A 57,671-nucleotide genomic window follows, 5' to 3' on the forward strand; every position below is an offset into this window, starting at 1 on the left:
GTTGGATCTAGCCCAGGACTTCCTCGTCCAGTCGAAGCTGAAGCTGCTGGAACGCTCGTACGAGGTACTGCGCAACCTCAAGAGCGGCTGCACGAAGCTCTCGGTCTCGCCCTCTTCCAGGGTGAGGCTCCTCGGGGCGCGTGCCTCGGCCTGCGGAGACATGGGGGACGACTGGAGAGCCGGGAACCTGGAGAGCCGGGAACTACGACGACATTCCGCACTCCTCGGGCTGTGAGAAGTGTGCCGTGGAGATCACGGAGCGCCTCGGTGGAGGAGGCCGGGAACCCTGTTCCTGGACGGTCGTACGCGCAGTACGTCGCCTTCTTGACCGGTATGAACGTGGGCACCCGGCGTTCCCGCACCCAGGCGGGGGACGGGATGCTCGACGATTTCTCGCCATGGATGGCGGCCAGACTGCGACGCGGGTACAACCTCCCGTGGCCGACTCTCGTCCTGATGTCCGTCTTTCCCGACAGGGAAGGCACCGACCTCGCGGTTCCGCTGACGGAAACCGAGGACAGGGCGGTGGTCGAGGCGTTGTTCGGACTCCTGACGGAGTTCCTGGAGATTCCGCCGGTGGCGCCCTGAGGATTGATTCCTCACGTCCGGGGGCCAATATCTTGCGGGCCGGCCGAGGCCCGTGGCGGCCGGCCGGACAGCTCTCGGCTCGTTCCCCGGGGTGACCCGCCGATCGAACCGGCGGGTCACCACCTTTTCGCCTTCTCCCCTTGTCCTCGCTCCGTGCGCAGCCCCGTCGTGGGCACCCCGGCACACGGGCCGGAGTGCCGTCTGCAGGTCCGGTTTCCTGGCCGCCGGGGCGGTATCTCGCCAGGGCGGCCGCTGCTCTCCGTCGGGCTCCGGGGGCCACCGTCCCCGCTCGCGCCCGGGCGGGCCGCCCGAGCCGGTTTGACCCCCTGCGCCGCCCCCCGTAATGTTGCTCATCGGCGTGTTTCCATGCGCGCCCACCCCTGAGCACATTCCTCCCGGCCGGTCCGTCCGGCGGGAGAGGCCGCTCGTCCTTCCGGATCGTCGTGGGCCCCGGCCCGCGCGGGCGGCTGGCGTCAGGGGTCCGTTCCGAGCGAGAGAGAGATCCGCGTGTACGCCATCGTGCGCAGCGGTGGCCGCCAGCACAAGGTTGCTGTCGGTGACATCGTCGAGGTTGACAAGATTTCCACCGCCAAGGTCGGCGACACGGTCGAGCTCTCGACCCTGCTCGTGGTCGACGGCGACGCCGTGACCAGCGACCCGTGGGTGCTGGCCGGCATCAAGGTCCAGGCCGAGGTCGTGGACCACCACAAGGGCGCGAAGATCGACATCCTTCGCTACAAGAACAAGACCGGCTACCGCCGTCGCCAGGGTCACCGTCAGCAGTACACGGCGATCAAGGTCACCGGCATCCCCGCCGCCGCGAAGTAAGGGACTGAGGAGACATGGCACACAAGAAGGGCGCGTCGTCCACCCGGAACGGCCGCGATTCCAACGCTCAGCGGCTCGGCGTGAAGCGCTTCGGCGGTCAGGCCGTCAACGCCGGTGAGATCCTGGTCCGCCAGCGCGGCACCCACTTCCACCCGGGCACGGGCGTCGGCCGCGGTGGCGACGACACGCTGTTCGCGCTCGCCGCCGGTGCGGTCGAGTTCGGCACGCACCGTGGTCGCAAGGTCGTGAACATCGTTCCGATCGCCGGCTGAATTCCGGCGCTCGTCGAGCGGTTTCCGCGGAGGCGGACCTCACTTTCCGTACGGGAAGAGAGGTCCGCCTCTCGCGCGTTGCGTCAAGGAGAGGTCCGCCTCTCGCGCTGTTCTCACATGAACGAGTCGGTTTCTCTCGTGAAAAGATTGTTCCTCTCCGGGGAGGAACGGCTGTCGCTTCTCCCCGGAGAGGACGGCCGTCCCCGCACCGGGCGGGCACGAGCGGGGCGACGTCCGTACGTACGTATGTAACTGGAGGTTCCGACCATGACCACCTTCGTGGACCGCGTCGAGCTGCATGTCGCCGCGGGTAACGGGGGTCACGGCTGTGCCTCCGTGCACCGTGAGAAGTTCAAGCCGCTGGGCGGGCCGGACGGCGGCAACGGCGGGCGCGGCGGCGACGTGACCCTGGTCGTCGACCAGTCGGTCACCACCCTCCTCGACTACCACCACAGGCCGCACCGCCGGGCCACCAACGGGCAGCCCGGCGAGGGCGGCAACCGCTCCGGCAAGGACGGGCAGGACCTCGTGCTGCCGGTGCCCGACGGCACGGTGGTGCTCGACCGGCACGGCAACGTGCTGGCCGACCTCGTCGGACAGGGCACCGCGTTCGTGGCCGGACAGGGCGGCCGCGGCGGCCTCGGCAACGCCGCGCTGGCCTCCGCCCGGCGCAAGGCCCCCGGCTTCGCGCTGCTGGGCGAGCCCGGAGAGGCCCGGGACATCGTCCTGGAGCTCAAGACCGTCGCCGACGTCGCGCTGGTCGGATACCCGAGCGCGGGCAAGTCCTCGCTCATCTCCGTCCTCTCGGCCGCCAAGCCGAAGATCGCCGACTACCCGTTCACGACGCTCGTGCCGAACCTCGGCGTGGTCACCGCGGGCAGCACCGTCTACACCATCGCCGACGTCCCGGGCCTGATCCCGGGCGCCAGCCAGGGCCGCGGCCTCGGCCTGGAGTTTCTGCGGCACGTGGAGCGCTGCTCGGTCCTCGTGCACGTGCTGGACACCGCGACGCTGGAGTCCGACCGCGACCCGGTCTCCGACCTCGACGTGATCGAGGAGGAGCTGAAGCAGTACGGCGGCCTGGGCGACCGGCCCCGGATCGTCGTCCTCAACAAGATCGACATCCCGGACGGCAAGGACCTCGCGGACATGATCCGCCCGGACCTGGAGGAGCGCGGCTACCGCGTCTTCGAGGTGTCGGCCGTCGCCCGCACCGGCCTGAAGGAGCTCTCCTACGCGCTCGCGGGCGTCATCGACGAGGCGCGCGCGGCCCGTCCCGTGGAGGCGGCGACCCGTATCGTCATCCGCCCGAAGGCCGTCGACGACGCCGGATTCACGGTCACCAAGGAGGAGGACGGCCTCTACCGGGTGCGGGGCGACAAGCCGGAGCGCTGGGTGCGGCAGACCGACTTCAACAACGACGAGGCCGTGGGCTATCTCGCGGACCGGCTCAACCGCCTCGGTGTCGAGGACGAGTTGATGAAGGCCGGCGCCCGCGAGGGCGACGGCGTGGCCATCGGCGCCGAGGACGACGCGGTCGTCTTCGACTGGGAGCCGACCATGGCGTCGGGCGCCGAGATGCTCGGCCGGCGCGGCGAGGACCACCGCTTCGACGCGCCCCGCCCGGCGGCGCAGCGCCGGCGTGACCGCGAGGCCGAACGCGACGAGTCGCAGCGGGAGTTCGACGACTTCGAGCCGTTCTAGGGGGTCTGACGAATACCTGCGGCGTCGCGGGGTCCGGTGCGCACGCTCGTGGCGTTGCCGAACCGCCCACGTGGCTCCGCCACGCAGACGCTCCGGCGCCTTGCGATCGCACGCACCGGACCCCGCTCCTTCTCCCGCACTCATTTATCAGACACCCCCTGGACCCTGCGCCTCGAAACGCCGGTTGCCGGCTGCTGTCGGGTGGCGTCCGCCGTCCGGCAGCAGCCGAGTGCCGCACGGTGCGTGGGGCCGGGCGCGGTTCGGGGCGGGGCTCTTCGGGCGCGGCGCGCGTACTGGGCGGTTCATTTCGTCCATGGCGGATCAGGTCGGGGCGGGGACGGCCCGGGCCGACCGGTCCGGCCGCCGCGCACCCGGTCGGCGTCCGGAACGGGTCGCCGGGGAACGACCGCCCGCCGCCCCGCGGCCGCCGGAAGAATCGGTTCCGGTACGGTCGTCGGACCGCCCGGCGCGCACTCCGCGTCAGTAAGGCGCCCGGTCGAACCCGCTCAAGGGTGATTCACGCTGCTCAACCGTGTGGCGTCGGTCACCCGCCGGGGATGCGTCGATTCCGGCGTTTGCCCTGATCGCAAGGCAGCGCAAGGTGTCGTCACCGCGTGCGGTGGCTGACGTCCACCTTGCGAGACGGTAACGGAGAGTGCAACCATCGCTGTGTCTCCCAGCCCTCAAGGTAGGTCGTCCGTGTCTGCTCAGCACATAGCCCAAGCCCGAACCACAGCAGTCGTGCTCGCCGGCGGCACCGGCCAGCGTGTGGGCCTGTCGATCCCGAAGCAGCTGCTGAAGATCGCGGGCAAGGCGGTCATCGAGCACACCCTGTCGATCTTCGAGCAGTCCGATTCCATCGACGACATCATCGTGCTGATGGCCCCCGGCTATGTGCCCGACATCGAGAAGATCGTCGCCAAGGCCGGGATCACCAAGGTCACCAAGGTGATCGAGGGCGGCGCCACGCGTAACGAGACCACCGAGCGGGCCATCGCGGCCCTCGGCGAGGGCCTGGCCGAGGGCGAGGACCGCAACGTCCTCTTCCACGACGCCGTGCGCCCGCTGCTCTCGCAGCGCGTCATCAAGGACTGCGTCGACGCCCTCGACCGCTACCAGGCGGTCGACGTCGCCATCCCGTCCGCGGACACGATCATCGTGACCCGCACCCACGGCGACGACGGCGAGTTCATCACCGACGTGCCCGACCGCTCCCGGCTGCGGCGCGGCCAGACGCCGCAGGCGTTCAAGCTGTCCACCATCCGCCGGGCCTACGAGATCGCCTCCGGGGACCCGAACTTCCAGGCCACCGACGACTGTTCGGTCGTCCTGAAGTACCTTCCCGACGTGCCGATCTACGTCGTCGCGGGCGACGAGTACAACATGAAGGTGACCCAGCCGGTCGACGTGTTCATCGCCGACAAGCTCTTCCAGCTGGCCTCCACCGCCGTCCCGCAGCCGACGGACGACGCCGCCTACCGCGAGCTGCTCACCGGCAAGACCCTGGTCGTCTTCGGCGGCTCGTACGGCATCGGCGCGGACATCGCGACGCTCGCCGAGTCCTACGGCGCGACCGTCTACGCCCTGGGCCGCTCCACCACGGGCACGCACGTGGAGAACCCGGAGCACATCGACGAGGCGCTCTCCAAGGCGTACGCCGACACCGGCCGCATCGACTACGTGGTCAACACCGCGGGCGTGCTCCGCATCGGCAGGCTGGCCGAGACGGACAACGCGACGATCCAGGAAGCGCTGAACGTCAACTACCTGGCGCCGGTCCAGATCGCCCGCGCCTCGCACAAGTACCTCGCCGAGACCAAGGGCCAGTTGCTGCTCTACACCTCCAGCAGCTACACCCGCGGCCGCGCGGAGTACAGCCTCTACTCGTCGACCAAGGCCGCCATGGTCAACCTCACCCAGGCGCTCGCGGACGAGTGGGCGGGCGAGGGCGTCCGGGTGAACTGCGTGAACCCCGAGCGCACCGCCACGCCGATGCGCACCAAGGCGTTCGGCGAGGAGCCCGCGGGTACGCTGCTCTCCTCCGAGGCGGTCGCCAGGACCTCCCTGGACGTTCTGCTCTCCGAGATGACCGGCCATGTCATCGACGTACGGCAGCAGGACCCGACCCGCGGCGCCTCCGAGGCGTCCGGCTTCGAGCAGGCCCTGGCCGCCGTCCTGGACCGACAGGCCGATGTGTAATACTGCTTGACAAACGAATTTTCGGACCCCTGAAGTCGCCGCGGGCGAACTCCAGGGGTCCGAATGCGTGAAGCTCGGGCTTCACAATTCCCTTGCAAGGCAAACGTCCGGCACCCTCGGGAGCGGTACTTCGTGATTTCGAAAGCCATGCGCTTGACCAGGGTGGGCAGCGGTTCGGAACTGGCCGCCGCTCTTCTCATGGCTCTGGGCTTTCCATGCATAATGCTGGCGGCCCTTCTTCCCAGTCTCTGGTTCTTCGCGGGCGCGGCCGCGGTGACTTATGTGGCCGATCAGTATCTGCATCATCGCGGCAGTTACCTGATCAACCGGCTGTCCGCGATCCGCGCCGGGCTCTCGATCCGCTTCCTGGTACGCCAGTTGCTGCTGATCCTGCTGCTCTCCCGCATGGGATACGGCGAGGAGACGCTGTTCTACACGACGGTCGCCTGCCTGCTCGCCTTCTACGCCCTCCAGGCGCCGCAGAGCGCCATAGTGACTCTGATCAAGCTCCGCCGCAGGCTGCCCGTCGTCACCCGCAACGTCGACCTGGAGCGAGTCCGGATCCCGGACGCGCCCCGGCCGCTGCTGATGAACCGGGCCGCGGAGAAGGCGCTCCACCTGGACGTCTTCGCGATGGCCGGGGTCCTGGCCGCGATCGCGAGCGATGTACACGTCATCGGCTACGTGGGCCTGGGCGTCACCCTGGTCCTCGCGGTCTGCTACCTGGCGGCGCTCCTCCCGTACCTCCGCCCGAAGCGGCAGGTGGGGTCCGACGCCAAGGTGCTCGCCGCGGTGGGCGACTGGCTGCGCGAGTACCAGCCGACCGTGGTCCTCTACTTCTCCGGCTCCAAGGAATCGGCCTACCAGGTCAACATGTGGCTGGAGACCATGGCGCAGGTCGAGGGGCGCCCGCTGATCCTGCTGCGCGAGCGCCCCATCATCTCCCAGCTGAACAGCACGTCGGTGCCAGTGATCTGCGTGCCCGGCGGCGTGCACCTGATGAACCTGGACCTCTCGTCGGTGCGGGTCGCGCTCTACGCGGCCAACGTCGGCAAGAACATCCACCTGCTCCGGGTGCCGACGATGAAGCACGTCTTCATCGGCCACGGCGACAGCGACAAGATCGCCAGCGTCAACCCGTACAGCAAGGCGTACGACGAGGTGTGGACCGCGGGCCGGGCCGGCCGCGACCGCTACGCCCTGGCGGACGTCGGAGTGCGCGACGAGGACATCGTCGAGGTGGGCCGCCCGCAGCTGGCCCCCATCCGGCCGGGGACCGGCGCGCCGAAGAACCCGATCCCGACGGTGCTGTACGCGCCCACCTGGGAGGGCTGGGACGACAACCCGGGCAACACCTCGCTGCTGCTGGCCGGCGAGAACATCGTCCGGCGGCTGCTGAACGCCGAGCGGCCCGTCCGGCTCCTCTACAAGCCGCACCCCTTCACCGGCACCCGCAGCGCCAAGGCCAAGGCGGCGCACCAGCGGATCACCGCCATGATCGAGAAGGCCGCCGCGGAGCGGGCCGCCGACCCCCGGTGGGCCGAGGAGTCCGCCGCGCTCCGGCCCGTCCGGGCCGAGGCGCGGGCCGAGCTGGCCCGTATCGAGGCGCGCCTCGACGCGCTGGCGAGCGGCGGCCGGACGTCCGGCGACGAGGCCGAGCTGTCCCGCGACTCGCTGGCCGACCCGGCGCGCGAGGCCGAGATCGCGCGGCTCAGGGACGAGTGGAACGCGGCCTCCTGGCGCGCGCTCGGCTGGTGGGAGCACAAGATCGTCACGGGTGCCCGGATGCGGCTGTACGACTGCTTCAACGAGTCGGACGCCATGGTCTCGGACATCTCCAGCGTGGTGTCGGACTTCATCGCGAGCGGCAAGCCGTACGCGGTCACCGACTCGGCCGCCCTGGGCGTCGAGGAGTTCCGGCGGCAGAACACCGCGGTCCGCGCCGCGGTCATCCTGTCCAACGAGGCGAGCGAGCTGGACGAGCTGCTGGCGGCGGTGGCCGACCCCGCCGCGGACACCCTCGCGGCCGACCGTCGCGAGCTGAAGGAGTACCTCCTCGGCCCGGACGAGCCCGCCTCGATCGTGCGGTTCAACGGGGCCGTCGAGGCGCTCGCGGCCAGGTCCAGGGCCCGGAACGAGCGTCTGGCGAAGAACGTCGGCGCCCCCGTGGGTGGCTGAGAAACGCGCGGATGGCTCAAAGTCGACGGCCCCTCTAACACGGCTCACCAGGCCCGGCATAACCCAAAAGGGTTGTGCCGGGTTTTTGTGAGGAGCATCACCCGTTAGGGTGAAGGTGAGGGGCAACCAACGGATGAAGCCGCCTGTCTTCTGTTGATGTGAACGACATGCCAACTCCTGATGTGACGGTAATCGTCGGCGCGTACGAGGCGATGCCCTACCTCGTGCGCTGCCTCGAATCGGTGGAAGCGCAGAGCATCGGCGCGGACCGGATCGAGATCGTGGCGGTCGACGACGGGTCGACCGACGGCACCGGCGAGTACCTGGAGGAGTTCGCGGCCCGGACGAAGGTTCCGACCCGGGTCGTCCGGCAGGCGAATTCCGGCGGGCCCAGCGGTCCGCGCAACGTGGGCCTGGGGATGGCCCGCGGACGTTATGTGTTCTTTCTGGACGCCGACGACTATTTCGGCGAAGAGGCTCTCGAACGCATGGTCGAGATGGCCGACCGGGCGGGGACCGACGTGGTCCTGGGCAAGGTGGTCGGGGTGAACCGAGGGGCGCCCCGTTCGATGTGGTCGAAAACCCGGGAACGGGTCGACGTCTACAACTCCAAGGTCATATACACGCTGAGCGCGCAGAAACTCTTCCGGCGGGAACTCCTGGAGCGGCTCGATCTGAAGTTCGACGAGAGCCTCAAAACGGGTGAGGACGCGCTCTTCACCATGGAGGCTTATCTGCGAGGCGCCGGAGTCTCGGTCGTAGCCGATTACACCTGTTATCACCTGGTCGGCCGGGCGGACGGAAAGCAGGTCACCAAGAGCGGCACCTACGAATGGCGTTTCGACTCCATGCGCGCCATGATGCAGCTCGTCCACCGCCTCGAACCGGCCGGCCCCAAGCGCGACTTCCTGATGGTCCGCCCCTTCACGGTCGGGATGCTGCAGCAGTTCGGTCCGGTCTTCCTCCGGGACTCGGAGGAGGTCCGCCGCCACAAGATGGAGCTGGCGGCGCCGCTCATGGAGGCCTACTGGAGCGACGGGGTGGCGCGCCTGATCAAGGTCGCGGAGCGGCTGCGGCTGGCCGCCGTCGCGCGCGGCCGGGCCGACGTCCTGGTGGACCTGCTGACCTTCGTACGGGAGAAGTCCGTTCCCGAGGTGGTGCGTTCGCGCAAGGGGGACAAGGTCTTCCTGGCTTACCCGCATTTCCGGGACCGTTCGAGCGGGCTCACGGAATCCGACTTCGAGGTCACCGTGCCCGACTGGCACGACGGCAAGCGCATCGAGCGGCCCAAGGCGGTGGCGCGCAAGGCGTCGTTGTCGCGGCGCCTGATCCGGCGCGTGCGGCGGGACGTGCGGCGCTGGAAGTCGCGGATCAGCGCGCGCTGAGCGGTGTGCGCGAGGCAGGCCGGGTTCCGTCGAGGGGCCCGGCCCGCGGCCGGTTGTCCGGCCGCGTGGGGAGCGACGGCGGGGCCGTGCCGTCGCCCCGGCGAGGGTTGCCGTCGTTCGCGGTGAGGGTTCGTCCCGGAGGCTGGGCATTCCCGGTGAGGTATCCGCGATGCGGCGCCCGCGGCGAGGTGTTCACGGCGAGGCCGGCCCGTCATTTTAGAGGCCGGCCCGTCATTTTATCGGGATGCCTCGCGATCTCCGATGGACCGGTATAAGGGTCCGCGCGCGTGTTCGTATTTAGTTCGCCTTTTGTTCGCGAAGTTGACGAGCCGGGGAAGCGCGCGGCGATTCTCAGTAAAGTCGCGCATCAGGAATGTCGCGTCAGGAGCATCGGGCCGCTGCCGCGACAAGGCGGATATCCCAACCGTGAGGACTGGTCACGTGAAGGCTCTCGTACTGTCCGGAGGGGCCGGCACCCGCCTGCGTCCCATCACGCACACCTCGGCCAAGCAACTGGTGCCGGTCGCGAACAAACCCGTGCTGTTCTACGGCCTGGAGGCCATCGCGGAAGCGGGCATCACCGAGGTCGGGATCATCGTGGGGGAGACCGCGGAGGAGATCCGCGAGGCGGTCGGCGACGGATCCCGGTTCGGGACCGAGGTCACCTACATCGCGCAGGACCGACCGCTGGGTCTCGCCCACGCGGTGCTGATCGCCCGCGACTTCCTGGGGGACGACGACTTCGTCATGTACCTCGGCGACAACTTCATCGTCGGCGGGATCGCCGGGCTGGTGGAGGGGTTCCGCGCCGACCGGCCGGACGCGCAGATCCTGCTGACCCAGGTGCCCGACCCGACCTCCTTCGGCGTCGCGGAGCTCGACGGCGGGGGCCGGGTGGTGGGCCTGGAGGAGAAGCCGAAGCGGCCCAAGAGCGATCTGGCGCTCGTCGGCGTCTACCTCTTCACCCCCGCCATCCACGAGGCGGTCCGCTCGATCGAGCCGTCCTGGCGGGGCGAGCTGGAGATCACCCACGCCATCCAGTGGCTGATCGACCAGAGGCGCGACGTCCGTTCCACCACGATCCGCGGCTACTGGAAGGACACCGGCAACGTCACCGACATGCTGGAGGTCAACCGCACCGTCCTGGAGACCGTGGAGCCCCACCGGGAGGGGGCCGAGGTCGACGAGCGCAGCGAGATCATCGGCCGGGTGCGGATCGAGCCGGGCGCCAAGGTCAGCGGCAGCCGCATCGTCGGGCCCGCGATCATCGGCGCCCGGTCGGTGATCAGCGGCGCGTACGTCGGCCCGTTCACCTCGGTCTCGGAGGACTGCCGGATCGAGGACAGCGAGATCGAGTACTCCATCGTCCTGCGGGGCGCCTCCCTCGCCGGCGTCCGCCGCGTGGAGGCGTCGCTCATCGGCCGCGACGTCGAGGTGACTCCCGCGCCCCGCTCCCCGTCCGCCCACCGACTCGTGCTCGGCGACCACAGCAAGGTGCAGATCTCCTCATGACCACCCACATCCTGGTGACCGGCGGCGCGGGATTCATCGGCTCGCACTACGTCCGTACGGTCCTCGGTCCCGAGGGACCGGGCGACGTCGCCGTCACCGTGCTCGACAAGCTCACCTACGCGGGCAACCCGGCCAACCTCGACGAGGTGCGCGACCACCCCGGCTTCCGGTTCGTGCGGGGCGACATCTGCGACGCCGGACTGGTCGCCGGGCTGATGGCCGAGCACGACCAAGTGGTGCACTTCGCCGCCGAGTCGCACGTGGACCGGTCCATCGACGGCGGCGCCGAGTTCGTCCGTACGAACGTGGTGGGCACCCACACCCTGGTCGACGCAGCGCACCTGGCCGGCGTCGAGACCTTCGTGCACATCTCCACGGACGAGGTCTACGGCTCGATCGACGAGGGCTCCTGGCCCGAGACCGACCCGCTCGCGCCCAATTCGCCGTACTCCGCCGCCAAGGCGTCCAGCGACCTGATCGCGCTCTCGTACCACCGCACCCACGGCCTCGACGTCCGGGTGACCCGCTGCTCCAACAACTACGGGCACCACCACTTCCCCGAGAAGGTCATCCCGCTCTTCGTCACCAACCTGCTGGACGGCAAGCCGGTCCCGCTCTACGGCGACGGCGGCAACGTCCGCGACTGGCTGCACATCGACGACCACGTCCAGGGCGTCGAACTCGTCCGCACCGCGGGCCGGCCCGGCGAGATCTACAACATCGGCGGCGGCACCGAGCTCTCCAACAAGGAGCTCACCGCCCTGCTGCTGGAGGCGTGCGGCGCCGACTGGGACAGCGTCGTCCACGTCGAGGACCGCAAGGGTCACGACCGCCGCTACTCGGTCGACTGCGCCAAGATCCGCGAGGAGCTCGGCTACGAGCCCCGCAAGGACTTCCGCACCGGCCTCGCGGAGACCGTCCAGTGGTACCGCGACAACCGCGCCTGGTGGGAGCCGCTGAAGGAGAGGGCCGCCCTGTGAGCGACGTCTGGCTGGTCACCGGGGCCGCCGGGATGCTGGGCCGGGACGTCCTGGCCCGGCTCGCCGGCGAGGACGCCACCGCGGTCGGCGCGGACCGCGCGGTACTCGATGTGGCGGACCCCGGATCGGTGCGCGCGGCCTTCGCGGAGCACCGCCCGGCCGTCGTGGTGAACTGCGCCGCCTGGACCGCGGTCGACGACGCCGAGACCGAGGAGGACGCCGCGCTGCTGGTCAACGGCAGGGGGCCCGAGCTCCTCGCCGAGGCCTGCCGTGAGCACGGCGCCGTTCTCCTCCAGGTCTCCACGGACTACGTCTTCGCGGGCGACGGCGAGAAGCCGTACGCCGAGGACGCCCCCACCGCCCCGCGCAGCGCCTACGGACGCACCAAGCTCGTCGGCGAGCGGGCCGTGCTCCACGCCCTGCCGGACACCGGATACGTGGTGCGCACGGCCTGGCTGTACGGGGCGGGCGGCGGCAACTTCGTCCGCACCATGATCCGGCTGGAGGGCGCGAAGGACACCCTCGACGTGGTGGACGACCAGCGCGGGCAGCCCACCTGGACGGCCGACCTGGCCGACCGGCTGGTCCGGCTCGGGCGGGGCGCGCTCGCGGGCGCCGCGCCCGCAGGTGTCTACCACGGCACCAGCGGCGGCGAGACCACGTGGTGCGGATTCACCCGCGAGATCTTCCGGCTGCTGGGCGCCGACCCGGACCGTGTCCGCCCCACGACCAGCGCGGCCTTCGCGCGGCCGGCCCCCCGGCCCGCGTTCAGCGTGCTGGGGCACGAACGCTGGGCGGCGGCCGGGATCGAACCGATCAGGGACTGGCGGGCGGCGCTCGCCGAATCCTTCCCGGCGCTCGTCGCGACGGAACGGCCGTGAGGAGCGAGGAGCGACAGAAGGGGCGAAGGGTGGCAGCGAGGCGGCAGTAGGAGCGAAGTTCGGCAGTGAGGGTCGAAGTGCGGCCGCGATCGGGGGAATGTTCGACCGTCGATTTCCGGTCGCATTCTCGATAACGCGTGCCGCCGCATTCCAAACGCATGAAAAAGCAGGTTTGGCGCGGGGAGGGTGCATACGTCGCCGTATGTTCATACGGTAACTTCGCCGGGAACGGATCAGTCGGTGCCTCCCGAAGGGCTGCCCCACGTGAACCGCCATGAATTCCTGCGTCATGTGCATCGAGTCCACCGTCCCCGGAACTATTTGGAGATCGGGGTCAATGACGGCAGAAGCCTGGCCCTCTCCCGGGTGCCCTCCGTCGCCGTCGACCCGGCCTTTCGGGTGATCACGGATATCAGCTGCGACGTTCACCTGGTCAAGGCGACCAGCGACGATTTTTTCGCCCGCTCGGATCCGCTGGTGCATCTGCGGAACGGGCGCAATCCGTTTCGCGCCCTCGCCCGCCGCGACCCGCTCGGCCTGTTCGGCGGGGACCCGAGGCTGGAACTCGCCTTCATCGACGGCATGCACCTCTTCGAGTACGCGCTGCGCGACTTCATGAACGTCGAGAGGCACTCCCGCTGGTCGAGTGTGATCGTGCTCGACGACATGCTGCCGAGGAACGCCGACGAGGCGGCCCGCGACCGCCACACCACGTTCTGGACCGGCGATGTCTACAAGGTGGTGCAGGTGCTGCGCCGCTACCGCCCCGACCTGCTCGTCGTCGAGGTGGACACGGCACCGACCGGGATGGCCGTGGTGTTCGGCGCCGACCCGGAGAACAGGGTCCTGAGGGACGCGTACGACCGGATCGTCGAGGAGTACGTCGTACCCGATCCGCAGAACGTGCCCGAGGAGGTGCTGATGCGGAAGAACGTCGTCCAGCCGGAGGCGCTGCTCCGCGCCGACTTCTGGCCGGCCCTGGCGCGGGCCCGCAATCTGCGCCGACCCCGCTCGGCGTTCGCGCCCCTGCGCCGGCGCATCCGGGCCGCCACCGGCTGAGCCGCGGGCGCCCGGGTGCCCGGGCGCGCCGGCGCAGTGTCGGCGCAGGGACGGCGCAGTGACGGGGCTGGGACGGCGCGCCGGGGCCGGCGCCCGGTTCAGCCCCGGGCGCGCAGCCGCGCGTAGTACGCCTCGCACGCCTCGTACGACGGCAGCAGCCCCCGCTTCTCGGCCTCGGCCAGCGAGGGCGCCGCGGCGTCCTTGTCCGACAGCAGCGGAGCGATGCCCTCCGGCCACTCGATGCCCAGCTCCGGGTCGAGCGGGTGGACACCGTGCTCGCGCGCGGGCGCGTAGCCCTCGGAGCACAGGTACACCACCGACGCGTCGTCCGTCAGGGCCATGAAGGCATGGCCCAGCCCCTCGGCGAGGTAGACGGCGTGATGGTCCACGTCGTCGAGCCGGACGGCCTCCCACCGCTTGTACGTGGGCGAGCCGACCCGGATGTCCACGACGACGTCCAGCACCGCGCCGCGCACGCACTTCACGTACTTGGCCTGGCTCGGCGGCACGTCCGCGAAGTGCACACCGCGCAGGGTTCCCCGGCTGGAGACGGAGAAGTTGGCCTGCGCGAGCCCCAGCGAGTGCCCCATGGCCTCGCCCAGGTCCGATGCCCTGAACCATTCGTGGAAGCTGCCGCGGCTGTCCGGGAAGACCTTGGGCTCGTGCACCCAGGCCCCTGCGATGGAGAGCTGCCGCATGCGATCACGTCCTCGTTCCGGTGTGTTCTCGTGCTGGTGTTCTGATGCTGGGACGGCCCCGAGCGGGGCGGACCGGCCGGGCGGGCCGCGCCGGCCGGCGGTCCGGGGCCGGCCGGCGGCCCGATCAGCCGGCGAGCAGCCGTCGGGCGAGACGGCGCGCCCGCTTCCGCCCCCGCGGAGGGAGCCTGCGCACGACAGGGCCGCCGACGGTGCGCAGCGCCCGCCGCAGTCGCGCCTTCCGGCGCTGTGCGGCGACCCCCGCCATGATCGAGGACGGGGCCTCGGACAGGCCGGGATCCAGCCGCATCCGCCCGCCCCCGCCGATGGTGACCGGGCAGAGGGGCAGCGCGGGATCCTTCTCCCCGTCCAGCCGGACGGAGAGGTTCCAGGCGCCCGCCGGGGCGCCGGGCGCGCGCTCCGGGACGATCAGATGGGCCCGGCCCTTCGTCGGGTGCAGCGTGGTGCGCAGGGTGTGCGCGGGCCGGTCGGCTCCGTCGGCCGGGCTCAGGACCAGACGGGCCTCGGACGCGGCGGTGGCCTCGGCGGTGAAGAGGTCCAGCCGGAGCTCGGGCCGGCGGCCCGGGACCAGCAGCACCGGACGCCCCTTCAGGCGGGCGGCGAGCTTCTTGCCGCGACGGCTCACGTCGAACGTCAGATTGCCGTGGGGGTCGGTGAAGTACGGGATGACGGCGCGCGCCGGATCACCGAGCAACGCGGGCAGGCAGGCGGCGTCCACCTCCGGCGCGCGGTCGGCGCCCAGTCGCGCCTTGCGGACCAGGCCCAGCCCGCGCAGCGGCACCCAGACGTCCCAGAAGCCGCGGGACACCCTGCCCCGGCCCTTGACGGCCTCCGTGGGCACCTGGCCGCTGCCGCGCAGCACGACCTCGCAGACCCCGTCGCCGAGGTCGTCGATCTCGGCGGTGAAGGAGGCGGGACAGGGCCACTCGACGGCCGTCTCCCGGTTGCGCAGCGAGAGTTCGGCGGAGAAGCCGCCGATGTCGTCGGTGACGTCCAGCGGTTCGTCCGGGGGCAGAATCCCGCCGCCGGTGTCCGGGTGCAGGAAGTAGCGGCCGTCCCGGCGCAGCAGCCTGACCGGCTCCCGCTCCTCGCCCTGGACCAGCCGGGCGGTCACGGTCACGGCGGCCCGGCCGTCCGGCCGCCAGGCGAACTCCTCCAGCCGGGCCGACGCCCTGACCGTCCCGGCGAACCGGGCGATCCGCAGCAGCCCCTCCCGGTCGTCCGCGCGCAGCAGCGCGGACCGCACCCGCAGCAGCGGACCGAGGCCGTCGTGCACACCGTCGCCCATGAAGTCGAGGGCCAGCGGCCTGATCGCGTCGACCATCTCGCGGAAGAAGTCCGGCTGGTACTTGAGGACCGCGGGCTCGCTCAGCCGGCTCAGCATCTCGACCCGGTGGAAGCGGCGGAGCAGCAGATCCCGGAACGCCCCCGGCTCGGTGTTCGCCATGACCACGTCCAGGACCTCGCGGAGGTTCCCGTAGTACTGGGACGGGACGATCCTGGCGGATCCCGCGTTCTTGCCGTCGTCGCGCCGGGAGTAGTAGTAGCAGGTGTAGTCCCCGAGGATCGAGACGGCCTTCGCGGGGAAGTACGCCCGCATCATGTACAGCTGGTCCTCCAGCCGGCGCCTGCCCTCGGGGTAGGCGATGCCGTTCTCGCGGAGGAACGCCGTGCGGAACATCTTGTGCGGGGTGAGGCTGTCGTACAGCGGCGCGTCACGGAGGGTGCACTTCTCGCGGTTCTTCCTGAACACGCCGTGCGGCACGCCCCGGAAGTCGCTGGCCACCTTGCCGATGACGATGTCCGAGCCGTTGCGGCGCCCCATCTCGTACAGCCGGCGCAGGGCGTCCCGGGCGAGGCGGTCGTCCTGGTCGACGAACTGGACGTACTCGCCCCTCGCCTCGTCCACGCCGACGTTCCGGGGCTTTCCCGGCCAGCCGGAGTTGGGGATGGTGATCAACCGGAAATGCGGGTGCTCCGCCGCCAGTTTTTCGAGCCGTGCCGGGGTGTCGTCGGTCGACCCGTCGTTCACGAAAAGAATTTCGAATTCTTCTGCGGGGAGAGTCTGCCGCAGCAGTGATTCGATGCAGGGGTCGATGTACTTGCCCGGGTTGTAGACCGGAATGACGACGCTTACTTTGACTGGCATCGCTGCTGTCCCAATATCTGTAGGTCTCTGGAGATGGCGGCGGATGCGGGGCCGGCGCTGCCACTGCCGAAGCGATCGGGGGAGGGCCGCCGCCACGCACCTTATCGGCTCCCGGATGAATGAAGCGTTCCGATGGCCGAGCACCACCGGGAAGGCTGGCCTTTCGAATGCGCAAGGGAAATAGCAGCCGAAGTCACGGCCCGCGCGGCCGTCGCGAAGCACGGCCCGCACGGCCGTCGCGGACGGGCCCGGTCCGGTGCGCGCGGGAGCGGGGCGGCGCCGGTCCGGGTCGGGCGGCGCCCGCGTCCACGGGACGGAACGCGCGGGCGCCCGCTCCCCGCCTTCGCGTAGATTGCGAGGGCTGGGCGAGGCCGATTCATTGGGGAAAGCACGTGACAGGGGCAAGGCAGGGCGTCATGGAGGCCCGCAGGATCGTGGTCAAGGTCGGTTCCTCCTCCCTCACCACGGCGGCGGGCGGACTCGACGCGGACCGCGTCGACGCGCTCGTCGACGTGCTCGCCAAGGTGCGCAGCGGCGGGGAACGGGAGATCGTGCTCGTCTCCAGCGGCGCCATCGCGGCCGGGCTCGCCCCGCTGGGCCTGCACCGCCGGCCCAGGGACCTGGCCAGGCAGCAGGCCGCGGCCAGCGTCGGCCAGGGGCTGCTCGTCGCCCGCTACACCGCGTCCTTCGCGCGCTACGGCGTACGCGTCGGCCAGGTGCTGCTGACCAGCAACGACACCAGCCGCCGCGCCCACTACCGCAACGCCTGCCGCACCCTGGACCAGCTCCTGGAGATGGGCGCCCTCCCGGTCGTCAACGAGAACGACACCGTGGCCACGGACGAGATCCGCTTCGGGGACAACGACCGGCTCGCGGCGCTCGTCGCCCATCTGGTCCGCGCCGACCTGCTCGTCCTCCTCTCGGACGTGGACGGCCTCTACGACGGGGACCCCAGCACCCCGGGCGCCTCGCGGATCGCGGAGGTCGCCGGGCCGGAGGACCTGGCCGGGGTCGTCATCGGCAGCGCGGGGAAGGCGGGCGTCGGCACCGGCGGCATGGTCACCAAGGTCGAGGCCGCCCGGATCGCCACCGCCGCCGGGGTGCCGGTGGTGCTCACCTCGGCCAGCCGCGCCGCCGACGCCCTGGCCGGACGCGCCACCGGCACCTATTTCCACCGCACCGGACGCCGGTCGGCCGACCGGTTGCTCTGGCTCGCCCACGCCTCCACCCCGCAGGGCTCGCTGACCCTCGACGACGGGGCCGTGCGGGCGGTCGTCGAGCGGCACGGCTCGCTGCTGCCCGCCGGGATCCTGGCGGTCGAGGGCGAGTTCACCGCGGGCGACCCGGTGGAGCTGCGCGACCTCGGCGGGCGTGCCGTGGCCCGCGGACTCGTCAACTTCGACGCGAAGGAGATCCCGCAGCTGCTGGGCCGCTCCACCCGCGACCTGGCGCGCGAACTCGGCCCGGCGTACGAGCGCGAGATCGTACACAGGGACGATCTGGTCCTTCTGCACCGCTGACAGACCACCCGAAACGGTCGAAAGTCGGACCTCGGAACGGAGACCTTCCCGAAAACCACCCCATCCGGGGCCGATGACTGGTCAACTTTGTTACGGGGACACAGCGGGGGACCGCACAGCAAACGCATTCACAGGAGGCCGCCGGTGAGACGAGCGCGCCCGGGGGCGCCGCCCCGAGGAACGGGTGGCCGGGCCCTGACCAGCGTCGGAGCGGGCGCCGGCTTCGACGGGAGCCGGCCCGCGGACCGCGCGGACGACCGGACCGCCCGCCCGGGTCCCGCGACGGCGGGCGAGGGGAGCGCCGCCGAGCGCACCCCGTCCAGGCTCTGGCACATCACGTTGAGCGTCTCGGGCGTCGAGATCCCGCTCAGGGAGGTCAGACGCGGTCTGGAACAGCTCGCGCACGACCATCCCTTCCTGCTGACCAGCCGGTACGCCAACGACCACGCGGAGATCCGCTACTGGGAGGAAGCCCGGGACCTGCACGACGCGGCGGCCGTCGCGCTGCGGCTCTGGGGAGAGCACCGCTCCACCGCCGGGCTGCCGCCCTGGGAGATCGTCGGCCTGGAGGTCATCGACCGGGAGACCTACCACCAGCGGGTCGCCGAGGGATACGGGCCGCCCCCGGCGGCCCCGGTCGGCGTGCATCCGTTCTGAGCGCCGGCGCGCCGGTTCCGGGGCTCGCCGCGCGGCCGGGCGTTCCGGCCGGGTCGGCTTCCCAGGGCCTCCGGCCGGTGGCCCCGGACGGCCGGGCCCGTGCGCCGAGTGCCGTGCCCGGCCGGTCCCGCCCCGGCCCGCCGTCGGCCCCGGCCCACGAGCCGCCTCGGCTCACGATGGGCTCCGGCCCACGACCGGCCCCGGTCCGGGGTCGGTCCCGGTCCGCCCCGGCCCGCGTCGTGGGAGGCCGCGCGATCCGGGGCGAGGCGGCGACGACCGATCCGGCGCGGGCCCGCGGCGGTCGTCTCGCATCACGGGATACGTGGCGGATGCCCGAGGTGCGCGCATTACGCTGCGGGCATGACCACGCTCTCGCCGTACGACAACATGTCCCCGGTCGCCCAGGCCGCCTACCGGGCCCGTTCCGCCGCCGCCGACATCGCGCCCCTGCCGCGCGCGGCGAAGGACGACGCGCTGCTCGCGATCGCGGACGCGCTGGAAGTACGGACGAGCGAGATCGTCGAGGCCAACGCCGAGGACGTCGCCCGCGCCCGCGAGGCCGGGACCAGCGAGGCGATCGTCGACCGCCTCACCCTCACCCCGGAGCGGATCCGCGCCATCGCCGCCGACGTACGCGACGTGGCGGCCCTGCCCGACCCGGTCGGCGAGGTCGTCCGGGGCTCCACCCTGCCCAACGGCATCGACCTGCGGCAGGTCCGGGTGCCGCTCGGCGTGGTCGGGATCATCTACGAGGCCCGGCCCAATGTGACGGTCGACGCCGCCGCGCTCTGCCTGAAGTCCGGCAACGCCGTGCTGCTGCGCGGCTCGTCCTCGGCGTACGCGTCCAACACCGCACTCGTTCGGGTGATCCGCGACGCTGTCGGCGGCTCGGGCCTTCCCGCCGACGCGGTGCAGCTGGTGCCGGGGGAGAGCCGCGAGTCGGTGCGCGAGCTGATGCGGGCCCGCGGCCTCGTCGACGTCCTCATCCCGCGCGGCGGCGCCTCGCTCATCCGCACGGTGGTGGAGGAGTCCACCGTTCCGGTCATCGAGACCGGCACCGGCAACTGCCATGTCTACGTGGACGCGCGGACCGACATCGACATGGCGGTCGACATCCTGGTCAACTCCAAGGCGCAGCGCCCCAGCGTCTGCAACGCCGCCGAGACGCTCCTGGTGCACCAAGACGTCGCCGCGGAGTTCCTGCCGCGCGCCCTGGACGCGCTGGCCGACGCCGGGGTGACCGTGCACGGCGACGAGCGGGTCCTGGCGCACGCCGCCGGGACCAGGGCCACGGTGGTGCCGGCGACCCCGGAGGACTGGGAGACGGAGTACCTCTCCTACGACATCGCCGCGGCCGTCGTGGACTCGCTGGACGCGGCCGTCGCGCACATCCGGCTCTGGTCCTCCGGTCACACCGAGGCGATCGTGACCACCTCCCAGGCCGCGGCCCGCCGGTTCACCCAACTGGTCGACTCCACGACGGTGGCGGTCAACGCGTCGACGCGCTTCACCGACGGCGGCCAGTTCGGCTTCGGCGCCGAGATCGGCATCTCCACGCAGAAGCTGCACGCCAGGGGCCCGATGGGACTGCCGGAGCTGACGTCGACCAAGTACATCGTCACGGGCGACGGCCACGTGCGGTGACCGGGTGACCGTCCGGGGTCGGTGAATGTCGCCGCCTCTCTGCCCAGAACGACCCTGCGGGGCTAGTCTGGAGCCGTGCCGGACGACGTGGGGGGCAGGCCGTTCCCGGACGGCGGGGAGCCCGACGACGACCGCGGGGGCGCGGACGAGGACTTCGCCTCCGTGGTGTTCGACGAGGACTTCGTCCGGGCCGCCGAGATCCACGAACCCACCGCGGTGGAGCGTTTGCTCGCGGCCGCGCAGGCACGGGCCGAGGCCGAGGCCTCCCGGTCCCGGGCGGGCGGCGGCCCCCTGGACGACGAGTACGCCGACGATAAGTACGGCGGGTACGGCGGCGAGAGCGCACCCCACGACCCGCTGGACCCCGACGACGACGCCTACGACAGCCCCTACGGGCGGCACGGCGGTGCGCTGCGCCCCTACCGGGGCTCGGCGCGCTGGCACCGGCCCGTGGCCTGGATCCTCGCCGTGCTGATGGGCATCGGGATGGTCGCGCTGGCCTTCGGGGCCGTCTACCGCAACGCGTCGGGCAACCGCCAGGCCCCGGCTCCTCCGCCCGCCACCACCGGCGTGGACAGGGGCCCCGGTCCGGCCCCCACCGCCATACCGTCGATGTCCGCCGGTGACCTGCGCCCCCCGGTCCCGGCGGTCTCCCGAGGAAACTGACCGGGAGCCGGGCAGACCGACCGGGAACCGAGGAAGCTGTCCAGGAGCCGAGGAAACCGACCGGGAACACGACCGGCGACCGAGGACCCACGCGACGTGAGCGGCCGAACCCCGCGCGCCGCCCCGCCCCCTCGCGCGCCGCCCCCGCCAGGGCCTCGCGTGCCGCCCCCGCCAGGGCCTCGCGTGCCGCCCCCGCCCCTCGCGCGCCACGACCGGATGGGGCCCCACGCACCGCCATCGGCCGGAGCTCATGCGCCGCCGACCGGCCGGAGCCCCGCGCGCCACGACCGGCCGCCTCACCCTCCCGCCCTCGCCCGGCCCCGTCACGGGCCACCGACGACCTGCCGTCGCCCCGCTGCCGCCCTCGCGCCCGGGAAGGCCCTTCCTCGCGCTCGGCGGAGCCGTTCCCGCTTCCGTCGCCCGGCGGGGCCGTTCCCGACGCTCTCGCCCGGCTGAGCCGTTCCCGCCTCCCGCGTTTACCGTCGCCGCAATCGACCTACCCTGAAGGTGTGACCCCTCTTCCCCGAGGGGGCTTCTCACTCGTCCGCACACGGGTGGTCATGGGGCGCCGGGCGCGCCATGACGAGCGGGCCCTGTCCGAAGCCATCGGCCGAAGCAGAGCGAAGCGTCGCGGCCCCGGTCGGTGACGTGGAGTCGGGAGAAGTCATGGCACACCGCGGAGAACCACCAGAAGGTCCGTCCGAGAACACTCCGGGTGGCGGCGAGGACGAGTACCGGTGGCTCGTCTTCGACGAGTCGTTCGTGCGGGCTGCCAGGCTGAAGGAGTTCTCCGCCCAGGAACGCATCGCGGATCACACCCCGGCCGTGCGGAGCCTCCCGCGCCGGAGGCTCAGGTCCGGCTCCCGGGCCCTCATCGCCCTGATCCTCCTGATCGTCCTGGCCTTCGGGACCGCCGTGTACATGGGCTTCCGCCACCCCTACCAGGCGCCCGCCGGCCGCGCGGCCGAACCGCTCAGTTCGACCGTCGTCCCCCTGACCCCGCGCGGCGCCGTGCCCGGCGGAAAGGCCGCCGACCTCCTCTCCAGGAGCCCCGCCGCCCAGTTCGCGAAAGGCGTCGCGGGCATCAACCTGCCGCCGGTCAGGGCCACGGCCAACTTCTCGGAGAACCAGGTCGGGACGGCCCTGAACACGGTCAAGGAGTACCTGGTCGCCTCCTCGCTCGAACCCGATGTCCTGACTGGGCGCGCGCTGCGGCCGGTGGAGATGCTGCTGGACCCCGACCAGATGGCCCAGTTCGACCGCAGCATGAAGCGGCCGGCCGACGACGGGCAGCACGCGCCCGCCGGCTGGCTGGTCCACTTCGACCCGGCGAAGGTGGCCCTGGCCGATCCCGACGTACGCGTCCGGGGCACGCTGAGCTACAGCGAGACCGGCTCCGACACCCTGGAAGTCGTGTCGGACCATACCTTCACCTACGCGCTCCGGCCCGCCGCCTCCGGGGCGCACGGGGCCGATGACGCCTCGCTCTTCACCGTCCGGCGCGAACTGGTCTTCCACTTCGACCGGGAGGACCTGCGGCTGCACCGGCTGGAACTGCGGACCAGCTATGTGCAGGCCGGACCGCAGGCGTGCACCCCGGACACCACCGGCGCCCTGCGGCCCCTGCTCGCCGGGCAGCGCGCCGCCGTCCGCGGCCCCGCGGGCACCGACCCGTACGACACGGGCCGGCCCACGGCGGCACTCTGCGGAACGCTGGCGGTCAGCTCCCCGACGGCTCCGGCCCCTCCTCAGGGCCCCGGGACCCGTCCGGCCGCTCCGGGCCCGTCGGGCCCGTAGCGCCGTCCTTGGAGCCGTCCGCCGCACCGCCCCTGCCGGCCCCGCCGCTCTGGCCGGTGAACTTGTCGCGGAGTCTGCCGCCCAGGTCCCCGGCGCCGCCCGCTATGTCGCCGACGAGCTTCAGCAACGGGTCCTTGCTGGTCCGCACCGCGTCCGCGTAGTGCGCCGCGGACTGCCGGAAGGAGTCCGTCACCGAGGTGTCCTTGTCCTCCTCGCGCCTGGCGTAGTGGCCGTCCATGATCCGCTGGTAGTCGCGGGACTCGGACCACTTCTTCAGCTCGGCCGCGCGCACCGTGGTGAACGGGTGGGAGCGGGGCAGCAGGTTGAGGATCTTGAGCACGGAGTCGCGCAGGTCGCCGGCCTTCTCGTACTCGTCGGCCTGGGCGAGGAAGGCGTCCACGTTCATCTCGTGCAGATGATTGCCGCCCGCTATCTTCATCAGGCCGCGCATCGACGCCTGCAGGTCCTGGCCCACCAGCAGCCCCGCCCGGTCGGCCGACAGCTCCGACTTGCGGAACCACTCGCGCAGCGCCGTCACGATCGCCATGATCGCCACGTTTCCGAGCGGGATCCAGGCGACCTTCACCGCTATGCCGGTCAGGAACAGCAGGATCGTGCGGTACACCGCGTGGCCGGACAGGGCGTGCCCCACCTCGTGGCCGACGACGGCCCGCATCTCCTCCTCGTCGAGCAGCTCCACCAGCCCCGTCGTCACCACGATGACCGGCTCGTCGAGACCGATGCACATGGCGTTGGGCTGCGGGTCCTGGGTGACGTACATCGGCGGGACCTTCTCCAGGTCCAGGATGTAGCACGCGTCCCGCAGCATGTCGTGGAGATGGGTGAACTGGGCGTCGCTCACCCGGACGGAGTCGGAGAGGAAGAGCAGCCGCAGGCTGCGCTCGGGCAGCAGACCGCTCAGTGTCTTGAAGACAGTGTCGAAACCGCTCAGCTTGCGCAGGGCCACCAGAGCCGAGCGGTCCGCCGGATGCTCATAGGCCCGGGACGAGATGCCCGCGAAACGCCGGCGCCGCCTGCCCGGCACGTTTCCGCCGCCCTCGTGGCTGTGTTCGGTCATGAATGGGCCCCCTGTTCGTACGAGACGTCGCCCGCCCCCTGACGCGTCCCAGCCTAGGTGCTGGGGCTACCGTGTGCGGGGGGCTGTGGATAACTGAGGAGACGCCCGACATGCCGCACACCGTTGCTCTGCTCGCCGCCGCGTCCGGGGACAAGGCTCCCGGCGACACGCTTCGCATCGTGTTGCTGGCCTCGCTCGTCGGGGCCGCGCTGCTGGCCTGGTTCCTGCTCCGCGGCTACCGCCGTGACAAGGACCAGGACGCCAACGACTGAGTCGGCGTGAGCTCGCCCGGGGCGCCCGCATACGATGTGCGCGATGTCCTCCGTCCGACTCCCGATCGATAGGTCCTGCCGAAGATGAGCCTCACGAGCACCACCCACCAGCTGGTCACTCTCGCCGCCGAGGGCGGCGAGCACGGCGGCAACCACCCGAGCCTCAGCCCGTTGGTCACCGGTGGCGGTGCGTTCATCGCGCTGATGCTGCTGCTGTGGATCACCACCCGCTTCAACCGCGACCGCTGAAGCGAAGGCGAACAACTGTGCCAGTAGGCTCTGCACGCATGGGAGAGCAGGAAGTGCCTACCGGCAGCCGAAAACGCCGTATCGGCGTGATGGGCGGGACGTTCGACCCGATCCATCATGGACACCTGGTGGCGGCCAGCGAAGTGGCCGCCCAGTTCCACCTCGACGAGGTGATCTTCGTCCCGACCGGGCAGCCCTGGCAGAAGAGCCACAAGCATGTCTCCCCGGCCGAGGACCGCTATCTGATGACGGTCATCGCGACGGCCTCCAACCCGCAGTTCTCGGTCAGCCGGAGCGACATCGACCGCAGCGGACCGACGTACACCATCGACACGCTGCGGGACCTGCGCGCCGCCCACGGCGACGCCGACCTCTTCTTCATCACCGGGGCCGACGCCCTCGCCCAGATCCTCACCTGGCGGGACGCCGCCGAACTCTTCTCCCTCGCCCACTTCATCGGTGTGACCCGGCCGGGCCATACGCTCACGGACCCCGGACTGCCGGAGGGCGGCGTCTCCCTCGTGGAGGTGCCCGCGCTCGCGATCTCGTCCACGGACTGCCGGCAGCGGGTCGCGCAGGGGGAGCCGGTCTGGTATCTGGTGCCGGACGGTGTGGTTCGCTACATCGACAAACGCCAGCTGTACCGCGGCGAATGAGTCAGAGGGGCACCGGTGAACGACCGACAGAACCCGTACGACCCGTACTACCAGCAGCAACCGCAGCTCGTCGGCTATGACGAGTACGGGCAGCCGGTGTACCAGCAGGCCGGCCCGGCCGGACCGCAGTCGTACGACGCGTACGACCCGTACGCGCCCCCGCAGACCCAGCAGCCGCAGCAATCGCACGATCCCCACCAGCCGCAGCAGACCGGCCAGGGCTATGGAACCGGCCAGGACTACGGAGCCGATCAGGACTTCGGGACCGGCCAGGGCTACGGATACGACACCTACGGCCAGTCCCCGCAGTCACATCAGGCGCAGACGCATCAGGGGCAGCCGCAGGTCTACGACCCGTACGCCGGTCAGGGCGCCGGGCAGACGTACCAGCCCCAGAACCCGCCCCAGTCCGGGCAGCAGGCGTACGACGGCTACGGCGTCCAGGACGGGCAGGACGCCTACGGACACGGCTACGAGACCGGCCGTCAGTCCGCCGCCGTGGACACCGCGGAGCAGTGGAACATCCCACAGCAGGCGGCGGCGCCCCCGCAGCAGGCCGACGGGTACCCGGGGCGACAGGCCGCAGAGCAGCCGGAAGCGCCCGCACCGGCGTCCGAGCGGGCCGCCCGGGAACCGGCGACGGATTCGGCGACCGAGCCGGAGCCGACCGTTCCGGGGCAGCGCCGTCCGGAGTACCGCACCGAGCAGTTCTCGTTCATCGAGGAACCCGACGAGGACTCCGAAGACGTCATCGACTGGCTCAAGTTCACCGAGAGCCGCAGCGAACGACGCGAGGAGGCACGGCGTCGCGGCCGCAACCGCCTGGTCGCGCTGATCGTCGTGGCGGCCCTGGTGGTCGTCGGCGGCGTCGGTTACCTCTGGTCCGCCGGGAAGCTTCCCGGCACGTCCGATGCGGAACAGGACAGCACCGCGTCGGCGGGCCCGCAGCGGCGGGACGTCATCGTCGTCCATCTGCACGACACCAAGAAGGGCGGCACCTCCACGGCGCTGCTCGTCGACAATGTGACGGCCAAACAGGGCGCCACGGTCCTGCTCCCCAACTCCCTCGCGATCTCCGACGACGAGGGCGCCACGACGACCCTGGGCAAGTCCGTCGAGGCCGACGGCGCGACCGGAACCCGCGAGTCCATCGACACGCTGCTCGGCACCAGGATCGGCGGCACCTGGCGGCTCGACACCCCGTATCTGGAGAGCCTCGTCGATCTCGTCGGCAACATCGACGTCGACACCGACACCGACGTGCCCGACGGGAAGAAGGGCGCGTCGCCGCTGGTGCACAAGGGCGAGGCGCAGACCCTGAGCGGCCGGATGGCCGTCGGGTACGCCACCTACCGGGCGCCCGGCGAGGACGAGGCCAAGCAACTCGAGCGGTTCGGGACGGTGCTGCGAGGGGTGCTGCGGAAGATCTCGGACGATCCGAAGGCCGCCACCGTCACCGTGCAGACCCTGGCGCAGATCCTCGACCCCTCGCTCTCCGAGAAGGACCTCGGCGCCGCCCTGGCGAAGCTCGCCCACCACGCCAAGGTCGGCGACTACAAGACGGAGCTGCTGCCGGTGAGCGCCGACGGCACCCTCGACGACGCGACCGCCAAGGGCGTCGTCAAGGACGTGCTCGGCGGCGTGGTGAAGGCGCCGGAGGCCGGCACGGCGGTCCGCATCGGGATCAAGAACGGCACCGGAGACGAGGGCGCCGCGGAATCCGCCCGGGTCAAGCTGGTCAACGGCGGCTACGCCTTCGTCGGCGGCGGCACGGCCGGGACCGCCGCGCAGTCCGAGGTGGTGTACAAGGACGCGGCGGCCAAGGAGACGGCGACGCAGGTCGCCAAGACCCTGGGGCTGCCGGAGAGCGCGGTGAAGCAGGGCTCCCCGACCACGACCACGGACGTGTCCGTCCTGCTCGGTCAGGACTACCGGGCCAAGTGACCGGGGCGGGCGGGTCCGGCCCGGTCCACATCCGCCCGCCCCGGATCCGCTTGACCTGGATCCGTTCGTTCCGGTCCTGGCAGCCCGGTCCCGGCAGCCCGGTCCCGGTGACTCGGCCGGGGCGACCGGAGCGGTGCCGGCGGTGTCCGGGGCCGCGCCCGGCGGCGGACCGGCCGGTCCCGGTGGGGTCTCCGAACGTTTGTTGTGTGGGCTGTCGGCGGTCCGTGAGACCCTAGGGGGGTGCTGAAGATCTCGGCCGGGCCTCCGACGCCCGGCGCGTACGTCTGCGGCGTCACCGAAACGGCCTGACCGCTCCGGCGGGAGGCCGCTCCGGCGCACCGCAGCCGCGCGCTCCGGACGACACCGCGGGGCGTCCGTCCGGCCGGGACGAGCAGCAGCCTCCGTGCGGTCCTCAGTGCCCCGGAGGTTGGATCCGACCGCCGACGAAAGCCTGCTTGTGACCGCCACGGACCGCTCCATCGAGCTCATCACCACCGCCGCCCAGGCTGCCGCCGACCGGCTCGCGCACGACGTCGTCGCGTACGACGTCAGCGACGTGCTGTCGATCACGGACGCCTTCCTGCTGGCCTCGGCGCCCAACGACCGCCAGGTCAAGTCCATCGTCGACGAGATCGAGGAGCGGCTCCTGAAGGAGCTCGGCGCCAAGCCGGTGCGCCGCGAGGGCGACCGTGACGCCCGCTGGATCCTCCTCGACTACGTCGACATCGTCGTTCACGTCCAGCACAGCGAGGAGCGGGTCTTCTACGCGCTGGAACGCCTCTGGAAGGACTGCCCCGAGATCGCGCTCCCCGAGGACGCCGTCAAGACCCGGGGCAAGGCCGAGGAGCACGCCCGGCTCACCGGCGGCACGGAAGGGGACCACAGCTGAACGGCAGCGGAAGCGGCAGGGGCCGCAAGATCGTTCTCTGGCGGCACGGCCAGACGTCGTGGAATCTGGAGCACCGGTTCCAGGGCTCCACGGACATCCCGCTCACCGAGACGGGCATCGGCCAGGCCCGTCGTGCCGCCCGGCTGCTCGCCTCGTTGAAGCCGGACGTGATCGTCGCGTCCGACCTGCGACGGGCGGTCGACACGGCCGCCGAGCTCGCCGCGATCACCGGTATAGCGGTCGCGCACGACGCGGGTCTGCGCGAGACCTACGCCGGCGCCTGGCAGGGGCTCACCCATGAGGAGATCGTCGGCCGGCACGGCGAGGAGTACGCCGCGTGGAAGCGCGGCGAGCCGGTGCGCCGCGGCGGCGGGGAGCTGGAGACCGAGGTTGCGGACCGGGCCGCTCCGGTCGTCCTCGAACACGCCGACAAGCTGCCCGACAGCGGCACGCTCGTGGTGGTCAGCCACGGTGGCACCATCCGCACCACCATCGGTCGGCTGCTGGGCCTGGAGTCGCACCACTGGGAGGGGCTCGGCGGGCTCTCCAACTGCTGTTGGTCGGTCCTCGGCGAGGGCGCGCGCGGCTGGCGTCTGCTGGAGCACAACGCGGGCACCCTGCCCGCGCCGGTCCTCGGCGACGACACCTGAGACGACACCAGGGCAGGCCGCGGGCCGGGCGGCCGGACGGAGGCCCCACCGGGGCGATGGCCGCCGGATTTCACTTTCCGGCTGGTCACAGGCTAAAGTTCTTCTTGTTCGCGGGGCGGAAACGCCGGGAAGCAGAGCGAACGGCGGGGCTATAGCTCAGTTGGTAGAGCACCTGCATGGCATGCAGGGGGTCAGGAGTTCAAATCTCCTTAGCTCCACAATCAAGGATCCTGTTCCCTTCAAGGGGGCGGGATCCTTGCGTTTTCGCCGCGGTCGGGGCCGGTGGGCTGCGGTCGGGGCCGGCGGCCTCGTCCTCGTCCTCGCCGTCGGCGGTGGCCGGTGGCCGGTGGCCGTGTCGACGGCGACGGTCCGACGGCCCGGTTGCCCCGTGTTTTCTCCCTGTTGATGCCCCATCAATTCCGAGGGCGTTCGTACCCCTGTTTCACCGTAGGGGAGTTGCCGTCCGACTGGACGCGGGGCGGTTCCCTGCCGCGCGGGCGGACCCTTCGTATCGCAACCGTGACCGTCCGGATACGCGCCGGGCTGACCGCTTCGCGGGCTCATGGCAGAATCGGAGCGCCGGAGGGGGCTACGGACCGAACGGGAGGGAGCGCGCGATGCCTGCGAGCCGCCACGAGGTCCCGGGCCGGCCCCTCGTCCCCGGGCGCCGCGACCGCAGGGACCGGGCCGTCGGCGTTTCGCTCCGCGCGGCCCACGTGTTCGGCGGCGGTGACCGGGGCTCCCGCGTGCGTGCCGTCGGCGACCGGGGGCGGAGCTGACTCATGGGAGCGCACAGGCGGAAGTGCGACTGGTGCGGCGGAGGCACGCCCATCGTCAGGGACATGGATCCGGTCAACCCCGAGTACCAGTACTGGTGCGAGGAGTGCGCGCGGGCGCTGATCATAAAAGGCGACCCCATCGAGACCTACCGGGAGCTGGAGGGGGAGCCGATCTACGGGCGGCTGCTCGACGAGCACTGCACGCTCAAGCGCTTCTACTCCTTCGCCACCGCGTGAACCCCCGTACGAGCCCCGTATGAGCCCCGGGCGAGCCCCCGCAGCGGTCGGACGGGAATCGATTTGGAGAAGTGGCGGGGGCACCGGTAATGTTCTCGATGTCGCCAGGGGGAACCAGGCGGCAGACAGCAAGGGGCTATAGCTCAGTTGGTAGAGCACCTGCATGGCATGCAGGGGGTCAGGAGTTCAAATCTCCTTAGCTCCACAGTGAAGAACGAGAAGCGGGTCATCCTCCGAGGGTGACCCGCTTTTCGTATGTGCGCCTCGCTGTGCCTCTCGTATGCGCGCCTTCCGTGTGTGCCGTGCGGCGACGACGGCGCCGGACCCGGCGAGGTGCGCGCGCCGAACGGCACGGAGGGCGTGCGGAGGGCGTGCGGAGGACACCCTTCGGCCGTCCGAGGACCGGTCACGCCCGGACCGGTTCCGGGCCCGTGCGGTACCCTGGCGCCATGCGTGCCGTACGCCTTCTGCTTAGCGAGCCGCGCTGATCAGTCCCGACCGGTGAGAATGCCTGGTCGGAATCGGCGCGGCGTCCCCTCCTGTGCGAGGGGATTTTTCGTTTCCGTAGACGTGTGTCCGTAGACGTGGGCGCCGGCAGATGACGATCGATGGAGCTTTGAGGATCATGAGCGAGACGAATTCCGCAGCCGAGGCGGCTGCGCCGCACCGCTACACGGCGGCGATGGCCGCCGACATCGAGGCACGCTGGCAGGACTTCTGGGACGCCGAGGGCACCTACGAGGCGCCGAACCCGACCGGCGACCTGGCGGGCGACCCGGAGCTGGCCGCCAAGCCGAAGAAGTTCATCATGGACATGTTCCCGTACCCCTCGGGTGCGGGGCTGCACGTCGGTCACCCCCTGGGTTACATCGCCACCGACGTCTTCGCGCGTCACCAGCGGATGACCGGGCACAACGTGCTGCACACCCTGGGCTTCGACGCCTTCGGCCTGCCCGCCGAGCAGTACGCGGTGCAGACCGGCACGCACCCGCGGGTCTCCACCGAGGCCAACATGGCGAACATGACCGCCCAGCTGCGCCGGCTGGGCCTGGGCCACGACAAGCGCCGCTCGTTCGCCACGATCGAGCCGGAGTACTACAAGTGGACCCAGTGGATCTTCCTGCAGATCTTCAACTCCTGGTACGACACCGAGGCCGACCGGGCCCGCCCGATCGACGAGCTGGTCGCCCAGTTCGAGAGCGGCGACCGGCCCACCCCGGACGGCCGTGACTGGAGCGCGCTGAGCGCCGCCGAGCGCGCGGACGTCCTGAGCGAGTACCGCCTGGCGTACGCCTCCGACGCGCCGGTCAACTGGTCGCCCGGCCTGGGCACCGTGCTGGCCAACGAGGAGGTGACCGCCGACGGACGCTCCGAGCGCGGGAACTTCCCGGTCTTCAAGGCCAAGCTGCGCCAGTGGAACATGCGCATCACGGCCTACGCCGACCGCCTGCTGAAGGACCTGGACGGGCTGGACTGGCCCGAGGCCATCAAGCTGCAGCAGCGCAACTGGATCGGGCGCTCCGAGGGCGCGCGGGTCGACTTCCCGGTCGACGGCGCGGGGGCGATCACCGTCTTCACCACCCGGCAGGACACCCTGTTCGGCGCCACCTACATGGTGCTGGCGCCCGAGCACGACCTGGTGGAGAAGATCGTTCCGGCCGTCTGGCCGGAGGGCACCCATCCGGTGTGGACCGGCGGACACGCCACCCCGGCCGAGGCCGTCGCCGCGTACCGCAAGCTGGCCGCCGCCAAGTCCGACGTGGAGCGGCAGGCCGAGGCCAAGGACAAGACCGGCGTCTTCACCGGCGCGTACGCGACCAACCCGGTCAGCGGCGAGCAGGTTCCCGTCTTCATCGCCGACTACGTCCTGATGGGGTACGGCACCGGCGCGATCATGGCCGTCCCGGCACACGACGCGCGAGACTTCGCGTTCGCGCGCGCCTTCGAGCTGCCGATGCGCTGTGTCGTCGAGCCGTCGGACGACCGCGGCACGGACCCCTCGACCTGGGACGACGCCTTCGCCTCGTACGACGCGAAGCTGGTCAACTCCGCCAACGACGAGATCTCCCTGGACGGACTGGGCGTCGTCGAAGCCAAGGCGAGGATCACCGAGTGGCTGAAGGCGCACGGTGTCGGCGAGGGCACCGTCAACTTCCGGCTGCGCGACTGGCTGTTCAGCCGCCAGCGCTACTGGGGCGAGCCGTTCCCCATCGTCTACGACGAGGACGGCGTCGCCCACCCGCTGCCCGAGTCGATGCTGCCCCTGGAGCTGCCGGAGGTCGACGACTACTCGCCGCGCACCTTCGACCCCGAGGACGCCGACACCCAGCCCGAGACCCCGCTGTCCCGGAACACCGACTGGGTCGACGTCACCCTGGACCTGGGCGACGGCAACGGCCCGAAGAAGTACCGTCGCGAGACCAACACCATGCCCAACTGGGCGGGCTCCTGCTGGTACGAGCTGCGCTACCTGGACCCGAAGAACGACCGGAAGCTGGTCGACCCCGCGATCGAGCAGTACTGGATGGGCCCGCGCGAGGGGCAGCCGACCGGGGGCGTCGACCTGTACGTCGGCGGCCAGGAGCACGCCGTGCTGCACCTGCTGTACGCCCGCTTCTGGTCCAAGGTGCTGCACGACCTGGGGCACATCTCGTCCTCCGAGCCGTTCCACAAGCTGTACAACCAGGGCATGATCCAGGCGTACGTCTACCGGGACAGCCGCGGCATCGCGGTCCCGGCGGCCGAGGTCGAGGAGCGCGACGGGAAGTTCTACCACCAGGGCGAGAAGGTCAGCCGCGTCCTGGGCAAGATGGGCAAGTCCCTGAAGAACGCCGTCACGCCGGACGAGATCTGCGCCGAGTACGGGGCGGACACGCTGCGCCTGTACGAGATGGCGATGGGTCCCCTGGACGTGTCGCGGCCGTGGGACACGCGTGCCGTCGTCGGCCAGTTCCGGCTGCTGCAGCGGCTGTGGCGCAACATCGTGGACGAGGAGACAGGCGAGGTCACCGTCGTCGACGCGGAGCCGGACGAGGAGACGCTGCGCGCGCTGCACAAGGCGATCGACGGGGTCGGCCGGGACATGGCCGGCATGCGTTTCAACACGGCCATCGCCAAGGTCACCGAGCTGAACAACCACCTGACGAAGACGGGCGGCCCGGTGTCCCGGAGCGTCGCCGAGTCGCTGGTGCTGCTGGTGGCGCCGCTGGCCCCGCACATCGCCGAGGAGCTGTGGCGGCGCCTGGGCCGCACCGGGTCCGTGGTGCACCAGGACTTCCCGGTCGCCGACCCCGCGTACGTCGTGGACGAGACCGTGACCTGTGTGGTGCAGGTCAAGGGCAAGGTCAAGGCACGCCTGGAGATCCCCCCGACGATCTCGGACGAGGACCTGGAGGCGCGGGCCCTGGCGGACCCGGCGGTGGTCGCCACCCTGGGCGGGGCGGGCATCCGCAAGGTGATCGTCCGCGCGCCGAAGCTGGTCAACATCGTCCCCGCGTGACGGTGACGCCGGTCCCGGCCCTGGCCCCGGTCCCGGCCCCGTCGGCCGGGGTCGTGCGCTACGCGGCCGGTATGTGACCGGAGGTTCTCACCGGTGAGGTGGGGGCGTTCCCCTACGGGCAGGTTGGGGGTTCCGATGGAACCCCTGGCCTGCCCGCAGCGTTTACGGTGGAGGGGCCGGCATCCGGCAGCCGATACGACATCCGAGGGGCGCTCATGGAAGCCGTGATCCTGATCCTGGGGCTGCTGTTTCTCGCATTCATCGCCCTGGGCGTGTACGCGGGCGTCAAGGCCGTCGGCGCTGCCAAGCGGGGCGTGGACCGCACGATCCTCCAGGCGCGCCGCACGGTCGAGGACACCGCGCTGCGGGCCAAGAGCTACGGCCAGCCCGGCGTGGCCGGCGAGCTCGCGCAGTTGCGGCTCACCCTGCGCACCTCGATGCGGGCCACCCAGGAGGCACTGCGGACCGGGGTATCCGAGGACGCCTCGCTCAAGGAGTCGCTGGACCTCTTCCAGCGGCTCAGCGCGCACGGACACGAGCTCGACACGGATCTGAAGAGACTGGAGCGCGAGCCCGACCGGTCGACGGTCGCCTCGCTGCTGCCGGAGCTGAAGGAGCGCACGGAACGGATCACGCACTCGGCGGATTCGCTGCGCTGGGCCGCCCGGGACCGGGCGCGGCGGTTCATAGACGATGATCTGGACGCGCTGCACGCGCAGATCGACGTCGAGGCGGGGGCGCTGCGGCACTGGACGGCGGAGCCGGAGGAGCCCGCCCGGGGGCGGACCGGCGCGCGTGACGACGGCGACGCCCGGGCCGGCGGCGCGGAGTACGGTCGAGCCCACGCGCCGGCGCAGGAGCGCGGGCGTCGGCCGGAGACGGGGAGCCGGTCGGGGGCGGAGAGCCGGTGGGAGCATGCGGATTCCGACGGTCCGGCCCGGGCGATCCCGGCTTCGGACGCCCGGCCGCGGCCCGAATACCCGTGGCAGAAGACGGCCCGGCCGGAGGCGACGAGCTGAGACGTCCGGCCCGGGGTGTGCCGAGCCCTGGGCGTCGTACGAGGTGCTGGGGCGTCGAGGTGCTGGGGGAGCTGTCTTGCTCGCTACCGGGCGAGGCTGAGAGGTTGGGGCCGTTCGGGGGTCGGGGCCGCCCGGGGCCGCCCGGGGTACCGAGGGCGGGTTGCGGGGCCCGGAACGACGGGTGGAACGGGCGGTGGCCGGGGGCAGGTCGGGGAGCGGCCGGGGAGAGCCCGGGGCCGGACTGCCGAGTGGCGGCCTTGCCAGGTAACCTCCCGCTCATGTCCCGCCATGTCGCGATCGTCACCGATTCCACGGCCTATCTGCCCCCCGAGGCGATGGAACGGCACGGCATCACCGCTGTACCGCTGACCGTCGTCCTCGGCGACCAGGCTCTGGAGGACGGCACCGAGATCTCGGCCCGCTCGCTCGCGGTGGCGCTCCAGAAGCGTCGGCCGGTGACCACGTCCCGGCCCAGTCCGGAGGTCTTCGCGGACGCGTACCGGGCGGCGGCCGACGCGGGAACCGACGGCATCGTCTCGTTGCACCTCTCCGCCGAGATGTCGGGTACATACGACGCCGCACTGCTGGCTTCGAAGAACGCCCCGGTTCCGGTGCGGGTGGTGGACACCGGGATGGTCGCCATGGCCCTCGGCTTCTGCGCACTGGCGGCGGCGGAGATGGTGGAGGCGGGCGGAAGCCTGGACGAGGCTGTCGCGGCCGCGGAGAAGCGGGCCGCGGGCACGTCCGCCTACTTCTACGTCGACACGCTGGACTACCTGCGCCGCGGCGGCCGTATCGGCGCCGCGCAGGCGCTGCTGGGATCGGCGCTGGCGGTGAAGCCGCTGCTCCAGCTGGACAGCGGCCGCATCGAACTTCTGGAGAAGGTGCGGACGGCGTCCAAGGCCATCGCGCGCCTGGAGGAGATCGTCGCGGAAGGCGCGGGCGAGGCCCGGGTGGACATCGCCGTGCACCACCTGGCCGCGCCGGAGCGGGCCGACCGGCTCGCCGAACGCCTTCGCGAACGAGTGCCGGGCCTGGCCGACCTGCATGTCAGCGAGGTGGGCGCGGTGATCGGCGCACACACCGGACCCGGCCTGCTCGGAGCGGTGGTCTCGCCGCGCTGAGGTCCCCCGGCCGTGCGCTGACCTTCGAGGGCGGAGGCTCGTGCGGCGACGGAGGCTCGTGCGGGCGGCGGAGGCTCTTTCGGCTTCGGACCGGTGCTCCGGCCGTTGTTCCGGTTGCTCGCGAATTCACTCTTCGGGGTGGCCGAGTTGTTCACAACTCGCCGGTTGTCCACCGGAATCCGCTCGGCTCAGCGGGTCCGGTCGGATGCGCCTACCGTCGTGAGGCATGAACCTTCGAACACTCCATGCGTCTACAACACTCCGTTCTGTCACCGCGCTTCGCGTGTCCGGCGGGAGCGGCAGCGGGCCCGGGCGCGGCCGCGGCGGTTCCGGCCTCGGCCCCGGGCGGCGGCGGCCGGCGCGAGGGCGCCATGACAGCGCGGACAGTGCGGCGGTGGCCGCGCGCCGCCGCGCGGACGCGCTCATGGGAGGAGGTCCGGACGGCGGTCACCGTACGCGGCACGGGCCGGGCACGCCCACCGATCCGGCTGCCGCCCCATCCAGGGGGTCGACCCCGTTACCGGCTGCCGCCCCTGCCCCGGACTCTGACCTTGCATCGGCTTCCGCCCCGGCTGCCGCCCCTGCCCTCGCATCGGCTTCCGCCCCGGCTCCGGTCTCTGCGCCCGTGTCCGCTTCGGCCCCTGCCCCGGCTTCGGCGTTGCCAACACCCTCGCCGCCCTCGACGTTGACCTCGATTTCGACGCCGCCCCCGCCCCCGCCTCCGCCGGCCCCATCCCCATCCCCATCCCCATCCCCGGCCCCATCCCCGGCCCCGGCCCCATCCCCGGCCCCGGCCCCGGCCCCATCCCCGGCCCCGGCCCCGGCCCCGGGCCGGGTGCGTGATCTCGGGGCGCCGGGGTGGAAAGCGCGATTGGGTCCCGCGCTGCGGGACCGGCTTCCGGTGTGGTTCCAGCTCAGATGCGGGGTCGAGCCAAAGACCTTGGCCGCGCTGGCCGTTGTGCTGGCCGTGGCGGCGGGCTTCGCCGGGATGCACTTCTGGTCGGCGCGCCCCCAGGCCGTGCAGGCGCCCGACCTGGTCGACGAGGCCGCGCGTGCCGGGACCTCGCATCCGGCGTCCGGGGAAGCCGACGCGCCCGAGCCGTCGCCCGGGCCGATGCCCACGACGGACCGGCCGGCTCACGTCGTCGTGGATGTGAGCGGGAAGGTACGGAGTCCCGGGGTCCAGCGTCTGCCGTCCGGCGCGAGGGTCGCCGACGCGCTGCGGGCAGCCGGTGGCGCCCGGCCGGGCGTCGACCTCACCGGGCTCAACCGCGCGCGGGTCCTCGTGGACGGGGAACAGATCGTGGTGGGCGTCGACCCCGCGCCCGGCGTCTCAGCTGCCAACGGCGGACCCCCGGGCACGAGTCCGGGCGGCACAGCAGCCGCCTCCGGGACGGCACCGGTCAGCCTCAACAACGCGAGCGTCGACCAACTCGACGCCCTGCCCGGCGTCGGGCCCGTGCTCGCCCAGCGCATCGTCGATTACCGCACACAGCACGGGGGTTTCCGGTCCGTCGACGAACTGCGCGAGGTCAACGGCATCGGCGACCGACGGTTCGCGGACCTCCGGCCACTGGTGGGGCCATGAGCGCGGCGGAGACCCGGACGGCGTCGGACCGACGGCTCGGGTGCTCCGATCCCCGACGGGAGGGTCCGGTCGACCTGCGGCTGGTCCCACCGGCGCTCGCGGCCTGGGCCGGGGCGGCGCTCGCACTGAGCGTGCCGGGACGGTGGACGGCGATGGGCTCGCTGCTCTGTGTCGGGGCGGCCCTGGTGCTCCTGGCACTCCTGGTGATGCCGGGGATGTCGAGGACCGGCGCGCTCCGCCGAGGCGGGCGCCGGACCGGCACTGACGGGGCGTCGGCGGGCGACGGGGATGCGGTGGGGGAGAGGCATGCGGCGGGCGACGGGGGCTCGGCGGGGGAGAGGCGCGCGACGGGGAACGGGAGCGCGGTGGACGGCCGGTGGCGGTCGCGTACCGTCGCGACCGCCACCGCCACCGCGGCCGCGTTGCTCTGCGCCGCCGCCGGTGCCGTTTCGGCCGGGCTGCACAGCGCGGACGTACGACACGGGCCGGTGCACGACCTGGCGCAGCGATTCGCCCGAGTCGAGGCGGAGGTGACCCTGACCTCCGACGCGCGGAAGACCGTCCCACGGGTGCGCGGCGACCACAGCACACCCGTCTCGCTTCTCCTGGACGCCGAGATCACCCGCCTGACCGGGCCGGACAGCGAGGCCACCCGGCTGCGCACGCCCGTACTGCTGATCGTCCCGCCCGGAGCGTCGGCGGACCGGTGGCAGCAGCTGCTTCCCTCCACCCGGCTGCGCGTCGGCGGACGGCTGGCGCCGCCCCTGCACGACGGCGAACGCAACGCCGCGGTGCTCCGGCCGGACGGCAAGGGCCCGCCCCGGGTCATCGGGCCGCCCTCCTTCGTCCAGCGCGTGGCGGGCTCGCTGCGCGGCGGACTGCGGCGTGCGACCGAAGGGCTCGATCCCGATGCGCGGGCACTCCTGCCGGGACTGGTGGTCGGTGACACATCACGGGTTCCGCCGGAGCTGCACGAGGCGTTCCGGGCCACCGACCTCACTCACCTGATGACGGTCTCCGGGGCCAACCTGGCGATTCTGCTGGCCCTCCTGATCGGACCGCCGGGCACCGCGCTGCGCGCCGAACGTCGCGGCCTCGCACCCAGGCTGGGCATCCCGCTGCGGCTGACCGCGGTGCTCGGCGGCGGGCTCACACTCGCCTTCGTCATCGTCTGCCGACCGGAGCCGAGCGTGCTGCGGGCGGCGGCCTGCGGACTCATCACCCTGCTCGCCATCGGCACGGGTCGTCGCAGATCACTGATCCCGGCGCTGGCCGCAGCGGTTCTGCTGCTGGTCCTGTACGACCCGTGGATGTCGCGCAGTTACGGCTTCGTTCTCTCCGTGCTCGCCACCGGAGCCCTGCTCACCCTCGCCCCGGGCTGGGCCGAGGCGTTGCGACGGCGCGGGGCGCCGCCGCGGATCTCCGAGGCGCTGGCGGCGGCCGCGGCGGCGCAGGCGGTCTGCGCGCCCGTCGTGGTGCTGCTCGCCTCACGGGTCAGCCTGGTGGCGATTCCGTGCAATCTGCTGGCCGAGTTCGCGGTCGCGCCGGCCACGGTCCTGGGGTTCGCCGCGCTCGCCGTGGCGCCGGCGGCCATGCCGGTGGCGGAGCTGCTCGCCCGGGTCGCCGGATGGCCCGCAGGGTGGATCGCCTCGGTGGCCCGCACCGGGGCGGCGCTGCCCGGGGCGGCGATCGACTGGCCCGACGGGGGAATGGGGGCGTTGCTGCTGGCCGCGCTGACGGTCCTGGTGGTGGTGTTCGCGCGCCGTGCGATGCGTCACCCATGGATCTGTTCGGCGGCCGTCCTGCTGCTGGTGCTCGCGGTGCTGCGCCCACCGCCGCTCACCCGGGTGCTGACCGGATGGCCGCCTCCCGACTGGGCGTTCGCGATGTGCGACGTGGGACAGGGGGACGCGCTGGTGCTGGCCGCCGGGGGCGGCAGAGGGGTGGTCGTCGACACCGGCCCCGACCCGGCGCTCGTCGACCGGTGCCTGGGCGATCTCGGCATCGCGGAGGTGCCGTTCCTGGTGCTCACGCACTTCCACGCCGACCACGTCCGGGGTCTGCCGGGAGTGCTGCGCGGCAGAGCGGTGGGGGCGATCCAGACGACGAGCTTCGAGGAACCGCCCGACCAGGCCGCGTTCGTACGGAGAACGGCCGCCGCGTCGGGCGTGCCCCTGGTCCGGGCCGTCGCCGGTGAGCGTCGCCGGATCGGCCCGCTCGAATGGCAGGTTCTCTGGCCGGTGGGCACCTCGGCGACGAGCGGCGTGGCGGCGACGGGCGCCGCCGCGTCTCCGGAGACCGGGTTCCCGCCCGCAGGGCCGAACGACGCCAGCGTCACCCTGTACGTACGGACCGGCGGGCCGACCCTGCTGCTCCTCGGCGATCTCGAACCCCCGGCCCAGCAGGGGCTGTTGCGGAGGTACCCGGTGCTGCCCCGGGTGGACGTGCTCAAGGTCGCCCACCATGGTTCCGCGCATCAGGATCCGGCCCTGCTGCGCGGGGCCCACCCGAGACTCGCCCTGGTGAGCGTGGGCAGGGACAACCCGTACGGGCACCCGGCCCCACACACCGTGGACGCGCTCAGAGCGGGCGGCGCGGTGGTGCTGCGCACGGACACGGACGGCGCGATCGCCGTGTCGGGAGCCGGGCGGAACCTCCGGGCGGTCGGTCGTTCATGACCATCGGACGCCGTCGCGCGGAGAGGAAGCAGCCACGGTCCGTCGCCCGCGGAAGGGCCGGTCGCTCCGTCATGTTCCGTCGCCCGCGGAAGGGCCGCGGCGGTCCGTGGCTTCGGTCCGCGTCTCCGGTTGGGGGGCGAACCACTGGAACGGCTATTTCGGACCTTCAGTAACACCTCTACGCAAGCACCTGCGAGCTGCTCTGTTTGCCTCGAACGCCACAATGGTGGTCGAATGCATGTTTGTCGGCGGGCCGGTGCTCCGACGCATATGTCCAGTCGTCAGGCCCCGAGGTGACTCACCCGAGGGGGTAGGCAAAGAGATGTTCGGTCGATGGCTGCGCAACAGGGGTACGACCGGTGCACCGCGTGGCAACGCCCTCGCCGGGCTGGAGATGCCCCGCAACGCCGGAGTGCTCAGCTGCCGCGTGCTCGACCCGGTCGACGAGGCCGTTCAGCAGGCCGAGTTCGTCGTCACGGACAGCGCGGGCCGCAAGGTCCTCGGCGGTGAGACGGATCCGTACGGCAACATCCTGGCCACCGTTCCGGCGGGGGAGTACCGACTGGCCGTCACGGCCGAGGGGTTCACGCCCTTCCACGGCGCGGCCGTGGTCGTCGAGGGCGGTCACGCGGGCCTGGGCGACGTGACCCTGCAGATATCGGCGCCTCCGCAGCTCCCGAGGCCCGGCGAGTGGGAGGTCGAGCCGATGCACTCGCAGATCGGCTTCACGGCCCGGCACATCGGCCTGGCGCGCATCCACGGCCGGTTCAACAACTTCGCCGGGGCCGTCCGGATCGGGGAACGCATGGAGGACTCGGCCATGCACGTCGTCATCGACGCCGCCTCGATCGACACGAACGTCCAGATGCGCGACGACCACCTGAGATCCAGCGACTTCCTGGACGTCGGCCGCTACCCAACGATGGAGTTCTACAGCGATCGCTTCGTTCACCGCGGCGGTACCCGCTGGAACGTGACCGGTGCGCTCACCCTGCACGGCGTCAGCCGCACGGTCACGCTGGACACCCAGTACCTCGGCCTGGGCAGTGGGCTCGAGGGCGAGACCCGCGCCGCCTGCCGGGCCACCACGGAACTGCACCGCGAGGACTTCACCCTCACCTGGCAGACCATGCTGGCCCGGGGCATCGCGGCCGTCGGCTCCAGCATCTCCATCGACCTGGACATCCAGATCGTCCCCAAGGCCGGAACCTTCCCCCCGTCCGGACAGGGGCGCTGACCCCGGGGAGCCGCCGGCACCGCCGTCGCTACCGGGTTTCGAGCGGCGCTACCGGGTTTCGAGCAGCGCTACGGGGTTTCGAGCCAGCCCTCGTACTCCGCGGCCAGCGCGTCCAGCGCCGAGGCGTCCAGCCGGGCCGAGGGATCCTCCACGACCACCAGCCACTGGGCGTCCTCGGCGTCGTCCTCGCCGGCCAGCGCGTCGCGGACGAGCTGGGGTTCCTCGTCCACCTCGAAACGGTCGCCGAGTTCCTCGGCCACCTCCTCCGCGGCGTCGCGATCGGGGAGGACCAGCACATGTCTCACATCACTCACCCGGTCATTCTTCCGCACGAATCCCGCATGGATCACCTCGCGCGGTCCGGCGGGGAGGAGGGCGGCCGGGCGGAGGCCGGGGCCGACTCGCCCGCCGCCTTCCGTCCGTGCGTCGCGAGCGGGGGTCCGCCGCGGTGAGGACGCCCGCACGCCGATGCGAGGACCTCCGGGGGGAGTGAGCCGGAGGGCTGTCGGTGGTGCGTGGGATGCTGGACGACGATGGCCACCAGAAGGAATTCGAACGACGACCCGCTCGCTCCGCTCACACTCGCCGTGGGGCAGGAGGAGCTGCTTCTCGACCGCGCCGTGCGACAGGTCGTGGCCGCGGCGCGCGCCGCGGACCCCGACACCGATGTCCGCGACCTCGCCCCGGACCAGCTCCAGCCCGGCACCCTCGCCGAGTTGACGAGTCCGTCGCTCTTCGCGGAGCGCAAGGTCGTGGTCGTGCGCAACGCGCAGGACCTCTCCGCAGACACGGTCAAGGACGTCAAGGCGTATCTGGGCGATCCGGTCGAGGAGATCACCCTCGTCCTGCTGCACGCTGGCGGGGCCAAGGGCAAGGGGCTGCTGGACGCGGCGCGCAAGGCCGGAGCGCGGGAGGTCGCGTGCCCGAAGACGACCAAGCCCGCCGAGCGGCTCTCCTTCGTACGGTCGGAGTTCCGGACGCTGGGCCGGTCCGCGACCCCCGAGGCGTGTCAGGCGCTGGTCGATTCGATCGGCAGCGATCTGCGGGAGCTGGCCAGTGCGGTCTCGCAGCTCGTCGCGGACGTCGAGGGCACGATCGACGAGTCGGTCGTCGCGCGCTACTACACGGGCCGGGCGGAGGCGTCGAGCTTCACCGTCGCCGACCGCGCCGTCGAGGGACGCGCGGCGGAGGCGTTGGAGGCGCTGCGCTGGTCGCTGTCGACCGGAGTCGCGCCGGTGCTGATCACCAGCGCGCTGGCGCAGGGCGTGCGGGCGATCGGCAAGCTCTCCTCGGCGCGGGGCGGCCGGCCTGCGGACCTGGCCCGTGAGCTGGGCATGCCCCCCTGGAAGATCGACCGGGTGCGTCAGCAGATGCGGGGCTGGACGCCGGACGGCGTGGCGATCGCGCTGCGGGCGGTCGCGGACGCGGACGCTGGGGTCAAGGGCGGCGGCGACGACCCGGAGTACGCCTTGGAGAAGGCCGTCGTCGCGGTCGCCCGGGCGGCGCGGTCGAGACGCTGACCGGGACGGACGTCGCGCGGGGCGGGACGGGCGGCACGGGCGGGCCGGAGGCCGGCCCATCGTCCGGGACGGGACGGGACGGAGCGAGGCGGGCAGCGACGGGCCGCGGTGTCGGCCCCGCCCCCCGGCCACCGTCTCGGACGCGGCTGCAAGCACCGCCCGCCCCTCCCCCCGATACACACCGGCACCGCCCGCACCATCCCCCCTACGCACGCCCGGCACCGCCCGCACCATCCCTCCGGCGCATGCACCGGCACCGCCCGCACCCGGACGGCCCCGGCACGGCCACTGCCACGATCGGGCCGCAGACATGTCGAAGGCCCCGACCCGTTCCCAGTCATGCCGAAGGGCCCCGAGCCGCCCCAGGCACGCCGAAGGCCCCGGCCCGCTCCGGGGAAGAGCGGGGCCGGGGCCATCGGTTCACTTCTGGTGCGCCGCACCCGCGTGGCGAACGCAGGTTCGGTGTGCGGCGCGGGGGCCGGGCAGGGGCGGGAGAGAGGGCCCGCTGATCCGTTCCGGCGGGTGGATCTCAGACAGCTCAGCCCTGGAGGGAGGCAACCTTGGAAGCCAGCGCCGACTTCTTGTTGGCGGCGGCGTTCTTGTGGATGACACCCTTCGAGACGGCCTTGTCGAGCGCACGGGAGGCGTCGCGAGTGGCCACGGTGGCCTTCTCGACGTCACCGGCGGCGACGGCCTCACGGGCCTTGCGGATAGCGGTCTTGAGCGAGGACTTGACGGCCTTGTTGCGCAGGCGCGCCTTCTCGTTCGTCTTGTTCCGCTTGATCTGGGACTTGATGTTCGCCACGAAAGAGCCTTTTCAGGTTCGTTGGATCTTCGATGTGCGCCGCGCGGCCGGGAGGGTCGCGAGACACAGCTGTCAACGGTACCAGCCACGCTCCGACCGGCCCAAACCGGTCGCCGGCCCGCGACCATGGGACGATGGAGGCTACGTATCGATCCGACCGACCCGACATCGACCCGAGACACGGCGTTCGGCGTCTCAAGAATCAGGACCCTGCGTGCCCGCGACTCCTACCAACGTGCCCGAGCCGAGCCGTACCGACCCGGCGCTGATCCGCAACTTCTGCATCATCGCGCACATCGACCACGGCAAGTCGACCCTTGCCGACCGGATGCTCCAGCTGACGGGCGTGGTCGACCAGCGGCAGATGCGCGCCCAGTACCTCGACCGCATGGACATCGAGCGCGAGCGCGGCATCACCATCAAGTCCCAGGCGGTCCGCCTGCCCTGGGCCCCGACCACGGGCGAGGACCAGGGCCGGACCCATGTCCTCAACATGATCGACACCCCCGGCCACGTGGACTTCACCTACGAGGTCTCCCGCTCGCTCGCCGCCTGCGAGGGCACGATCCTGCTGGTCGACGCCGCGCAGGGGATCGAGGCCCAGACGCTGGCCAACCTCTACCTGGCGATGGAGAACGACCTCACCATCGTCCCGGTGCTCAACAAGATCGACCTGCCGGCCGCCCAGCCGGAGAAGTTCTCCGAGGAGCTCGCCAACCTCATCGGCTGCCAGCCGGAGGACGTGCTGAAGGTCTCCGCGAAGACCGGCGTCGGCGTGGACGCGCTGCTCGACCGGGTGGTCCGGGACATCCCGGCCCCGGTCGGCCGGGCCGACGCCCCCGCCCGCGCGATGATCTTCGACTCGGTCTACGACTCGTACCGGGGCGTCGTCACGTACGTCAGGGTCGTCGACGGCCAGCTCAACAAGCGCGAGCGGATCCGGATGATGTCCACCGGCGCCACCCACGAGCTGCTGGAGATCGGGGTCTCCTCCCCGGAGATGACCGCCGCCGACGGTCTCGGCGTCGGCGAGGTGGGCTACCTCATCACCGGTGTGAAGGACGTCCGGCAGTCCAAGGTCGGTGACACGATCACCTCCCAGAGCAAGGGCGCGGAGGAGCCGCTGGGCGGCTACAAGGACCCCAAGCCCATGGTGTTCTCGGGCCTGTACCCGCTGGACGGCTCGGACTACCCGGACCTGCGCGAGGCGCTCGACAAGCTCCAGCTCAACGACGCCGCCCTGGTGTACGAGCCGGAGACCTCCGCCGCGCTCGGCTTCGGCTTCCGCGTCGGCTTCCTCGGGCTGCTCCACCTCGACGTGATCCGCGAGCGGCTGGAGCGCGAGTTCGGTCTCGACCTCATCGCCACCGCGCCCAACGTGGTCTACCGGGTCGAGATGGAGGACGGCACCGAGCACACCGTCACCAACCCGAGCGAGTTCCCCGAGGGCAAGATCGACCAGGTGCACGAGCCCGTCGTGCGCGCCACGATCCTCGCGCCCAGCGAGTTCATCGGCGCGATCATGGAGCTCTGCCAGAGCCGGCGCGGCACCCTGCTCGGCATGGACTACCTCTCCGAGGACCGGGTCGAGATCCGCTACACCCTGCCGCTGGCCGAGATCGTCTTCGACTTCTTCGACCAGCTGAAGTCCAAGACGCGCGGCTACGCCTCCCTCGACTACGAGCCCACCGGCGAGCAGACCGCCCAGCTCGTCAAGGTCGACATCCTGCTGCACGGCGACAAGGTCGACGCGTTCTCCGCCGTCACGCACAAGGACAAGGCGTACGCGTACGGCGTGCGGCTGGTCGCCAAGCTCCGCGAGCTGATCCCGCGGCAGAACTTCGAGGTGCCGATCCAGGCGGCCATCGGCTCCCGGGTCATCGCCCGGGAGACCGTCCGCGCCATCCGCAAGGACGTCCTCGCCAAGTGCTACGGCGGTGACATCTCCCGTAAGCGGAAGCTGCTGGAGAAGCAGAAGGAAGGCAAGAAGCGGATGAAGATGGTCGGCAGCGTGGAGGTGCCGCAGGAGGCGTTCATCGCCGTGCTGTCGACGGACGAGTCGGGCGGGGACGGCAAGGGCAAGAAGTAGGGCCCGCCCCGGCCCTCCCCTCCGCGCCACCTCGCCGGTGACGGTCCGACGGGCCCTCGTGTCGCACGCACCGCGACGCGGGGGCCCGCTTCGTTACCAAGCGGCGGCCCTCTGCCTCTTACGCGGCGGACGCGAGCGCTCTACCCTGATCACGGCCTCGTGGTTACTCGCCAGTTAAACAACTGCGGCCGAGTGGTGCGGGACGAGCACCACCACCGGACCAGGAGGCGAGCGGAAACCCACGGCAGCACCCCAGCAGCAACCCCCAGCACTCCAGCAGCAAGCCCCAGCACCCCAGCGACAACGCCGGAGAGGTCCGGCGGCAACACCGGCGAAGTCCAGCAGCGATGCCGGAGACATCCGGCGGCGGCACGGGCCGAGCCCGGCAGGAACAGCGCGCGAACACAGCAGGAAACCAGCAGCCACACATAGCCACCAGCAGCGACCAGCAGCCGGTCGTGAAGCACCGCCGCAGGCCCGGAGGATGTCGTGAGCGACACAAAGACCCAGATCGAGAACCGACCGCCCTCCGTGGCGAACCTCTTCATCGACCGCGTGGCGGCCACCCCGGACGGGGAGGCGTACCGCTACCCGGTCCCCTCGGCCACCGGCGAGGGACCCGATGACTGGAAGTCGCTGAGCTGGGCGCAGGCCGCCGAGCGCGTGTACGCGGTCGCGGCGGGACTCATCGAGCTGGGAGTGCGGCCCGAGGAGCGCGTCGCGCTGGCCTCCGGCACCCGGGTGGAGTGGATCCTCACCGACCTCGGCGTGATGTGCGCGGGCGCCGCGACGACCACGGTCTACCCGTCGACCAACGCCGAGGAGTCGGCGTTCATCCTCGCCGACTCCGGGAGTCGGGTGCTGATCGCGGAGGACGCGGAGCAGCTGGCCAAGGCCCGCGAGCAGCGCGCGGAGCTGCCCGACCTCGCCCATGTCGTGGTCATCGACCCCGAGGGCGCCGGACCCGCCGACGGCGACCCCGAGGGCTGGGTGCTCACCCTGGCCGACCTGGAGGCCCGCGGCGCCGCGTATCTGGAGAAGCACCCCGAGGCGGTGCGGGAGCGGGTCGCCGCCATCACGCCGGACCAGCTGGCCACCCTGATCTACACCTCGGGCACCACCGGCCGTCCCAAGGGCGTGCGCCTGCCGCACGACAACTGGTCGTACATGGCCAAGGCCACCGTGGCGACCGGCCTGATCACCAAGGACGACGTCCAGTACCTCTGGCTGCCGCTCGCGCACGTCTTCGGGAAGGTCCTCACCTCCGGCCAGATCGAGGTCGGCCACGTCACCGCCGTGGACGGCCGGGTCGACAAGATCATCGAGAATCTGCCGGTGGTCCAGCCGACGTACATGGCCGCCGTGCCCCGCATCTTCGAGAAGGTCTACAACGGCGTCGCCGCCAAGGCGCGGGCCGGCGGAGGGGCCAAGTACAAGATCTTCCAGTGGGCGGCCGGGGTCGCCCGCGAGTACGCGACGGCCGCGCAGGACAACTTCCGGCGCACCGGCACGGCCTCCGTCCCGTTCGCGCTCGGCGCCAGGCACAAGGTCGCGGACGTCCTCGTCTTCGCCAAGATCCGCGAGGCGTTCGGCGGCCGGCTGCGCGCCTGCGTCTCCGGCTCCGCGGCGCTGGCCCCCGACATCGGCTACTTCTTCGCCGGCGCCGGGATCCACATCCTGGAGGGCTACGGCCTCACGGAGACCAGCGCCGCCTCCTTCGTCAACCCGGGCGAGGCGTACCGCACCGGCACCGTCGGCAAGCCGCTCCCCGGCACCGAGGTGCGGATCGCGGACGACGGCGAGATCCTGCTGCGCGGCCCCGGCGTGATGGACGGCTACCACAACCAGCCGGAGAAGACCGCCGAGGTGCTGGAGGCGGACGGCTGGTTCCACACCGGGGACATCGGCGAGCTGTCCGTGGACGGCTACCTCCGGATCACCGACCGCAAGAAGGACCTGATCAAGACGTCCGGCGGCAAGTACATCGCCCCGGCGGAGGTCGAGGGGCGGTTCAAGGCGATCTGCCCGTTCGTCTCCAACATCCTGGTGCACGGCGCGGACCGCAACTACTGCACCGCCCTGATCGCGCTCGACGAGCCGGCCATCCTCGGCTGGGCCGCCGAGCACGGCCTGGGCGGGAAGCCGTACGCCGACGTGGTGGCCTCCCCGCGGACGGTCGAGCTCATCGAGGGCTATGTGCAGCGGCTCAACGAGGGGTTGCAACGCTGGCAGACCATCAAGAAGTTCCGGCTGCTGCCCCGTGACCTGGACATCGAGCACGGCGAACTGACGCCCAGCCTGAAACTGAAGCGGCCCGTCGTCGAGCGCGAGTACAAGGACCTCATCGAGGACATGTACCTGGGGACCCGGGAGGCGTAGCGCGGCGCCCGCCGCGGCGTCACGACCCCCGCACCGGCAGCCCGTCGAGGCCCCGCACGACGGCCCGACGGACGCCGTGCGGGGTCTTCCGGACCGGTCGCGCCGTGCGGCCGGTCCGGATTCTTCTTCCCCTCACTTCGGCAACTCGCTGCTTATGGGCATGGTCCATCTGTCAGTCTGTCGGTGTCGTCAGCGGCACCGAGCGAATACAGACCGAGAACAGACAGCCAACAGACAGCAACGAGAACAGCCAGAGCGAGAACAGGTCAGGAGCTGCACCGTGGGGTCCGTTCCCTTGCAGCGGGACATCGTCCAGCGTCCCGGTATCACCGTCGGCCGTGCGGATCAGCGCCCGGTCGCCCGTACGTCTCTGCCCGGAAACCTCCTCGCCCCCTCCGCAGGACGACGGTTCGTGCGGGCCGCGCTCGCCGAGTGGACCGGGCTGGGACTGCCCGCCGCCGTGGGCTTCAGCGAGCGCCTGGCCGACGACGCCTCCGTCGTCGCCAGCGAACTGGTCACCAACGCGGTCGTGCACGCCGGAACCGACGTCGAGCTGCTGTGCCGGCTGGAGACGGCCACCGAGGACGAGGCCGCGGCCGTGGTGCTGGAGGTCTCCGACCGCCACCCCGCCCGTGCCGTGCGCGGCGAGCGGCCGGCGGACGGCGACGGGACCGCCGCCCCCGCCGATCCCGCCGAGTACGGGCGCGGACTCCAGCTCGTCGGCGCCCTCGCCGAGCGCTGGGGCATCACCTACCGCACCGGCCACAAGACCGTCTGGGCCCGGCTCCCCGTCGACGACTGGAACCCGTTCCCCGACCCGTCCGCCGAGCCCGGATTCCAGCAGGGGCTGCGCGCCGCCGAACTGCTCGCCCCCACCGCCCGGCGCGCCCTGCGCGACGACGCGGACTGGGCCGGCCGCGGCGCGCTGTCGTTCCTCGCCGAGGCGTCCGACCTGCTGGCCGGACAGCTCGACGAGGACATCGTCGCGGCGCTCGCCGGGCAGTTACTGGTCCCCAGGCTCGCGGACTGGTGCGCGATCTGGCTGGAACCGGAGAACGGCGGCCCCTCGGCCGTCCCCCGGCTCGCCAGCGTCTGGCACCGGGACGAGACCGAGACCGCGACGCTGCGCGCGGTGCTCGAACAGGACCCGATCCGGCTGCCCGAACGGGTGGGCACCGGACCCGTCTGCCTGCCCTGGCCCCGGGCCGAGGAGGAGGAGACGGAGCCACGGGTGCCCGACGGATCCGCCCTCGCCTACCGGGTCACCTCGGGCGGGCGCGCCCTCGGCGCCGTACTCCTCGGCCGGGAGGGCACGGGCCGTGTCCCCGGCGAGGTGACCACCCTGATCGAGGACTTCGTCCGCCGGGTCGGCCTCGCCGTCGGCGCCGCCCGCGCCTACACCCGGCAGGCCACCATCAGCCGCATCCTGCAACGGGCGCTGCTGCCCGGCAAGGTCGCGGACATACCCGGGGTGACCAGCTCACTGGTGTACGAGCCCAGCGACGACGGGGTCGTCGGCGGCGACTTCTACGACATCTTCCCGTGCCCCGGCGACCGCTGGTGCTTCGTCCTCGGCGACGTCCAGGGCAGCGGCCCCGAGGCCGCCGTCGTCACCGGCCTCGCCCGGCCCTGGCTGCGCCTGCTGGCCCGGGAGGGCTTCGGCGTCGGCGAGGTCCTGGACCGGCTCAACCGGCTGCTCCTCGACGACGCGATGGAGGCCGCCGAGGCCGCCGCGCTCATGGTGGCGGCGGCGGGCGGCCAGCAGACCGCGGACACCGGGCAGTCCCGCTTCCTCTCCTTGCTGTACGGGGAACTCGTGCCGCTGCCGGACGGCGGGGTGCGCTGCACCCTGGCCAGCGCCGGCCACCCGCTGCCGCTGCTGCTGCGGCCCGACGGCGAGGTGCGCCCGGCCGCCGAGCCGCAGATGCTGCTCGGGATCTTCGACGACGTCGCCTACGAGAGCCAGAGCTTCGAGCTGGCGCCCGGCGACAGCCTGCTGTGCGTCACGGACGGCGTGACCGAGCGGCGCTCCGGGGCGCTGATGTTCGACGACGGGGACGGCCTGGCCCGCGCCCTGGCCGACTGCGCCGGTCTGTCGGCGGACGGCATCGCGGAACGGATCAAGCGGGCCGTGCACGAGTTCGCCGAGCGCCCGCCCGACGACGACCTGGCCCTGCTGGTGCTCCAGGCGGGCTGAGCGGGGGCCCGGCCGGCCCGTCAGGCCCGGCGCCCCCACCGCCTGCCGTGCCCGTTCGTGCCGGTCGTCGGGCCCTTCGTCGTGGGTCTCCGCCAGGGCGTCCGTCAGGCGCGTGCGTCATGGGCATGGCCGGACGGTTCCGGCGGGCGGGTGACAATGGCGGTATGCCTTCCGTACTGCCCGATGGTGAACCCGTGCCCGACGACGGGGCGCTGCCCCGCCACGCCCTGGAAGGCGCCGTCGGCCGGCCGCTCGGCTTCTACCTGCACGTGCCCTACTGCGCGAGCCGCTGCGGCTACTGCGACTTCAACACCTACACCGCGACCGAGCTGCGCGGCTCCGGCGGCGCGCTGGCCTCCCGGGACAACTACGCCGCCCATCTGATCGCCGAGGTCCGCCGGGCCCGCGAGGTCCTGGGGGACGACCCGCGCCCGGTCCGCACGGTCTTCGTCGGCGGGGGCACGCCGACCCTGCTGGCCGCCGCCGACCTGGTCCGGATGCTGGCGGCGGTCCGCGACGAGTTCGGTCTGGCGGACGACGCCGAGATCACCACCGAGGCCAACCCGGAATCCGTCGGTCCGGCGTATCTCGCGGAACTGCGGGAGGGCGGCTTCAACCGGATCTCCTTCGGCATGCAGAGCGCCCGGCGGCACGTGCTGAAGGTCCTGGACCGCACGCACACCCCCGGACGGCCGGAGGAGTGCGTCGCGGAGGCGCGCGCGGCGGGCTTCGAGCACGTCAACCTCGATCTGATCTACGGCACCCCCGGCGAGTCCGACGACGACTGGCGGGCCTCGCTGGAAGCCGCGATCGGGGCCGGCCCGGACCATGTGTCCGCGTACGCGCTGATCGTCGAGGAGGGCACCGGGCTGGCCCGCCGCATCCGGCGCGGCGAGGTCCCGATGACCGACGACGACGTCCACGCGGACCGCTATCTGATCGCGGACGAGGCGATGACCGCGGCGGGCTTCTCCTGGTACGAGGTGTCGAACTGGGCCCGCACCCCCGAGGGTCGCTGCCTGCACAACGAGCTGTACTGGCGCGGGGCCGACTGGTGGGGCGCCGGCCCCGGGGCGCACAGCCATGTCGGCGGCGTGCGCTGGTGGAACGTGAAGCACCCGGGGGCGTACGCGCAGGCGCTGGCCGAGGGGCGCTCGCCCGGCGCCGGCCGCGAGATCCTCTCCGCCGAGGACCGGCGGGTCGAACGGATCCTGCTGGAACTGCGCCTGGTGGACGGCTGCCCGCTCGACCTGCTGAAGCCGGCGGGGCTGGCCGCGGCGGGCCGCGCGGTCGAGGACGGGCTGCTGGAGCCCGGGCCGTACGGGGAGGGGCGGGCGGTGCTCACCCTGCGCGGGCGGCTGCTGGCCGACGCGGTGGTGCGGGACCTGGTGGACTGAGAACCCGGCGGACCGGGGCCCGCTGAACCGAGGGCCGTGGAGCGGGCGACCGGCGGCCGGCCGGGGCGAGGGCGCGACCGGCGGCGGGCGAGGGTGCGACCGGCGGCGGGCCCCGCCGCCCGCCCGCTCCCGCCGATCAGCCGCCGGAGGGGCCGGATTCCGGCGCCGTCACGAAGTCGATCAGGTGTTCCACCGAGCCCAGCAGGGACGGTTCCAGGTCCCGGTACGAGCGCACCGAGGAGAGGATGCGCTGCCAGGCCGCGCCGGTGTTCTCCTCCCAGCCCAGCGCCCGGCACACACCGGTCTTCCAGTCCTGGCCGCGCGGCACCGCCGGCCAGGCGGCGATGCCGACGGACGACGGCTTCACCGCCTCCCACACGTCGATGTAGGGGTGGCCGACCACCAGCACGTCCGCGTCCGAGACCTGTTCCGCGATCCGGGACTCCTTGGAACCGGGGACCAGATGGTCCACCAGCACCCCGAGCCGGGCGTCCGGGCCGGGGGAGAACTCGCGCACGACGGCCGGGAGGTCGTCGACGCCCTCCAGGTACTCCACGACCACGCCCTCGATCCGCAGGTCGTCGCCCCAGACCCGCTCGACCAGTTCCGCGTCGTGCCGGCCCTCCACATAGATCCGGCCCGCCCGTGCCACCCGGGCCCGCGCGCCGGGGAGCGCGACGGACCCCGAGGCCGTGCGCGCCGGGCGCGCGGGAGCGGCGGACCGCGCCGGGCGCACCAGCGTGACCACCTTGCCCTCCAGCAGGAAACCGCGTGGCTCCATCGGGAACACCCGGTGCTTGCCGAAACGGTCCTCCAGGGTCACCGTCGGCCCCTGGGCCGTCTTCTCGCAGCGGATCACCGCACCGCAGAACCCGGTGGAGACCTCCTCCACGACCAGATCGGCTTCGGCGGGGACCTCGGGAACGGGGGCGGACCGCTTCCATGGCGGGGTCAGGTCCGGCTGGTAGCTGCGCATCGGACGACGATAGGACGCGAACGGCCCGCGACACGCCGAGGGGGCCGCCCACCGCCCCCTCAGACGGCGTGGACCCCGCCGCTCCCCGGACCGCCGGACGTCCCGTGCGCCGCCGCCAGCCGGTCGCGCTGGGCCCGGACGAACGCCGCGTCCACCACCGCCCCGTGTCCCGGCACGTAGACCGCGTCCCCGCCGCCCAGCGCCAGCAGCCGGTCCAGCGAGGCCGGCCAGCGGGACGGGACCGCGTCCGGGCCCGCCTGCGGCTCGCCGGACTCCTCGACCAGATCGCCGCAGAGCACCACGGCGGGGGAGCCGGGCACGACCGCCACCAGGTCGTGGCCGCTGTGCGCCGGACCCAGGTCCGCCAGCAGCACCCGGCGGCCGCCGCCCAGATCGAGCGTCTGTTCGTCGTGCACCTCGTGGCGCGGCGTCACCAGCGCGTCGGCGGCCGCCGACGCGTCGGCCTCCGGCACCCCGTGGCGCACCGCGTCGGCGCGGAGCTCCGCCGCCCCGGACCGCAGCAGCTCCGCCAGGCCGGCCGCCCCGTACACCTCGGCGTCCGGGAACGCCGCGGCGCCCAGCACATGGTCGAAATGCGGATGGCCGAGTGCGACATGCGTCACGTCCCGGCCCAGCAGCGCCCGCGCCTGGTCCCGGATCTCCGCGCCCTCGCGGAGCGTCGACCCGGTGTCGTAGAGCAGCACCCCGTCCGCCCCGGCCACCAGCGCGACGGTCGCGTCCCACCCGGGAAGGCGGCGCCGGCCCAGACCGTGACCGAGTCGCTCCCAGCCGAACTCTTCCCAACAGGCGTCCATGCCGCAACGCTATCGGCAGCGGCCGTGCGGTCCCGCGACCGCGGCCGGTCGCCCTTGCTAGGTCCCCGGTCGGCCGCCGTACACTGACCGGGGGATTGCTGGCACTCGCGCCGACAGAGTGCCAGGCGGTTCCCGGGGAAGGAACCGGGCACGGCCGGGAACGCCGTCGAAACCACCTACTGGAGGTGCGCGCGATGCTCAGCGAACGCAGACTCGAAGTGCTGCGCGCCATCGTCCAGGACTACGTGGGCACCGAGGAGCCCGTCGGGTCCAAGGCGCTCACCGAGCGGCACAAGCTGGGGGTCTCCCCGGCCACCGTGCGCAACGACATGGCGGTGCTGGAGGACGAGGGCTTCATCGCCCAGCCCCATACCAGCGCCGGACGCATCCCGACGGACAAGGGCTACCGGCTCTTCGTGGACCGGCTCGCGGGCGTCAAGCCGCTCTCGTCGCCGGAGCGCCGCGCCATCCATCACTTCCTGGACGGCGCGGTCGACCTCGACGACGTGGTCAGCCGCACCGTGCGGCTGCTCGCGCAGCTGACCCGGCAGGTCGCCATCGTGCAGTACCCCTCGCTGACCCGTTCGACGGTGCGGCACGTGGAACTGCTGTCGCTGGCGCCCGCCCGGCTGATGCTCGTGCTGATCACGGACACCGGCCGGGTCGAACAGCGCATGATCGACTGCCCCGCCCCGCTGGGCGAGACGGTCCTCGCCGACCTGCGGGCCCGTCTCAACAGCCGGGTCGTCGGACGGCGCTTCTCGGACGTCCCGCACCTGGTGCAGGACCTGCCGGAATCCTTCGAGAGCGAGGACCGGGGGACCGTGTCCACCGTGCTCTCCACCCTGCTCGAAACCCTGGTCGAGGACACGGAGGAGCGCCTGATGATCGGCGGCACCTCCAACCTCACCCGCTTCGGGCACGACTTCCCCGTGATGATCCGGCCGGTGCTGGAGGCGCTGGAGGAACAGGTCGTGCTGCTGAAGCTGCTCGGCGAGGCCACGGACTCGGGCATGACCGTACGCATCGGGCACGAGAACGCCCACGAAGGGCTCAACTCCACGTCCGTCGTCACAGTCGGCTACGGTTCTGGCGGCGAGGCGGTCGCCAAACTCGGCGTGGTCGGACCGACCCGCATGGACTACCCCGGAACGATGGGAGCGGTACGCGCAGTGGCACGTTACGTCGGACAGATCCTGGCGGAGTCGTAAGTGGCCACCGACTACTACGCCGTACTCGGCGTACGCCGCGACGCGTCCCAGGACGAGATCAAGAAGGCATTCCGGAGGCTCGCCCGCGAGCTGCACCCGGATGTGAATCCCGATCCGAAGACCCAGGAGCGGTTCAAGGAGATCAACGCCGCCTACGAGGTGCTGTCGGACCCGCAGAAGAAGCAGGTCTACGACCTCGGCGGCGACCCGCTCTCCGCCTCCGGCGGCGGTGGCGGCGCGGGCGGCTTCGGACAGGGCGGCTTCGGCAACTTCTCCGACATCATGGACGCGTTCTTCGGAACCTCGTCGCAGCGCGGGCCCCGCTCGCGCACCCGGCGCGGCCAGGACGCCATGATCCGGCTGGAGGTCGACCTCGCGGAGGCCGCGTTCGGCACCACCAAGGACATCCAGGTCGACACGGCCGTCGTCTGCACCACGTGCAGCGGGGAGGGCGCCGCCCCCGGCACCTCCGCCCAGACCTGTGACATGTGCCGCGGCCGCGGCGAGGTCTCCCAGGTCACCCGGTCCTTCCTGGGCCAGGTCATGACCTCGCGGCCCTGCCCGCAGTGCCAGGGCTTCGGCACGGTCGTGCCGACCCCCTGCCCGGAGTGCGCCGGGGACGGCCGCATCCGGTCGCGCCGCACGCTCACCGTGAAGATCCCCGCCGGCGTCGACAACGGCACCCGCATCCAGCTCGCGGGCGAGGGCGAGGTCGGCCCCGGCGGCGGCCCGGCCGGCGACCTGTACGTGGAGATCCACGAGCTGGCGCACCCGGTGTTCCAGCGCCGCGGCGACGACCTGCACTGCACCGTCACCATCCCCATGACGGCGGGCGCGCTCGGCACCAAGGTGCCGCTGGAGACGCTCGACGGCCTGGAGGAGGTCGACATCCGGCCCGGCACCCAGTCCGGCCAGTCGGTCCCGCTGCACGGACGCGGCATCACCCATCTGAGAGGCGGCGGACGCGGCGACCTGGTCGTGCACGTCGAGGTGATGACCCCGACGAAGCTCGACGCGGAGCAGGAGCGGCTCCTGCGCGAGCTGGCGAAGATGCGCGGCGAGGAACGGCCCACCGGCCAGTTCCAGCCCGGCCAGCAGGGCCTGTTCTCCCGGCTGAAGGACGCCTTCAACGGCCGCTGACCGGCCGCGACGCACCACTGCCCGGCCGCGGGGCCGGCCCGCTCGACGGGCCCGCGCCGCGGCCGGCGGCCGACCGGACCGCAGGCCGCGCACGCGGGGGCGTGCCGGACGTGACACGATGCGGTCATGTCATCCGTGTTGACCGATCTCTGCCGGTATCCGATCGTGCAGGCCCCGATGGCGGGCGGCGCCTCCGGGCCGCAACTCGCCGCCGCCGTCTCGGAGGCCGGGGGACTGGGCTTCCTCGCCGCCGGATACAAGACGGCCGACGGCATGTACCACGAGATCAAGCAGCTGCGCGCGCTGACCGGGCGGCCCTTCGGCGTCAATCTCTTCATGCCGCAGCCCGCCCTCGCCGACCCGGGCGCCGTCGACGTGTACCGGCACCAGCTCGCCGGCGAGGCCGCCTGGTACGAGACGCCGCTGGGCGACCCGGACGCCGTCGGCGGCGACGACGGCTACGAGGCCAAGCTCGCCGTCCTGCTGGACGACCCGGTGCCGGCCGTCTCGTTCACCTTCGGCTGCCCGACCCGCGACACCCTCGACGCGCTCGCCGGCGTCGGCACGTACACCGTCGTCACCGTGACCACGCCCGAGGAGGCCCAGGCCGCCCGCTGGGCGGGCGCCGACGCGGTCTGCGTCCAGGGCGTGGAGGCGGGCGGCCACCAGTCCACCCACCGCGACGACCCGCTGGCCGACGGCACCGGCATCGGCCTGCTCTCCCTGGTGGCGCAGGTCCGCGAGACCGTGGACCTGCCGATCGTCGCCGCGGGCGGGCTGATGCGCGGCTCCCAGATCGCCGCCGTGCTCGCCGTGGGCGCGCAGGCGGCGCAGCTGGGCACGGCGTTCCTGGTCTGCCCCGAGTCCGGGGCGAACCCGCTGCACAAGCAGGCGCTGACCAACCCGCTGTTCGCGGGGACCGCCCTGACCCGGGCGTTCTCCGGCCGCCCCGCCCGCGGCCTGGTCAACCGCTTCATCCGCGAGCACGGGCCGTACGCCCCCGCCGCCTACCCCCAGATCCACTACCTGACCGCCGGACTGCGCAAGGCGGCGGCCGCGTCCGGGGACGCCCAGGGCATGGCCCTGTGGGCCGGGCAGGGCCACCGGATGGCCCGCGAGCTGGCCGCCGGACGCCTGGTCGACCTGCTCGTCGAGGAACTGGACGCCGCCCGGACGGCACTGGACGCGGGGAGGGCGCGGTGACCGCACCGGTCTTCGTCGTCGAACGGGTCCCCGAGGGGCCCGAGTTCGTCCTGGACGGGCCCGAGGGACGGCACGCCGTCTCGGTGAAGCGGCTGCGGCCCGGCGAGGACGTCGTGCTGACGGACGGCCAGGGACACTGGGCCGAAGGCGTCGTCGGCGCCGCCGAGGGCAAGGACCGGCTCCTCGTCACCGACCTGTCCGGCGTCCACGAGGAACCCCGGCCGGAGCCCCGGATCACCGTCGTCCAGGCCCTGCCCAAGGGCGACCGGGGCGAGGTCGCCGTGGAGACGATGACGGAGACCGGCGTCGACGTGATCGTGCCCTGGCAGGCCTCCCGCTGCATCACCCAGTGGAAGGGCGAGCGCGGCCTCAAGTCCCTCGCGAAATGGCGCAACACCGCCCGGGAGGCGGGCAAGCAGTCGCGCCGGGTGCGCTTCCCCGAGGTGGCCGACACGCTGACGACCAAACAGGTCGCCGCGCTCCTGGGCACGGCCGGCTTCGCCGCCGTCCTGCACGAGGACCGCGACTACGCCGGCGAACCGCTGGCCGCCGTGCAACTCCCCGCCCAGGGCGAGATCGTGCTCGTCGTCGGCCCCGAGGGCGGTGTCTCGCCGGACGAGCTCGCCGTCTTCACCGAGGCCGGCGCCCGCGTCTGCCGCCTCGGCGCGAGCGTGCTGCGCACCTCCACCGCCGGCACCGCGGCGACGGCCCTGCTGATGGGGCGCACCGGCCGCTGGGCGTGAGCGCCCTCCCGCGCGCCGGTACCACCCCCGAAGTCGCCCGCAAGCCGTCTACCGTCCCACGGGAGAACGGTGAGAAGCTGCCCGTATGGGGACAACAAGGGCATGGCGCCGCCATGGAATCCGTCGTTTTCTGGCCGCGTCCGCGCTCACGGGCGCGGCGGTCGCCGGGATCGTCGCCTGTGACCCGGCAGGTGGCCTGAACTCCGCGTCCATCGCCGTCACCACCGACCGCACCGGCACCAGCGCCCTGCGGAGCAACGGCGTCGACGTCCGCTGGCTGAGCTGCTCGGCCGGCGTCGACGGCGTCCCGGGGGGCGGGGCGGCGAACGCCTCGCCCGCCTTCTCCGCGCCCCGCTCCGGGCACGTCGACTGCACCGGGAGGACCGCCGACGGCCAGGACGTCACGATCAGCGGCAGCGTGACCCAGGCGCTCGACGGGCGGTGCGTGCGCGGCGACCTGACCGCGCGGGCCGGCGGCAGGGACGTGTTCCGGACGGATGTGCTCGGCGACTGCCACGCCCGGCCGACGTTCGGCGTGGCCCGCCCGCCCCGGGACATCGGC

At 72.1% G+C, this 57,671-nt stretch carries 47 protein-coding genes and 2 tRNA genes (1 of these 49 running past the window's edge); 42 read left to right on the forward strand and 7 right to left on the reverse strand.

The features are described from left to right. The 12 genes from WA762_RS18290 to WA762_RS18345 all read left to right on the forward strand — a co-directional run. On the forward strand, positions 1 to 235 hold a 235-nt coding region (locus WA762_RS18290; protein WP_335936888.1), incomplete at its 5' end, for a hypothetical protein. A gap of 89 nt (positions 236 to 324) precedes the next feature. Continuing rightward, entirely contained in the window at positions 325 to 588 is a 264-nt protein-coding gene (locus WA762_RS18295) for a hypothetical protein (RefSeq protein WP_335936889.1), read from the forward strand. A gap of 507 nt (positions 589 to 1,095) precedes the next feature. Then, complete coding sequence (gene rplU / locus WA762_RS18300) at positions 1,096 to 1,416, forward strand: 50S ribosomal protein L21 (RefSeq protein WP_042812502.1); 321 nt, start codon at positions 1,096 to 1,098, stop codon at positions 1,414 to 1,416. A gap of 14 nt (positions 1,417 to 1,430) precedes the next feature. Next, positions 1,431 to 1,688: a 50S ribosomal protein L27 gene (rpmA, locus tag WA762_RS18305; RefSeq protein WP_018103204.1), complete on the forward strand. Its 258-nt coding sequence runs from the start codon at positions 1,431 to 1,433 to the stop codon at positions 1,686 to 1,688. 267 nt (positions 1,689 to 1,955) lie between these two features. Then, positions 1,956 to 3,392, forward strand: a complete 1,437-nt coding sequence (gene obgE, locus WA762_RS18310; protein ID WP_335936899.1) for a GTPase ObgE — start codon at positions 1,956 to 1,958, stop codon at positions 3,390 to 3,392. 699 nt (positions 3,393 to 4,091) lie between these two features. After that, entirely contained in the window at positions 4,092 to 5,591 is a 1,500-nt protein-coding gene (locus tag WA762_RS18315) for a bifunctional cytidylyltransferase/SDR family oxidoreductase (protein WP_335936900.1), read from the forward strand. 147 nt (positions 5,592 to 5,738) lie between these two features. Further along, complete coding sequence (locus WA762_RS18320; RefSeq protein ID WP_335936901.1) at positions 5,739 to 7,769, forward strand: hypothetical protein; 2,031 nt, start codon at positions 5,739 to 5,741, stop codon at positions 7,767 to 7,769. 158 nt (positions 7,770 to 7,927) lie between these two features. Then, positions 7,928 to 9,154, forward strand: coding sequence for a glycosyltransferase family 2 protein (locus WA762_RS18325; protein WP_443080624.1), 1,227 nt, complete (start codon positions 7,928 to 7,930; stop codon positions 9,152 to 9,154). 441 nt (positions 9,155 to 9,595) lie between these two features. After that, on the forward strand, positions 9,596 to 10,666 hold the full coding sequence (locus WA762_RS18330) for a glucose-1-phosphate thymidylyltransferase (RefSeq protein ID WP_335936903.1): 1,071 nt from the start codon (positions 9,596 to 9,598) through the stop codon (positions 10,664 to 10,666). Then, positions 10,663 to 11,646: a dTDP-glucose 4,6-dehydratase gene (gene rfbB, locus WA762_RS18335; protein ID WP_335936904.1), complete on the forward strand. Its 984-nt coding sequence runs from the start codon at positions 10,663 to 10,665 to the stop codon at positions 11,644 to 11,646. Before WA762_RS18330 ends, rfbB begins: the two co-directional genes overlap by 4 nt. After that, positions 11,643 to 12,527, forward strand: a complete 885-nt coding sequence (gene rfbD / locus WA762_RS18340) for a dTDP-4-dehydrorhamnose reductase (protein WP_335936905.1) — start codon at positions 11,643 to 11,645, stop codon at positions 12,525 to 12,527. The genes rfbB and rfbD overlap by 4 nt, the downstream gene beginning before the upstream one ends. Positions 12,528 to 12,791: 264 nt before the next feature. After that, positions 12,792 to 13,586: an O-methyltransferase gene (locus WA762_RS18345; protein ID WP_335936906.1), complete on the forward strand. Its 795-nt coding sequence runs from the start codon at positions 12,792 to 12,794 to the stop codon at positions 13,584 to 13,586. A 98-nt stretch (positions 13,587 to 13,684) separates the two neighbouring features. Here the strand turns inward: WA762_RS18345 and WA762_RS18350 are convergent, their stop codons facing one another. Together WA762_RS18350 and WA762_RS18355 are read right to left on the reverse strand one after the other, a co-directional pair. Beyond that, the gene (locus tag WA762_RS18350) at positions 13,685 to 14,284 is read right to left on the reverse strand and encodes a dTDP-4-dehydrorhamnose 3,5-epimerase family protein (protein WP_335936907.1); all 600 of its coding nucleotides are present in this window, start codon (positions 14,282 to 14,284) and stop codon (positions 13,685 to 13,687) included. Positions 14,285 to 14,408: 124 nt separating this feature from the next. Further along, a complete protein-coding gene (locus WA762_RS18355; protein WP_335936909.1) occupies positions 14,409 to 16,451 on the reverse strand; it encodes a glycosyltransferase family 2 protein in 2,043 nt (680 codons plus the stop codon). Positions 16,452 to 16,867: 416 nt separating this feature from the next. Here WA762_RS18355 and proB point away from each other — a divergent pair, with 416 nt between their 5' ends. From proB to WA762_RS18380, 5 genes are all read left to right on the forward strand, one after another. Next, positions 16,868 to 17,971, forward strand: coding sequence for a glutamate 5-kinase (gene proB / locus WA762_RS18360; protein WP_335937027.1), 1,104 nt, complete (start codon positions 16,868 to 16,870; stop codon positions 17,969 to 17,971). A 144-nt stretch (positions 17,972 to 18,115) separates the two neighbouring features. Beyond that, positions 18,116 to 18,628 carry a hypothetical protein gene (locus WA762_RS18365; RefSeq protein WP_335936910.1) on the forward strand — a complete coding sequence of 171 codons (513 nt, stop codon included), beginning with the start codon at positions 18,116 to 18,118 and terminating at the stop codon, positions 18,626 to 18,628. A gap of 360 nt (positions 18,629 to 18,988) precedes the next feature. Next, the gene (locus tag WA762_RS18370) at positions 18,989 to 20,272 is read left to right on the forward strand and encodes a glutamate-5-semialdehyde dehydrogenase (RefSeq protein ID WP_335936911.1); all 1,284 of its coding nucleotides are present in this window, start codon (positions 18,989 to 18,991) and stop codon (positions 20,270 to 20,272) included. Positions 20,273 to 20,347: 75 nt separating this feature from the next. Then, complete coding sequence (locus WA762_RS18375; RefSeq protein ID WP_335936912.1) at positions 20,348 to 20,938, forward strand: SCO2584 family spore wall biosynthesis protein; 591 nt, start codon at positions 20,348 to 20,350, stop codon at positions 20,936 to 20,938. 666 nt (positions 20,939 to 21,604) lie between these two features. Beyond that, complete coding sequence (locus tag WA762_RS18380; protein WP_335936913.1) at positions 21,605 to 22,735, forward strand: SCO2583 family membrane protein; 1,131 nt, start codon at positions 21,605 to 21,607, stop codon at positions 22,733 to 22,735. Here the strand turns inward: WA762_RS18380 and WA762_RS18385 are convergent. Then, a complete protein-coding gene (locus tag WA762_RS18385; RefSeq protein ID WP_335936914.1) occupies positions 22,659 to 23,813 on the reverse strand; it encodes a M48 family metallopeptidase in 1,155 nt (384 codons plus the stop codon). The two genes, WA762_RS18380 and WA762_RS18385, sit on opposite strands and share 77 nt — an antisense overlap. A gap of 110 nt (positions 23,814 to 23,923) precedes the next feature. On the opposite strand from WA762_RS18385, the gene WA762_RS18390 reads away from it, so the two are divergent. The 15 genes from WA762_RS18390 to WA762_RS18460 all read left to right on the forward strand — a co-directional run bounded on the left by WA762_RS18390 (position 23,924) and on the right by WA762_RS18460 (position 40,634). Then, the gene (locus tag WA762_RS18390; protein WP_335936915.1) at positions 23,924 to 24,085 is read left to right on the forward strand and encodes a hypothetical protein; all 162 of its coding nucleotides are present in this window, start codon (positions 23,924 to 23,926) and stop codon (positions 24,083 to 24,085) included. An 84-nt stretch (positions 24,086 to 24,169) separates the two neighbouring features. Next, entirely contained in the window at positions 24,170 to 24,334 is a 165-nt protein-coding gene (locus WA762_RS18395; protein WP_335936916.1) for a hypothetical protein, read from the forward strand. 38 nt (positions 24,335 to 24,372) lie between these two features. Continuing rightward, complete coding sequence (gene nadD / locus WA762_RS18400) at positions 24,373 to 24,990, forward strand: nicotinate-nucleotide adenylyltransferase (protein ID WP_335936917.1); 618 nt, start codon at positions 24,373 to 24,375, stop codon at positions 24,988 to 24,990. Positions 24,991 to 25,005: 15 nt separating this feature from the next. Next, entirely contained in the window at positions 25,006 to 26,934 is a 1,929-nt protein-coding gene (locus WA762_RS18405) for a LytR C-terminal domain-containing protein (RefSeq protein WP_335936918.1), read from the forward strand. A 457-nt stretch (positions 26,935 to 27,391) separates the two neighbouring features. Continuing rightward, the gene (rsfS, locus tag WA762_RS18410) at positions 27,392 to 27,823 is read left to right on the forward strand and encodes a ribosome silencing factor (RefSeq protein WP_335936919.1); all 432 of its coding nucleotides are present in this window, start codon (positions 27,392 to 27,394) and stop codon (positions 27,821 to 27,823) included. Further along, entirely contained in the window at positions 27,820 to 28,473 is a 654-nt protein-coding gene (locus tag WA762_RS18415) for a histidine phosphatase family protein (RefSeq protein ID WP_335937028.1), read from the forward strand. The genes rsfS and WA762_RS18415 overlap by 4 nt, the downstream gene beginning before the upstream one ends. A gap of 145 nt (positions 28,474 to 28,618) precedes the next feature. Then, positions 28,619 to 28,691 (forward strand) — tRNA-Ala (locus WA762_RS18420). 564 nt (positions 28,692 to 29,255) lie between these two features. Then, the gene (locus tag WA762_RS18425) at positions 29,256 to 29,489 is read left to right on the forward strand and encodes a hypothetical protein (protein ID WP_147986417.1); all 234 of its coding nucleotides are present in this window, start codon (positions 29,256 to 29,258) and stop codon (positions 29,487 to 29,489) included. 132 nt (positions 29,490 to 29,621) lie between these two features. Continuing rightward, positions 29,622 to 29,694 (forward strand) — tRNA-Ala (locus WA762_RS18430). A 420-nt stretch (positions 29,695 to 30,114) separates the two neighbouring features. Next, entirely contained in the window at positions 30,115 to 32,988 is a 2,874-nt protein-coding gene (leuS, locus tag WA762_RS18435; protein WP_335936920.1) for a leucine--tRNA ligase, read from the forward strand. Positions 32,989 to 33,203: 215 nt separating this feature from the next. Continuing rightward, complete coding sequence (locus WA762_RS18440) at positions 33,204 to 34,007, forward strand: hypothetical protein (RefSeq protein ID WP_335936921.1); 804 nt, start codon at positions 33,204 to 33,206, stop codon at positions 34,005 to 34,007. Between the two features lie 278 nt (positions 34,008 to 34,285). Further along, positions 34,286 to 35,131 carry a DegV family protein gene (locus WA762_RS18445; protein WP_335936922.1) on the forward strand — a complete coding sequence of 282 codons (846 nt, stop codon included), beginning with the start codon at positions 34,286 to 34,288 and terminating at the stop codon, positions 35,129 to 35,131. Positions 35,132 to 36,002: 871 nt separating this feature from the next. Further along, entirely contained in the window at positions 36,003 to 36,719 is a 717-nt protein-coding gene (locus tag WA762_RS18450) for a ComEA family DNA-binding protein (RefSeq protein WP_335936923.1), read from the forward strand. Beyond that, on the forward strand, positions 36,716 to 39,397 hold the full coding sequence (locus WA762_RS18455; RefSeq protein WP_335936924.1) for a ComEC/Rec2 family competence protein: 2,682 nt from the start codon (positions 36,716 to 36,718) through the stop codon (positions 39,395 to 39,397). Before WA762_RS18450 ends, WA762_RS18455 begins: the two co-directional genes overlap by 4 nt. A 322-nt stretch (positions 39,398 to 39,719) precedes the next feature. Further along, on the forward strand, positions 39,720 to 40,634 hold the full coding sequence (locus WA762_RS18460) for a YceI family protein (protein ID WP_335936925.1): 915 nt from the start codon (positions 39,720 to 39,722) through the stop codon (positions 40,632 to 40,634). A gap of 68 nt (positions 40,635 to 40,702) precedes the next feature. Here the strand turns inward: WA762_RS18460 and WA762_RS18465 are convergent, their stop codons facing one another. Then, positions 40,703 to 40,948, reverse strand: a complete 246-nt coding sequence (locus WA762_RS18465) for a hypothetical protein (protein ID WP_335936927.1) — start codon at positions 40,946 to 40,948, stop codon at positions 40,703 to 40,705. A 219-nt stretch (positions 40,949 to 41,167) separates the two neighbouring features. Here WA762_RS18465 and holA point away from each other — a divergent pair, with 219 nt between their 5' ends. Then, a complete protein-coding gene (gene holA / locus WA762_RS18470; protein WP_335936929.1) occupies positions 41,168 to 42,154 on the forward strand; it encodes a DNA polymerase III subunit delta in 987 nt (328 codons plus the stop codon). A 538-nt stretch (positions 42,155 to 42,692) separates the two neighbouring features. Here the strand turns inward: holA and rpsT are convergent. Next, the gene (gene rpsT, locus WA762_RS18475) at positions 42,693 to 42,959 is read right to left on the reverse strand and encodes a 30S ribosomal protein S20 (protein WP_335936930.1); all 267 of its coding nucleotides are present in this window, start codon (positions 42,957 to 42,959) and stop codon (positions 42,693 to 42,695) included. A gap of 214 nt (positions 42,960 to 43,173) precedes the next feature. Between rpsT and lepA the strand changes: the two genes are divergently transcribed. The 4 genes from lepA to hemW all read left to right on the forward strand — a co-directional run bounded on the left by lepA (position 43,174) and on the right by hemW (position 51,021). Continuing rightward, entirely contained in the window at positions 43,174 to 45,048 is a 1,875-nt protein-coding gene (lepA, locus tag WA762_RS18480) for a translation elongation factor 4 (RefSeq protein WP_335936931.1), read from the forward strand. A gap of 489 nt (positions 45,049 to 45,537) precedes the next feature. Beyond that, positions 45,538 to 47,427, forward strand: a complete 1,890-nt coding sequence (locus WA762_RS18485; protein WP_335936932.1) for an AMP-dependent synthetase/ligase — start codon at positions 45,538 to 45,540, stop codon at positions 47,425 to 47,427. A gap of 295 nt (positions 47,428 to 47,722) precedes the next feature. Next, a complete protein-coding gene (locus tag WA762_RS18490) occupies positions 47,723 to 49,624 on the forward strand; it encodes a SpoIIE family protein phosphatase (protein WP_443080626.1) in 1,902 nt (633 codons plus the stop codon). A 164-nt stretch (positions 49,625 to 49,788) separates the two neighbouring features. Then, the gene (gene hemW / locus WA762_RS18495; RefSeq protein WP_335936934.1) at positions 49,789 to 51,021 is read left to right on the forward strand and encodes a radical SAM family heme chaperone HemW; all 1,233 of its coding nucleotides are present in this window, start codon (positions 49,789 to 49,791) and stop codon (positions 51,019 to 51,021) included. Between the two features lie 136 nt (positions 51,022 to 51,157). Here the strand turns inward: hemW and WA762_RS18500 are convergent, their stop codons facing one another. Both WA762_RS18500 and WA762_RS18505 read right to left on the reverse strand, forming a co-directional pair. Beyond that, on the reverse strand, positions 51,158 to 51,997 hold the full coding sequence (locus WA762_RS18500; RefSeq protein WP_335936935.1) for a DUF3097 domain-containing protein: 840 nt from the start codon (positions 51,995 to 51,997) through the stop codon (positions 51,158 to 51,160). Between the two features lie 59 nt (positions 51,998 to 52,056). Beyond that, a complete protein-coding gene (locus WA762_RS18505) occupies positions 52,057 to 52,812 on the reverse strand; it encodes an MBL fold metallo-hydrolase (protein WP_335936936.1) in 756 nt (251 codons plus the stop codon). 194 nt (positions 52,813 to 53,006) lie between these two features. Between WA762_RS18505 and hrcA the strand changes: the two genes are divergently transcribed. The 5 genes from hrcA to WA762_RS18530 all read left to right on the forward strand — a co-directional run. After that, entirely contained in the window at positions 53,007 to 54,023 is a 1,017-nt protein-coding gene (gene hrcA / locus WA762_RS18510; protein WP_335936938.1) for a heat-inducible transcriptional repressor HrcA, read from the forward strand. After that, on the forward strand, positions 54,024 to 55,163 hold the full coding sequence (dnaJ, locus tag WA762_RS18515; RefSeq protein WP_335936940.1) for a molecular chaperone DnaJ: 1,140 nt from the start codon (positions 54,024 to 54,026) through the stop codon (positions 55,161 to 55,163). Positions 55,164 to 55,289: 126 nt separating this feature from the next. Next, positions 55,290 to 56,366 carry a nitronate monooxygenase gene (locus WA762_RS18520; protein WP_335936941.1) on the forward strand — a complete coding sequence of 359 codons (1,077 nt, stop codon included), beginning with the start codon at positions 55,290 to 55,292 and terminating at the stop codon, positions 56,364 to 56,366. Then, positions 56,363 to 57,109, forward strand: coding sequence for a 16S rRNA (uracil(1498)-N(3))-methyltransferase (locus tag WA762_RS18525; protein WP_335936942.1), 747 nt, complete (start codon positions 56,363 to 56,365; stop codon positions 57,107 to 57,109). The genes WA762_RS18520 and WA762_RS18525 overlap by 4 nt, the downstream gene beginning before the upstream one ends. 85 nt (positions 57,110 to 57,194) lie before the next feature. Continuing rightward, positions 57,195 to 57,671, forward strand: the 5' portion of a protein-coding gene (locus tag WA762_RS18530) for a hypothetical protein (protein WP_335936943.1). Its footprint extends 66 nt past the window's final position; only the first 477 of its 543 coding nucleotides appear in the window; the start codon lies at positions 57,195 to 57,197; its stop codon lies off the right edge, out of view.

Origin of the sequence: Streptomyces tyrfis (assembly GCF_037034285.1) — a bacterium.
Taxonomy (GTDB): Bacteria; Actinomycetota; Actinomycetes; order Streptomycetales; family Streptomycetaceae; genus Streptomyces.

Bases quoted from the DNA above. Each gene is read 5' to 3' on its own strand.
- rpmA (WP_018103204.1), top strand. From the start codon at position 1,431: ATGGCACACAAGAAGGGCGCGTCGTCCACCCGGAACGGCCGCGATTCC.
- obgE (WP_335936899.1), top strand. From the start codon at position 1,956: ATGACCACCTTCGTGGACCGCGTCGAGCTGCATGTCGCCGCGGGTAAC.
- WA762_RS18320 (WP_335936901.1), top strand. From the start codon at position 5,739: ATGCGCTTGACCAGGGTGGGCAGCGGTTCGGAACTGGCCGCCGCTCTT.
- rfbB (WP_335936904.1), top strand. From the start codon at position 10,663: ATGACCACCCACATCCTGGTGACCGGCGGCGCGGGATTCATCGGCTCG.
- WA762_RS18350 (WP_335936907.1), bottom strand. From the start codon at position 14,284: ATGCGGCAGCTCTCCATCGCAGGGGCCTGGGTGCACGAGCCCAAGGTC.
- WA762_RS18355 (WP_335936909.1), bottom strand. From the start codon at position 16,451: ATGCCAGTCAAAGTAAGCGTCGTCATTCCGGTCTACAACCCGGGCAAG.
- proB (WP_335937027.1), top strand. From the start codon at position 16,868: ATGGAGGCCCGCAGGATCGTGGTCAAGGTCGGTTCCTCCTCCCTCACC.
- WA762_RS18370 (WP_335936911.1), top strand. From the start codon at position 18,989: ATGACCACGCTCTCGCCGTACGACAACATGTCCCCGGTCGCCCAGGCC.
- WA762_RS18380 (WP_335936913.1), top strand. From the start codon at position 21,605: ATGGCACACCGCGGAGAACCACCAGAAGGTCCGTCCGAGAACACTCCG.
- WA762_RS18385 (WP_335936914.1), bottom strand. From the start codon at position 23,813: ATGACCGAACACAGCCACGAGGGCGGCGGAAACGTGCCGGGCAGGCGG.
- WA762_RS18390 (WP_335936915.1), top strand. From the start codon at position 23,924: ATGCCGCACACCGTTGCTCTGCTCGCCGCCGCGTCCGGGGACAAGGCT.
- WA762_RS18395 (WP_335936916.1), top strand. From the start codon at position 24,170: ATGAGCCTCACGAGCACCACCCACCAGCTGGTCACTCTCGCCGCCGAG.
- nadD (WP_335936917.1), top strand. From the start codon at position 24,373: ATGGGAGAGCAGGAAGTGCCTACCGGCAGCCGAAAACGCCGTATCGGC.
- WA762_RS18425 (WP_147986417.1), top strand. From the start codon at position 29,256: ATGGGAGCGCACAGGCGGAAGTGCGACTGGTGCGGCGGAGGCACGCCC.
- leuS (WP_335936920.1), top strand. From the start codon at position 30,115: ATGAGCGAGACGAATTCCGCAGCCGAGGCGGCTGCGCCGCACCGCTAC.
- WA762_RS18440 (WP_335936921.1), top strand. From the start codon at position 33,204: ATGGAAGCCGTGATCCTGATCCTGGGGCTGCTGTTTCTCGCATTCATC.
- WA762_RS18445 (WP_335936922.1), top strand. From the start codon at position 34,286: ATGTCCCGCCATGTCGCGATCGTCACCGATTCCACGGCCTATCTGCCC.
- WA762_RS18455 (WP_335936924.1), top strand. From the start codon at position 36,716: ATGAGCGCGGCGGAGACCCGGACGGCGTCGGACCGACGGCTCGGGTGC.
- WA762_RS18460 (WP_335936925.1), top strand. From the start codon at position 39,720: ATGTTCGGTCGATGGCTGCGCAACAGGGGTACGACCGGTGCACCGCGT.
- holA (WP_335936929.1), top strand. From the start codon at position 41,168: ATGGCCACCAGAAGGAATTCGAACGACGACCCGCTCGCTCCGCTCACA.
- hemW (WP_335936934.1), top strand. From the start codon at position 49,789: ATGCCTTCCGTACTGCCCGATGGTGAACCCGTGCCCGACGACGGGGCG.
- WA762_RS18500 (WP_335936935.1), bottom strand. From the start codon at position 51,997: ATGCGCAGCTACCAGCCGGACCTGACCCCGCCATGGAAGCGGTCCGCC.
- WA762_RS18505 (WP_335936936.1), bottom strand. From the start codon at position 52,812: ATGGACGCCTGTTGGGAAGAGTTCGGCTGGGAGCGACTCGGTCACGGT.
- hrcA (WP_335936938.1), top strand. From the start codon at position 53,007: ATGCTCAGCGAACGCAGACTCGAAGTGCTGCGCGCCATCGTCCAGGAC.
- WA762_RS18520 (WP_335936941.1), top strand. From the start codon at position 55,290: ATGTCATCCGTGTTGACCGATCTCTGCCGGTATCCGATCGTGCAGGCC.